Origin of the sequence: Gabonia massiliensis (assembly GCF_001403595.1) — a bacterium.
Lineage (GTDB): Bacteria > Bacteroidota > Bacteroidia > Bacteroidales > Coprobacteraceae > Coprobacter > Coprobacter secundus.
In genome coordinates, this window is the sequence record NZ_LN877938.1 from 649,800 (window position 1) to 693,048 (window position 43,249).

29 protein-coding genes and 4 pseudogenes are annotated in these 43,249 nt (G+C 44.3%); 19 read left to right on the forward strand and 14 right to left on the reverse strand.

The features are described from left to right. Positions 1 to 1,682, forward strand: a 1,682-nt coding sequence (locus tag BN2628_RS04635) for a TolC family protein (RefSeq protein ID WP_257606387.1), incomplete at its 5' end; no start/stop codon positions are given. Between the two features lie 962 nt (positions 1,683 to 2,644). Here BN2628_RS04635 and BN2628_RS04640 read toward each other — a convergent pair. Beyond that, entirely contained in the window at positions 2,645 to 4,609 is a 1,965-nt protein-coding gene (locus BN2628_RS04640) for a hypothetical protein (RefSeq protein ID WP_055096237.1), read from the reverse strand. Positions 4,610 to 5,494: 885 nt separating this feature from the next. On the opposite strand from BN2628_RS04640, the pseudogene BN2628_RS04645 reads away from it, so the two are divergent. Continuing rightward, positions 5,495 to 5,701 (forward strand): annotated as a pseudogene (locus tag BN2628_RS04645) (ImmA/IrrE family metallo-endopeptidase); the annotation flags it as partial. 176 nt (positions 5,702 to 5,877) lie between these two features. Next, positions 5,878 to 5,994 (forward strand): annotated as a pseudogene (locus tag BN2628_RS17485) (transcriptional regulator); the annotation flags it as partial. Positions 5,995 to 6,641: 647 nt separating this feature from the next. Here BN2628_RS17485 and BN2628_RS04650 read toward each other — a convergent pair. Then, the gene (locus tag BN2628_RS04650; protein WP_154668402.1) at positions 6,642 to 7,493 is read right to left on the reverse strand and encodes an AraC family transcriptional regulator; all 852 of its coding nucleotides are present in this window, start codon (positions 7,491 to 7,493) and stop codon (positions 6,642 to 6,644) included. Positions 7,494 to 7,681: 188 nt separating this feature from the next. Here BN2628_RS04650 and BN2628_RS04655 point away from each other — a divergent pair, with 188 nt between their 5' ends. From BN2628_RS04655 to BN2628_RS04690, 9 genes and pseudogenes are all read left to right on the forward strand, one after another. Next, entirely contained in the window at positions 7,682 to 8,725 is a 1,044-nt protein-coding gene (locus tag BN2628_RS04655) for an efflux RND transporter periplasmic adaptor subunit (RefSeq protein ID WP_055096243.1), read from the forward strand. A gap of 9 nt (positions 8,726 to 8,734) precedes the next feature. Continuing rightward, positions 8,735 to 11,554 carry an efflux RND transporter permease subunit gene (locus BN2628_RS04660; RefSeq protein ID WP_055096245.1) on the forward strand — a complete coding sequence of 940 codons (2,820 nt, stop codon included), beginning with the start codon at positions 8,735 to 8,737 and terminating at the stop codon, positions 11,552 to 11,554. 16 nt (positions 11,555 to 11,570) lie between these two features. Continuing rightward, the gene (locus BN2628_RS04665; RefSeq protein WP_055096247.1) at positions 11,571 to 12,473 is read left to right on the forward strand and encodes a TolC family protein; all 903 of its coding nucleotides are present in this window, start codon (positions 11,571 to 11,573) and stop codon (positions 12,471 to 12,473) included. A gap of 1,028 nt (positions 12,474 to 13,501) precedes the next feature. Continuing rightward, positions 13,502 to 13,585: pseudogene (locus BN2628_RS16710) on the forward strand (transcriptional regulator); the annotation flags it as partial. 6 nt (positions 13,586 to 13,591) lie between these two features. Beyond that, complete coding sequence (locus tag BN2628_RS04670) at positions 13,592 to 16,756, forward strand: type I restriction endonuclease (RefSeq protein WP_055096249.1); 3,165 nt, start codon at positions 13,592 to 13,594, stop codon at positions 16,754 to 16,756. A gap of 2 nt (positions 16,757 to 16,758) precedes the next feature. Further along, complete coding sequence (locus BN2628_RS04675) at positions 16,759 to 18,426, forward strand: HsdM family class I SAM-dependent methyltransferase (protein WP_044231061.1); 1,668 nt, start codon at positions 16,759 to 16,761, stop codon at positions 18,424 to 18,426. Continuing rightward, positions 18,419 to 19,423 carry a virulence RhuM family protein gene (locus tag BN2628_RS04680; protein WP_044231060.1) on the forward strand — a complete coding sequence of 335 codons (1,005 nt, stop codon included), beginning with the start codon at positions 18,419 to 18,421 and terminating at the stop codon, positions 19,421 to 19,423. Before BN2628_RS04675 ends, BN2628_RS04680 begins: the two co-directional genes overlap by 8 nt. A 91-nt stretch (positions 19,424 to 19,514) precedes the next feature. Then, positions 19,515 to 19,964 (forward strand): hypothetical protein, encoded by a 450-nt coding sequence (locus BN2628_RS04685; protein WP_257606388.1) that lies wholly within the window; start codon positions 19,515 to 19,517, stop codon positions 19,962 to 19,964. Then, positions 19,965 to 20,558 (forward strand): restriction endonuclease subunit S, encoded by a 594-nt coding sequence (locus tag BN2628_RS04690; RefSeq protein ID WP_055096250.1) that lies wholly within the window; start codon positions 19,965 to 19,967, stop codon positions 20,556 to 20,558. Here the strand turns inward: BN2628_RS04690 and BN2628_RS04695 are convergent. From BN2628_RS04695 to BN2628_RS17215, 3 genes and pseudogenes are all read right to left on the reverse strand, one after another. Next, entirely contained in the window at positions 20,538 to 21,320 is a 783-nt protein-coding gene (locus tag BN2628_RS04695) for a DUF2971 domain-containing protein (RefSeq protein WP_055096252.1), read from the reverse strand. The genes BN2628_RS04690 and BN2628_RS04695 overlap by 21 nt on opposite strands. Continuing rightward, complete coding sequence (locus BN2628_RS04700) at positions 21,321 to 22,001, reverse strand: restriction endonuclease subunit S (RefSeq protein WP_055096256.1); 681 nt, start codon at positions 21,999 to 22,001, stop codon at positions 21,321 to 21,323. A gap of 611 nt (positions 22,002 to 22,612) precedes the next feature. Then, positions 22,613 to 22,738 (reverse strand): annotated as a pseudogene (locus tag BN2628_RS17215) (helix-turn-helix domain-containing protein); the annotation flags it as partial. A gap of 543 nt (positions 22,739 to 23,281) precedes the next feature. On the opposite strand from BN2628_RS17215, the gene BN2628_RS04705 reads away from it, so the two are divergent. The 5 genes from BN2628_RS04705 (at position 23,282) to BN2628_RS04725 (ending at position 29,289) form a co-directional block, all read left to right on the forward strand. Next, complete coding sequence (locus BN2628_RS04705; RefSeq protein ID WP_055096258.1) at positions 23,282 to 24,331, forward strand: cyclophilin-like fold protein; 1,050 nt, start codon at positions 23,282 to 23,284, stop codon at positions 24,329 to 24,331. A gap of 50 nt (positions 24,332 to 24,381) precedes the next feature. Next, positions 24,382 to 25,383, forward strand: coding sequence for a flavin reductase (locus BN2628_RS04710; protein ID WP_055096259.1), 1,002 nt, complete (start codon positions 24,382 to 24,384; stop codon positions 25,381 to 25,383). 11 nt (positions 25,384 to 25,394) lie between these two features. Continuing rightward, entirely contained in the window at positions 25,395 to 26,216 is an 822-nt protein-coding gene (locus tag BN2628_RS04715; RefSeq protein WP_074023950.1) for a carboxymuconolactone decarboxylase family protein, read from the forward strand. A gap of 856 nt (positions 26,217 to 27,072) precedes the next feature. After that, on the forward strand, positions 27,073 to 28,113 hold the full coding sequence (locus tag BN2628_RS04720; protein WP_055096261.1) for an acyltransferase family protein: 1,041 nt from the start codon (positions 27,073 to 27,075) through the stop codon (positions 28,111 to 28,113). Between the two features lie 3 nt (positions 28,114 to 28,116). Continuing rightward, positions 28,117 to 29,289 (forward strand): DUF418 domain-containing protein, encoded by a 1,173-nt coding sequence (locus tag BN2628_RS04725; protein WP_055096263.1) that lies wholly within the window; start codon positions 28,117 to 28,119, stop codon positions 29,287 to 29,289. 263 nt (positions 29,290 to 29,552) lie between these two features. Here the strand turns inward: BN2628_RS04725 and BN2628_RS04730 are convergent, their stop codons facing one another. The 5 genes from BN2628_RS04730 to BN2628_RS04750 form a co-directional block, all read right to left on the reverse strand. Beyond that, positions 29,553 to 31,151: a calcineurin-like phosphoesterase C-terminal domain-containing protein gene (locus tag BN2628_RS04730; RefSeq protein ID WP_055096265.1), complete on the reverse strand. Its 1,599-nt coding sequence runs from the start codon at positions 31,149 to 31,151 to the stop codon at positions 29,553 to 29,555. 56 nt (positions 31,152 to 31,207) lie between these two features. Further along, positions 31,208 to 32,959, reverse strand: coding sequence for a metallophosphoesterase (locus BN2628_RS04735; protein WP_055096267.1), 1,752 nt, complete (start codon positions 32,957 to 32,959; stop codon positions 31,208 to 31,210). A gap of 16 nt (positions 32,960 to 32,975) precedes the next feature. Beyond that, positions 32,976 to 34,511 carry a RagB/SusD family nutrient uptake outer membrane protein gene (locus BN2628_RS04740; protein WP_055096269.1) on the reverse strand — a complete coding sequence of 512 codons (1,536 nt, stop codon included), beginning with the start codon at positions 34,509 to 34,511 and terminating at the stop codon, positions 32,976 to 32,978. 38 nt (positions 34,512 to 34,549) lie between these two features. Next, complete coding sequence (locus BN2628_RS04745; protein WP_055096271.1) at positions 34,550 to 37,855, reverse strand: SusC/RagA family TonB-linked outer membrane protein; 3,306 nt, start codon at positions 37,853 to 37,855, stop codon at positions 34,550 to 34,552. A gap of 159 nt (positions 37,856 to 38,014) precedes the next feature. Continuing rightward, complete coding sequence (locus BN2628_RS04750) at positions 38,015 to 38,992, reverse strand: FecR family protein (RefSeq protein ID WP_055096272.1); 978 nt, start codon at positions 38,990 to 38,992, stop codon at positions 38,015 to 38,017. A gap of 258 nt (positions 38,993 to 39,250) precedes the next feature. Here BN2628_RS04750 and BN2628_RS04755 point away from each other — a divergent pair, with 258 nt between their 5' ends. Beyond that, on the forward strand, positions 39,251 to 39,742 hold the full coding sequence (locus BN2628_RS04755) for an RNA polymerase sigma factor (protein WP_257606389.1): 492 nt from the start codon (positions 39,251 to 39,253) through the stop codon (positions 39,740 to 39,742). On the opposite strand, the gene BN2628_RS17760 is transcribed toward BN2628_RS04755, so the two are convergent. Next, positions 39,683 to 39,979: a MuF-C-terminal domain-containing protein gene (locus BN2628_RS17760; RefSeq protein ID WP_411267742.1), complete on the reverse strand. Its 297-nt coding sequence runs from the start codon at positions 39,977 to 39,979 to the stop codon at positions 39,683 to 39,685. The genes BN2628_RS04755 and BN2628_RS17760 overlap by 60 nt on opposite strands. On the opposite strand from BN2628_RS17760, the gene BN2628_RS16720 reads away from it, so the two are divergent. Next, positions 39,902 to 40,291 carry a winged helix-turn-helix transcriptional regulator gene (locus tag BN2628_RS16720; protein ID WP_055095885.1) on the forward strand — a complete coding sequence of 130 codons (390 nt, stop codon included), beginning with the start codon at positions 39,902 to 39,904 and terminating at the stop codon, positions 40,289 to 40,291. The two genes, BN2628_RS17760 and BN2628_RS16720, sit on opposite strands and share 78 nt — an antisense overlap. Positions 40,292 to 40,826: 535 nt before the next feature. Here BN2628_RS16720 and BN2628_RS04765 read toward each other — a convergent pair. The 3 genes from BN2628_RS04765 to BN2628_RS04780 form a co-directional block, all read right to left on the reverse strand. Continuing rightward, entirely contained in the window at positions 40,827 to 41,246 is a 420-nt protein-coding gene (locus BN2628_RS04765; RefSeq protein WP_154668403.1) for a hypothetical protein, read from the reverse strand. Positions 41,247 to 41,444: 198 nt separating this feature from the next. Further along, on the reverse strand, positions 41,445 to 41,936 hold the full coding sequence (locus BN2628_RS04770) for an acyltransferase family protein (protein WP_055096279.1): 492 nt from the start codon (positions 41,934 to 41,936) through the stop codon (positions 41,445 to 41,447). A 532-nt stretch (positions 41,937 to 42,468) separates the two neighbouring features. Beyond that, a partial coding sequence (locus BN2628_RS04780) for a MuF-C-terminal domain-containing protein (protein WP_257606390.1) occupies positions 42,469 to 43,249 on the reverse strand: 781 nt, incomplete at its 5' end.

Genomic DNA, 43,249 nt, shown 5'->3' on the forward strand with positions numbered 1-43,249 from the left:
TTACCGCTTTCGTTGGCGTGATATGTCTGTCGGGAATCGTTGTCCGCAATTCCATCATACTCATCGACCATATACATGAGCTTGTGAACAAACACGGCATGGACTGGCGCACAGCGACCGTCGAGAGCGGCAAGCGACGCCTCCGTCCTATCTTCTTGACAGCCATGGCTGCGGCTTTCGGCGTGATTCCCATGATTCTCTCCGGCTCGTCGATGTGGAGTCCGCTGGCAAGTATCATCGCTTTCGGTGTCGTATGGAGCATGTTCATAGCTCTATTGGTGGTGCCCGTGATATATCTGCTTTGGGTTGTTCCGGGCAAGACACGTAACTTGTCGACCAAGGCAGTCATCGTAATCGTCCTGCTCATGGGCTCGTCGTTGGGGGCAAAGGCTCAGGTTCAGGCCGGTTATGTCGCGCTTGATGATGTTGTCAATCAGGCTCTTGAACACAACAATCTGCTGCACGTAAGCAAACTCAGGGTAACAGAGATGCAGGAAAAAGCCGAGGAGTTGAAAATCAAACGGTATCCGTCGTTAAATCTAAACTCGATGTATATGTACCGTTTCAATCTTGGTGGACTTTCCTTCCCCGCTGGCGCATTCGGAATTTTCCAGATGCCGACAGGAGCCGACCTTATGATGCCACAGTCACCGGTAAATATTGAAATCGGCAAACATAACACATTCATGGCGGGAGCGACACTGTATCAGCCCCTGACCCAGCAATGGAGACTATCTTCAGGTATCAAGGCCTCCGGAATTGACCGGGATATTGCCGCCATGGAATATAACAAGGCGGAACTGCAGGTGGTCAATGGCGTGGAGAGACTCTATTACGGCATTCTCGCCGTGAGAAAGCGTATAGAAGAGAACAACAAGCGTATAGAGTCTATTGAGCGCAGGGCTTATGATGCCGAAAGTGCGATGGAGGCAGGAAAATCAACGGATGCCGTGACTTTAGGCATGACAGCCAATCTTGCTGCCCGCCGGCAGGATCTGTTAAAGCTCAGGATTGAGGAAAGCGGCTATATCAGCGATTTGAAAAAGCTTACCGGCACCGATTTCTCATCGGTACAGTTCGCCGGGAATTTCACAGCGGGAAATCTGGTACAGCCTCTGTCATATTATCTTGACAAAGCGGAAGCGTCAAATACAGACCTTCAGTTGGCCGACCTGAAGATACGCAAAGCTGAACATGGCATAGCCGCTGCCAAACGCAGTTATCTGCCAGACGTGGGTCTGATGGCGGGTTACAGTTATCAGAACAGCATCAAGATATTGCCTGAGACCAACCCTTTTATCGGGGCAAGTTTTTCATGGAACATTCAGGATATCTTCAGCAACAGGCGTGTTGCCAGACAGCGCCGACTGCAACTTGAACAGGCCGTGGAGTATCGCGAATATGCATCCAAAAGCACTGCCGCCGAGGTGGAGAACGCCTACCGCCAGTTGCAAGAATCGGGCGAACTCATCAATGCAGCCGCTGAATCTGTACAGTTCCGCAAAAGAAATCTCGGGATAGAATATGACCGTCAGGCTGCCGGACTCAACACCATGTCGGAAGTCCTTGATGCGGAAGCTGAATATGCCAAAGCAGAAGCCGATTACTACTCAGCTATGGTCAATTACCGTGTGATGATGGCAAACCTTATCATGCTCACATCCGACAAGGCTGTCAGATAATCATGATTCCACATATTGATGCAGATGAGGATGTATCAAAATTCAATTTTTGAAAATATGAACTTATAATTTGAAATTTGAGTATCCTAAAAGTCTAAAGAAAGGGGCGTATCATTACTCAATACAGAGTTTGATACGCTCCTTTCTTTAGTGTTATAGTTACAATCTGTAACTTTTTGGAGTGGACATTTTAGTTTTGACACCCCCCCATCCGACATTATTTTAGACACTGTCCGTCAAAAAGGCAGAATGTTTCATAATGGTACCGCTTTTTTGACAAACCAAATCATAAATAACCATTAAAGGCTTTCAATATCTTTTGAAATAAATGAAATTCAATCTGCTACGACAGATTTGAGGTATGACAGCGATACGAAATTTTGCAAGCAAAACCGGCAATCGGGGAATTACGGGATTCAATAAAAAATTTTCCATAGTGTAATCCTATTTTTTCGTATTATCAATACTATGATATTACAAAATCGTCTCCTGTGAAGAATGTGTAATCTGTTTTTAATAAAGATAGTGAGATTATTCCAATATTTGTAGCACGTTATTTATTTTCTCTTATCTTTTTATATAGATTGGAATGTTTTGATATCGTTGTTTTTGAGGCTTCTGTGACTGTTTTCGTTTTAGGTGGCTGTGCACAGGCGTAACACACCCCCGACCCCTCTCCAGAGGGGAGGTTGGAGATGCTATTTGATAATAAGACATTTAGTGTATAAAGTTCCCCTCTCCAAAGAGGATAAAGGGGGGTGTGATGATGAGAAGCGCGGCTTGGGTAAGGCTATTGCGGGAAGCTGTTTAATGAGGTGTTTGATGCTGTGAGGTAGTATCTGTCAGGCTTCTGTGTCTATTTTCGTTTTAGGTGGCTGTGCGCAGGCGTAACACACCCCCCGACCCCTCTCCAGAGGGGAGGTTGGAGATGCTAATTTTATCTGAAAATGAATGTATTAGAATCACCCGGTGAAGGAACACCAGTTACCTCGATGCCTCATAATATAGTACCCTCCGTCTTCATACCAGACTTCTAAATTATGGTGCAGCCCGACAGTGGGAATACGGGTATATCGTACTCCTTCACCGTCTACAAACGAATCTCTCTGTATCGCATGGTCATAGTCGAAATATATCCGGTCAGACCCACTGGCAGTTCCTCCCATTCCTCCCATAGAGGGGGAAGGCGGAGTATTATAATAGGTATAATTCATCTTGATGGTACCGTGGTCATACTCCCAACGTCCGTAACCGCTCACAACCGGATTGGTATATATCGTGAAGGAGTACTCTCCATTTTCTGCAAAGGTGATCACGGCTTCTGTATTGGTAATATAACATTCATAGGGCTTTTGGTCTACCGGTGCAGGAGGGGTTATGTAGGACCAACTGCCGACAATAGAGAAGTCTGTCCCGTCAGGAAGTTGTATCCCGGAATCTCCTCCTTCCGGTTCTTCTGCTCCGTCGAGGTCGAACCGGTTGCGAGGCTCGGCTTTATACATCGTATTACCCCACATGACATAGGGGCATACGGTGTATTGCGTATTTTCTTCGAGTCCGTCGAATGTGTGCGACAGCGGGTTTTCAAATTTTTCATTATACATATATTCCCGGGAGGCAGACCGTGCTACCAGATTTTCATCCCGATACAATGCGAGGCCTACTTGGGAAGCAAACAGTAAATCCCGGTTTACCGAATAGTCGACATAAGCCGAACGGCTGCTTTTGTCCACTTTTATCGTTGTATTTTCGAAAGAAGGGAACAGATATGATTCTTTTTCGAAAAAGGTTTCGTCGAAAATGGATGCATTCAATTCGGCTCCTTCTCCGAAAATCGAGGCATCGGCCTTTGCGTCCACTTTCACACCTAATCCTGCGTTTATCTTCGAGTCTTTGTGACGGTTGAAGAAATCACTTTCTGTCAAATCGAAAACAAAGTTTCCGGACTCGTTCAACCCGAATTTGGGTTCTATCATGATTTTCATGTTTTCATTATTGCACACTTTCAATTTTATGGCTGTGGCGATACCGGCAAAAAAGTTGCCTTCGAGGGTCATGTTTGCTTTTGAAATTTCTAAATCACAATTTCCTTTATTATTCATTTCCCGGCCCTTGCCTTCCCACATGCCGTCTTTATACGAAACAGCATTGACCATTTGTTTGGAATAGTTTACTCCGGCATTGACCGACACTTTTCCGTTGCCTTCGATTACTCCGTACAACTGAAGTGCGGGTGTTATGATAATGTTACTTATGGATGCAGAAAGGGGTATTTCGTTCCCGATAGGATGTCTCATAAGTTCAAATTTTCCTTCTGCAAACAGGCTGAAATCCAAATCACCCGAAAACTTCGACTGTAAGATGACGTATCCATAGGGCTTGTGTATGCGGTTATTGATATCGATATGTATGTTGAGTTTAAGTCCTAAATTTGCCGTTCCTGTAATGGTAGCTTTTCCTTGTTTTACGGAGACTGATTGTTCGAAACAATAGAACCCGTCTTCGTCTTTTGAAATGCTGGCTCGCGTGACGGGAACCAAATCGATTGTTTGTTCCAGAACAAGGCGGTCGAAAGCCTCATCCAGTGCTGCCGGTTCAGTTTCTATCCGGTATGTCGCTCCTTCTTCTTCTACACGGGTTACTCTGCCTAAAAAACCGGACGGCATATTTTCGTTCACTTCTGAAGTCAGCAGTATTTGTCCCACCTGAGGGAGGTCGTCTTCCTTGATTGTATTATTGAGTACAAGCACGTCATTATCGACAGAGACCACCGCATCGAGCTGTTGCTCATTTAATAATATGGTATTTTCGCCCAACCGCATCTCGGCAGACTCCGAACTGCCCGGTCCTCCGTCTTCTTCTGAACATGATACGGCTAAAAGGAAAAATGCTATTATTGAAAATAAACGTAAAAAATTCTTTTCCATATTTAAATTAATAAAGGTTATCTTTGATGGGTGCAAATTTAAGTATATAATTTTTCAACAAAATATAATATGATTAATAAAAATATAACGGGATATGGGCGAATTGAAGGGTGGAGGTAAAGGGTATATGATAATGTGCGCCTGAGCTAAAATGTTTTGTTTTTGATGTGGCGTTTATTAGGTTTTGATATTTACTTTTATTTGAAGTTGTTATGCGCAGGCGTCACACTCTCCGCCTCCAAAGAGGAGACTTGAATTACTCTTTCTATTTGGTAATAAAAGGTTTAGTGGATAGAGGTCTCTTCTCTAAACAGCAATAGAATCATCTCTGCCCAAGCCGCACTTCTCTCCGTTACACACCCCTTCAATCCCCTCTCAAGAGGGGAATACCAATACACCATAAAATACTCATTTTCAAAGAAAAAAAACAGCATTTCAACCTCCCCTCTTGAGAGGGGCCGGGGGTGTGTGACGTCCGCGCATAGCTGCCTAAATCAAAAGCAATCACTAACCTTTGACAGATACTTCCTCGCTCCTCTAAACGCAGCAAAAAACTTTGAGGAATATATCTGCCTAAACCGCGTTTCTTACTGTCACACACCCCTTAATCCCCTCTCAAGAGGGGAATACCAATACACCATAAACAGCTCATCTTCAAAGAAAAAAAACAGCATATCAACCTCCCCTCTTGAGAGGGGCCGGGGGTGTGTGACGTCGGTGCATGGTCGCCTAATTCAAAAGTAGCTACCCAAAGCCAACAGATACCTCCCCTCTATACAGCAACAAAATCATCTCTGCCCAAGCCGCACTTCTCTCCGTTACACACCCCTTGATCCCCTTTCCAGAGGGGAAATCGATACACTAAATCACTTATTTTCAAAGAATATGCTTATTAATTCAAATCAGCCGTTAGGAAGACAACATTTCACTATTGCTTACGAATTATATCACCTATTTATAGAAGAAAAACCTATACCACACAAATGCAACCCGGGATATAATAAAAATAAAGTGGAACAAAGTGCAGACATATTTGCGTCTTCCCTGTTAATGCTAGAAACCGGAATTTGTCAGTTGATACCAGAAAAAGAATATATCCGCTATCAGATACAACGTATTGAGTGATAGAGTATCAAATATATGCATATTCCTATCTTCTTTTTGATTTTTATATCAAAAGTCTGTACTTCGTACGATGCAAAAACACCAAATAACCCTAATTATTGAATATAATTCGCTATATTTGTACTATAAAATCGCATTAAACAATGAAGTTAAATAAAATAAAGACTGTATTGTCTGATAAAGGCATTTCTCAGACATGGTTAGCTAAGCAACTTGATAAAAGTTTTAGCATGGTCAATGCTTATGCGTGCAATAGAATTCANTTTTCTTTGAAAATGAGTAGTTTATGATATATTGGGCTTCCCCTCTTGAGAGGGGATCAAGGGGTGTGTTACGGTAAAAAACGCGGTTTAGGCAGATGTACTTCTCAAAGTTTTTTGTTGCGTTTAGAGGAGCGAAGAAGTATCTGTCAAAGGTTAGTGATTGCTTTTAAATTAGGCGACCATGCACCGACGTCACACACCCCCGACCCCTCTCCAGAGGGGAGGTTGGAGATGCTATTTGATAATAAGATATTTAGTGTATAAAGTTCCCCTCTCGAGAGGGGATAAAGGGGTGTGTGATGATGAGAAGCGTGGCTTGGGTAAGGCTATTGCGGGAAGCTGTTTAATGAGGTGTTTGGTGCTGTGAGGTAATAGCTGTCAGGCTTCAGTGTCTATTTTCGTTTTAGGTGGCTGTGCGCAGGCGTAACACCGGGGTGTTTCGTAACGGCCTCCGTTGTGTACTTGGCATTCTCTGGTAGAGGTGTAACAGCAATTTGGCATTAAGGCAGAGATGGTTTTATCTTATTCCAAACGCATATATAATACGCTTGGTATAAAATGTTCAAGTGCAGCATTGAAAAGTATCTGCATAAATCAGGGCGAACCAATCGTCCACCCCAATCGTTTACTTACATTTCATCTGGTCAGCTGCCAGATGAATGCTTCTTTGCTGATACCATAGCACGGTAGTCGCTTGGCGAAATTCCTGTATAACGTCTGAAATACCGGCCGAATGCGCTCAAATCGGAGAAATTGAGAGTCATGGCAATTTCTTTAATGCTTTTATACGGATTGCTAAGCAGATGTTTGGCTTCTGATATTACGAACAATTCAATCCATTGTAATGGTGTCTTGCCGGATTTACTTTGGATTTGCGTTGCAAAATGGCGTTGCGTAATATATTGAGAATCTGCATAAAATTTCACATCTTTATGTTCTTTGAAATTACTATGGAGTTCTGCAAGGAAAGTCTCAAATATCTTGTCCATACGGTTTCGCCGTCCAGTATTTTTTGGACGGTGGGCCATATATGCGCCTACAACTTCGTAAAACAACGCCTGTTCCAATGATGAAATCACCAGCTCACTCATCTCCCGATGAACCTTCTTTCGTTCCGAAATATGACTGAACAACTTTTCTATTTCGCATACTACATTTTCTTGTAATGATACCTTCGGACAGAATCTTATATCTGCAAATCCTCGACTGTCGTCAGATATAGATTTCATTTGAAGAAAAGAATACTGATATTCTACAATACCGGCAAGGGCGGTAAAGTCTTCACTATACTTCTTGATAATGCTTTCTGAAAAAGCCGGATATATATACAAATCGTTTTTCTTCAATTCGTAATCGTTATCATCCATCTGCAGGATGATTGTTCCGCTTTTGCACAGCAGAAAGCCATTCCGCTCGTTAAACGAAATATTTATTATTTCTTCTATATTGCGACTGTCAATCTTTAACAGTCTCTTTTCGGGAGTAAGCTCTTTCATATCAACAATAACTCTCGTAAAAGTATAAAAAAGTACGGATACATTGCCCACAATTGGGCTAAAGCAGATATTTCCATACAAATTGCATATACATACCGCTTATTTGCCAATTATTGCTGATGTATTCCTATGTAACTTCACACCTGATTTATAATTGAATACTAAACAAACGATTCATCTTATTAAATATGGAACTAAACAAAACAATCAAAGTCTCAGTGCTTGGCCTTTGGGCTACTGTCGCTGTCTCATGTCATAAGAATGATAACCATCGGGCTGGACAAGAGCCAGCAATTTCTGTCACCACCGAGGAGATAAAAATGGCTGCAAGCGGTGATTTATTTGTCGTGAGCGGAAATATTGAAGGCATGAAGACGGTCAAGACAGGATTTCAGGTTGCCGGACGCATTGCCGGAATCAACGGGGAGGAAGGAAGCATGATTCGCAAAGGATCCGAGATTGCATGGCTCGACCCCACAAACTATGCTATTGCCAAGGAACTGGCGGATGTTCAGGTGGCACAGGTGACCGATGAGTTCAACCGCATCAATATCCTGCATGAACGCAACAGTGTGAGCGAGAGCGATTTTATGAAATGCAAATATACTCTTGACGGTGCAATCGCCCAACAAAAGCTCCGTGCGAAAGACCTCTCCGATACCAAACTTTATGCGCCAATCAGCGGAATTCTCCTTAAAAAAATGGGCGAGGCAGGAGAAATGATAAGCGCAGGAATGCCGGTACTTGTCATTTCTGATATAAGTAAGGTGAAAGTAAACGCGTATATTCCTGAAAACAGGCTGAAAGACATCAAAATCGGTCAGGAGGTGGAAATTCGCATTGATGCCATCGATGCAGTCAGGCATGGAAAAATTGCCGAGGTGGGAGGCATGGCAGACCCCACGACAAGATCTTTTACTGTAAAGGCGATAGTTGACAATCCCGATAACAATATCAGACCCGGAATGATTGCAACGGTAACATTCACTGCTTCAGACAGTATAATGACGGCAACTGTGAACAGTGCCGCATTGCTACGGACACCGGACGGCCAGCCATACGTTTATGTCGCTGACAAGGAAAGGAAACAGGCATTCCGCAGGAACATTTCCATAGGGGCAGTGCGTGACAACCGCATCGAGGTTTCCTCAGGTCTTGAAGCCGGCGAAACAGTGGTAGTCGGAGGTACTCACAAGTTATCGAACGGCAGCAGTATCAATATTACAAAATAAGGTGTGGCTATGAACATTATCGAAACATCATTGAAATATCGCCAGGTAACCTTATCGGTACTTGCGGTATTGTTCGTCTTCGGGGTGTATTCGCTTATCCGGATGCCGCGTCGTGAAGACCCCAAGATTTCTATACCTCAGGCATTGGTAGTCGCTTATTATCCCGGAGCCTCTTCGGAAGAAGTAGAACAACAAGTGACAAAACACATCGAAGAGTTCCTTTTCAAATTCGAGGAAATCAAGAAAGCGAATACAACATCATCGTCGCAGAATGGTAAGGCTGTCATCACCGTCGAACTTAACGACAATGTCGATGACAAAGACCTTTTCTGGAATAAGCTGCGCAACGAGTTGCTTGTGATGAAGCAACAAAAACTTCCGTCAAGTGTAGTCGGCCCTGTCGTAAACTCGGAATTCGGTGACACGGAAGCCTTGATTATCGGTCTGTCGGGCAAGGATGTCCCATACGACCAGCTCCGCCAATATGCGCGTATGATGGAAGAAGACTTGCGCCTTATTCCTGCTGTATCAAAAATAAAGCGGGACGGAGAACGCGACATGCAGGTCAATGTCTTCTTCGATGATTCCCGGCTGGCTCAATATGGGCTGGCTCTTTCGGATGTCATCAAGGTTCTCCAGTCGCAGAACGATATATATCCGGCAGGCAACCTTAAAACTGGCGGCACTGATATTGTATTCCACGCCAATGGATTTTACAGTTCAATAGACAATCTGGGGAACCAAATTGTAGGGGCATCTAAAACAGGACAGGATGTCAGGCTAAAGGATATAGCCCGTATAGAGAGGGATTTTGCCGAACCAAGCAGCTTGGTCAAGGTGGGTAACGAGAATGCCGTGATTGTCAGCATAGAATCCATGGCAGGAAAGAACATTGAAGACTTTGGCAAGGATGTTGACAAGACATTGGAGAAATTCAAGTCAAAAATCCCGTCTTCCGTACATCTGACTTATATTTCCAACCAGCCTGAGATAGTACACACCAACATCAACCATTTCGTAAGCGAGTTTTTCATCGCCATCATCGCTGTAATTCTGATAATCATGCTCATGCTGCCTTTCAGAATAGCACTTGTCGCATCAATGGCGATTCCCATGACAGTAGCGACTACGTTGGCAATCATGAACTTGTGCGGAATCGAGCTGCAACAGGTATCGCTGGCGGCTCTTATCACCGTGCTCGGGCTTGTTGTCGATGATGCCATTGTGGTGGCTGACAACTATGTCGAACAGCTTGACGAGGGAGAGCCGCGCTGGAATGCGGCATGGAAAAGCGCGAGTGAGCTTGTCGTTCCGATACTTGTCGCCACCGTTACCATCATCTTCGCATTCATGCCCATGGTGATACTTACCGGCGCAATCGGGGAATTTATCCGCACCCTCCCGCTGACCGTATCGATAGCTTTGGCTTCATCGTTTATCGTGGCAATGTTCTTCACCCCGTTCCTGTGTTATGTGTTCGTCAAGAATGGGTTGCATGACCTCAACGCGAAGCCCGCCGGCGAAAAGAAAAAGAGCAACAGCTTCCTTGACAAGATACAGGACGCCTATAACCGTACACTTGACTGGTGCATCGCCCACAAGACCGCCACTATCATTGCGGGCACCATCCCTCTCGTCCTTGCCGGACTCCTTTACAAGTTTGGCATACGACAGCAGTTCATGCCCTCAGCCGAACGTAACCAATTTGTCATAGAACTTTGGATGCCTACCGGTACACAGATAGAGGCCACCGAGGCTGCAGCTAAAAAACTGACCGCACTTTTAGACGGTGACAAGCGGGTTGTGAACCATGCCACATTTGCCGGCACATCTGCCCCACGTTTTTACTATAATCTGTCTCCGGAGTTTCCAACCTCCAATTTCGCACAGATCATCATCAACACCACAAGCAACGAAACCACTCTCGAACTTGCCGATGACCTTACCCGAAAAGTGGAGAAAGCCGTACCTGAGGGTCGGCCCAAAGTCCGCCTGATGCAGCAGGGGAAACCGCTGAAAGCTCAAGTGGAGGTCAGGATATGGGGCGAAGACATCTCAAAGCTGAAAGCCATCGGTTTGCAGGTAGATTCCATTCTTCGGAAGACACCGGGTACTGCCCATGTCCGCAGCAACTTCCATGAGGATTATTATGCTATCGATTTCCGCATGAAACCGGAAGCTCAGCGCCTCGGATTTACCAATCAGTCAATAGCCCTGCAAATGTACAGCGGGTTCTCAGGTGTTCCTGTCACAACTATACGCGAAGGCAACAACAATGTCACCGTGCTTGCACGGCTCGACACTTTGCACAGGAGTTCAGTAAGCGATATCAGGCGTATGTACCTCACCTCACCCGTCACTGGGAATGCTGTTCCTTTCGACCAGATAGCGGAGATTGTGCCGGTATGGAAAAACGGACGGATAATGCACCGCAGCGGCATCTGTGTACTTACGATAGAAAGCGAGACGGACGGGAACGTGCTTGCCTCTGAAATACTGAAAGAAGTCAAGCCGCAGATTGCCGGCCTGCAACTGCCTGAAGGCTATTCCATAACCTACGGTGGTGAGGAAGCGAACCAGAACGACACATTCCCCGAACTGGTAACGGTTCTCGGTATCGGATTACTTCTCATATTTTTCATCTTATTATTACAGTTCCGCGATCTTAAGGAAACGTTTGTGATATTGCTGACTATCCCTCTCAGCGTATTCGGTGCCATGTTGGGACTGTGGGTGACAGGCAACAACTTCGGGTTTACCGCTTTCGTTGGCGTGATNCCTGACCCAGCAATGGAGACTATCTTCAGGTATCAAGGCCTCCGGAATTGACCGGGATATTGCCGCCATGGAATATAACAAGGCGGAACTGCAGGTGGTCAATGGCGTGGAGAGACTCTATTACGGCATTCTCGCCGTGAGAAAGCGTATAGAAGAGAACAACAAGCGTATAGAGTCTATTGAGCGCAGGGCTTATGATGCCGAAAGTGCGATGGAGGCAGGAAAATCAACGGATGCCGTGACTTTAGGCATGACAGCCAATCTTGCTGCCCGCCGGCAGGATCTGTTAAAGCTCAGGATTGAGGAAAGCGGCTATATCAGCGATTTGAAAAAGCTTACCGGCACCGATTTCTCATCGGTACAGTTCGCCGGGAATTTCACAGCGGGAAATCTGGTACAGCCTCTGTCATATTATCTTGACAAAGCGGAAGCGTCAAATACAGACCTTCAGTTGGCCGACCTGAAGATACGCAAAGCTGAACATGGCATAGCCGCTGCCAAACGCAGTTATCTGCCAGACGTGGGTCTGATGGCGGGTTACAGTTATCAGAACAGCATCAAGATATTGCCTGAGACCAACCCTTTTATCGGGGCAAGTTTTTCATGGAACATTCAGGATATCTTCAGCAACAGGCGTGTTGCCAGACAGCGCCGACTGCAACTTGAACAGGCCGTGGAGTATCGCGAATATGCATCCAAAAGCACTGCCGCCGAGGTGGAGAACGCCTACCGCCAGTTGCAAGAATCGGGCGAACTCATCAATGCAGCCGCTGAATCTGTACAGTTCCGCAAAAGAAATCTCGGGATAGAATATGACCGTCAGGCTGCCGGACTCAACACCATGTCGGAAGTCCTTGATGCGGAAGCTGAATATGCCAAAGCAGAAGCCGATTACTACTCAGCTATGGTCAATTACCGTGTGATGATGGCAAACCTTATCATGCTCACATCCGACAAGGCTGTCAGATAATCATGATTCCACATATTGATGCAGATGAGGATGTATCAAAATTCAATTTTTGAAAATATGAACTTATAATTTGAAATTTGAGTATCCTAAAAGTCTAAAGAAAGGGGCGTATCATTACTCAATACAGAGTTTGATACGCTCCTTTCTTTAGTGTTATAGTTACAATCTGTAACTTTTTGGAGTGGACATTTTAGTTTTGACACCCCCCCATCCGACATTATTTTAGACACTGTCCGTCAAAAAGGCAGAATGTTTCATAATGGTACCGCTTTTTTGACAAACCAAATCATAAATAACCATTAAAGGCTTTCAATATCTTTTGAAATAAATGAAATTCAATCTGCTACGACAGATTTGAGGTATGACAGCGATACGAAATTTTGCAAGCAAAACCGGCAATCGGGGAATTACGGGATTCAATAAAAAATTTTCCATAGTGTAATCCTATTTTTTCGTATTATCAATACTATGATATTACAAAATCGTCTCCTGTGAAGAATGTGTAATCTGTTTTTAATAAAGATAGTGAGATTATTCCAATATTTGTAGCACGTTATTTATTTTCTCTTATCTTTTTATATAGATTGGAATGTTTTGATATCGTTGTTTTTGAGGCTTCTGTGACTGTTTTCGTTTTAGGTGGCTGTGCACAGGCGTAACACACCCCCGACCCCTCTCCAGAGGGGAGGTTGGAGATGCTATTTGATAATAAGACATTTAGTGTATAAAGTTCCCCTCTCCAAAGAGGATAAAGGGGGGTGTGATGATGAGAAGCGCGGCTTGGGTAAGGCTATTGCGGGAAGCTGTTTAATGAGGTGTTTGATGCTGTGAGGTAGTATCTGTCAGGCTTCTGTGTCTATTTTCGTTTTAGGTGGCTGTGCGCAGGCGTAACACACCCCCCGACCCCTCTCCAGAGGGGAGGTTGGAGATGCTATTTTCTATTTGATAATAAGATATTTAGTGTACAAAATTCCCCTCTCGAGAGGGGATAAAGGGGTGTGTGATGATGAGAAGCGTGGCTTGGGTNACCGAATTTAGAGACACTTCAGCGGATTGCCGAGATTTTACAGGTTGATTTAAAGGATTTGATAACAGATAAAGAGGAAAGGTAAGATGCAATGAAAAATTTTACAGAGAATACAAGAGTACAAGTTCCGGCAGCATTGCATCTTTGTAAACTCGGTTATACTTATTTGGATGATATAATATTATACAATCCACAGACTAATATTTTGACGGATGTTTTCTTCCGCTCTGTAAAACGTCTGAATCCCAGTTTGACGGATTTGGAATGCAGCCAGTTGCTGGATAAAATTGTCGGAATCTTGAATAATGATGATTTGGGCAAGGAATTCTATACTATGCTTTCTTCCAACAGTGGTGTGAAGTTGATAGATTTCGTGGATGCGAATAATAATGAATGGCACGTTACGACGGAGTTTACCTGCGAAAATATTGAATCCGGAGATAGTTTCCGTCCGGACATAACATGCTTTATAAACGGTTTGCCCTTAGCTTTTATCGAAGTCAAGAAACCTAATAATCACGATGGAATTTTAGCTGAACGGGATAGGATTAATAGGCGAATGAGGAATAAGAGTTTTCGCCGTTTTATCAATCTTACCCAACTGATGATTTTTTCCAATAATCAGGAATACGATAATGAAAACAGGGTTCCGATACAAGGCGCATTTTATTGTTGTGCATCAAAAGAGAAAGCTTTCTTTAATGTCTTTAGAGAGGCTGATGCTGCTTTCGTTTCCGAATATCCATATGTTGCGTTGGCGGAAGATGTAGAAAAACAGGTTCTCAGACATAGGAACTGTATCGTTATTAAAAACTTGCCCGATTATGAAACAAATAAAAAGGTAGATACTCCAACGAATCGTGTTTTGACATCAATGCTTAGCCGAGAGAGGTTCTTGTTTTTGTTAAGATATGGCTTTGCGTATGTTAATCGAACTATTGAGTTGGAAGATGGCAGTAAAATCACTTCTCTCGAAAAACATGTGATGCGCTATCAGCAATTATTTGCATCATTGGCTATTCGCAAGAAATTATCTAAAGGTGTTAAGAGTGGAATAATTTGGCATACGCAAGGTAGTGGCAAGACTGCATTGGCATATTATTCAGTTCGTAGTTTGACCGATTATTATGCGAAGCGTGAGACCGCTGTTAAGTTCTATTTTATAGTGGATCGTATTGCTCTGATGGAACAGGCGAGCGATGAGTTTGTTGCACGTGGCTTGGTTGTAAGGACAGTTAATAGCAGAGACGATTTAATGAAAGATATCCGTGATACCACCCCTGTAGTGAACAGTGAAGGTAAAGCGGAAATAATGGTTGTAAACATACAGAAATTTAAAGAGGATTCCACTAAAATACAGATAGAATCAGGCTATAATACTAACCTTCAGCGTGTGTTCTTCATAGACGAAGCGCACAGAGGATATAGTCCACAGGGTAGTTTTCTTGCCAATCTTCTAGAAGCGGATAAGGATGCTGTAAAAATTGCATTGACAGGAACTCCTTTGTTGCGGGAAGAGAAAGAATCTTGGCGTGTTTTTGGCGATTACATTGATACCTATTATTATGATAAGTCGATAGCGGATGGTTATACGCTGAAACTGATGCGTGAACCGATAGAAACCATTTATAAAGAACGTATTGAGAGCATTCTTGATAAATTGGCAGGAAACGTTAAGGTCAAGAAAAGCGATATAGACAAGAACAAGATAATTGAGGATGAAAGTTACCTGAACGCTTTGCTCGATTATATCATATCTGACTTGCGAAGATTCAGAAAAGAGCAAGCAGATGATTCTATCGGGGCAATGATTGTGTGTAAAACCAATCCACAGGCACGTAAAATGTTCCGTTTATGGCAGCAGCGTTTCAGATTTGCTCAGCGTATTGAAGACAAATGGGAAGAACAGTTGGGAATGGCTGCAGAGCCAATGGTTGCGTATGACCATGCCAAACCATTGCGTGCATCACTGATATTGCACGATGAGGGAGACAAATTAGAACGAAAAGCATATATTGAAGAGTTTAAAAAACAGCAGACAGTAGATGTACTGATTGTCAATCAAATGTTGCTTACCGGATTTGATGCTCCCCGATTGAAGAAACTATATTTGGGACGAAGTCTCGATGGTCATGATTTGCTACAGGCTCTTACTCGTGTAAACCGTCCGTATAAAGATTTCAAATATGGTTATGTGGCTGATTTTGTAGATATAAAAGAAAATTTTGATTCGACAAATGACCGCTATCTGAGAGAATTAAACCGTACAGTAGATATTAAAGAGGTCAAACAAGGCGAACCTGTAGGGAATGCGATTATCGAAGATAAGGAAGAAATAATAGCTAAAATGAAAGAAATTAAGAGTATTCTCTTTAATTTCACTTGCGATAATCCGGAAGAGTTCAGACAAGAAATCGATGAAATAGAGGATAAAGATAGGCTCTATGAATTACGGTCGGTATTGAATGATGCTAAAGCTATTCTTAATCAAGTCCGTGCCTTTGGCGATGATGAATTGAAAGAAAAAATAGAGTCTTTGTCTTTTGGTGGTATTCCTACCTTGATTACAGAGGTTACACATCGTATCGAGAGGATGAATCTGTTTGAACGGACAGAGCATAAGGCAGATGTTTCCGGAATAATCAATGTAGCTCTGTCAGAATTGGAATTTGAGTTCAAAAAGGGAATGTCTGAGGAACTACGAATTGTAGTTAATGATATTCGAGAACGTTGCGAAAAGGTACAAGCTGAATTTGATGCTAATTTCGACAGGAATGAAGAAAAATATGTCATTCTTGCAGACGAATTTCGAGCATATTTCCGTAAAAAAGGTTTTGTTCCTCAAAACACTCAAGATGCAAAAGACAGCATTGATTACATGGACAATGTAATGAAAAAGATTCGGGAGATAAACAGACGGAATAATATCTTGAAGAAAAAATATAAGGGTGATGAGCGTTTTGTGCGTATTCACAAACGGATCGAGGAGGAAAATCAAAAACGTGAACAGCCGATTATATCTGCTCATGAATACGAGATAGCTGAAAATCTGTCACAGATGAAGTCTCAAATAGACAATATGTTATTCTTAAATATCAATATTTTGAATAATGAAGATGCTTTTAAGCGTGATGTATTGGCTATTATTGGTCATAAATTACTAGACCTTGGAATCAAGGCAAATTTGACAGACCGTAAATATATCAATAATCTTATAACAACAGAATATTTCCAACAGCGTAATTTTGCATACTGACTATGAGCGATATAAATATAACTGAATCGACGATTGCCCTGATTGATTCTTTGAAAAGTACAACGGGAGCCTTTGGCTTGGCAGGAACAGGAAGCGAATACAAAATCGTAACCGAAATGTTTTTGTACAAGTTCTTTAATGACAAGTTCGGCTATGAAGCCAAACGAGATAAAATGTATGGTAAACGGCTAAGTAAAGCAGAAAAGTGGGATGCCGAATATGATACATTTACTGAGGAAGAGGTTGAAGACCTTTTTAGTTATTTGCCGGCTTCTGTGCCGAGACTTAAACCGGAACATACACTGTCACACCTATATAATTCCATAGGAAAGGGCGATTTCTCTACATTATTGGATGCTACGTTAATAGGTATAGCCAATATCAATGCCGATACTTTTTCTGTAACAACTTCCGGGAAAAGCAGGGTTAATATTTTCAGTGCTATAACAACGTTTGTAACTGATACACAAAAGCGTGACGAATTTGCAAAATCGCTGATGCGTAATGTCGCTTCATTCAATTTTGAACACGTATTTATTGAGAAGTATGATTTTTTTTCAAGGATATTCGAGCATTTGTTGAAAGGATTTAATAATGCCGGAGGTGGCAAATATGCCGAATATTATACGCCACGTGCCATAGCGCAAGTCATGGCGAGATTATTGGTAGGGGACAATGCGGATTTACGAGGTGTAACTTGTTACGATCCATCGGCTGGAACGGGCACTTTGCTTATGGCTCTAGCTCATCAGATAGGAGAAGACAGATGCTCGATTTACAGTCAGGATATATCAGAGAAGTCGAGTGAAATGTTGCGTTTGAACCTTATTTTAAATAGTTTGTCTGCTTCTCTGCCAAATGTTGTACAGGGTAATACATTGACAGAACCATCGCATACTGAGTCAAATGGCGCATTACGGAAGTTTGATTTTATCGTTTCAAATCCTCCATTTAAACTTGATTTCCCGGAGTATCGTGATACATTGGCTGCTGATACGATTCGTTTTTGGGCAGGAGTTCCCAATGCAGTTAAAAAAGTAGATCCAATGAAACCTAAAATGGCGATTTACACTTGTTTCATTCAACATGTCTTAAATTCACTAAAGGCAACAGGAAAAGGAGCAATAGTCATTCCTACAGGATTTATTACAGCCAAAAGTGGCGTTGAAAATAAAATTTTACATCGTGTAGTAGATGAACATTGGGTTTATGGCTGTGTGTCAATGCCGAGCAATGTATTTGCCACCACCGGAACGAATGTTTCCGTTATATTCTTTGATAAGTCGGCAACAGCAGACAAAGTAATTTTGATTGATGCAAGCAAATTAGGTGAAGAATATAAAGAAGGTAATAACCAGAAAAGACGTTTGCTTGATGATGAGATAGACTTAATAGTCAATACATTCCGCAACAAAGAAGCTGTGGACGATTTTTCAGTGGCTGTTACATACGATGAGATAAAGGAAAAGGGATACTCTCTCTCCGCCGGGCAATATTTCGACATCAAAATTGATTATGTGGATATTACCGAAGAAGAGTTTAATACTCGAATGGCAAGTTATAAAGCCGAATTGACCCGGCAATTTGCCGAGAGCCATCGGTTGGAAGAGGAAATAATGAAACAGTTGGATGCTTTGCAGTTCAACGCAAATGTAGGCAACGATGAGTAACGAAATACAATTCTTGCTTTATAGCCTTCCCGATTCTGAGGGAAAGGTACAGGTAGTCATAAAAGACGAGACTATTTGGTGTACGCAAAAGGCCATGGCGCAGTTGTTTGGCATTGACAAATCAGGCATTAGCCGCCATATAGCCAACATCTTTAAGGAGGATGAATTGCAGCAAGACACGACAGTTGCAAAAATTGCAACTGTCGTAAACAGGGGCATAAGAGGAGAAGTTGAAGAACTGGTCGACTTCTATAATCTTGATATGATTATAGCGGTTGGTTACCGTGTTTCTTCGCCTAAAGCCACCAAGTTCCGCCAGTGGGCTACCAAGATTCTCAATGAGTATATCAAGAAAGGGTTTGTGCTTGATGACGACCGCTTAAAGCAGGGAATGGCAGTATTCGGAAAAGACTATTTCCGTGAATTGCTTGAAAGAGTACGCTCTATCCGTGCCAGTGAACGGCGTATCTGGCAACAGATTACCGATATATATGCAGAGTGCAGTATCGATTATGATAAAAATTCACCTACAACACACGATTTCTATGCCATGATACAGAACCGTTTCCATTATGCTATTACAGGGCAAACGGCTGCTGAAATTATCTACACGAAGGCAGACCATACCCAAGAACACATGGGACTGACCACATGGAAGAATGCACCTGATGGGCGTATATTGAAATCGGATGTATCAATAGCCAAAAACTATTTGCAGGAAAATGAAATTCGTCAGTTGGAACGTGCTGTTACATCATATTTCGACTATATCGAAATCCAAATAGAGCGACAGAATGCTTTCACGATGGAGCAATTTGCAGCCAGCGTAAATAAATTTCTCACATTTAACGACTACCGTATTCTTCCAGATAAAGGGCGCATCTCTGCGGCACAAGCCAAGGTAAAGGCTGAATGTGAATACGATATTTTCAACAAAACTCAACGGATAAATTCAGACTTTGATAAACAGATTAGGAGGATGTTAGGAGATGAATAAGTATTAACAGCTATGGCTGATACAAACGAGCTTGTTAAAGAAATTCAAGATCTGTGCAAACAATTAGCAGAGAACCATCGATTGGAAAATAATGAAACAGTTGAAGAATTCAAATTTAACTAATAACACTATGATTAATGGCTTAACTCAATGGGCTACACTATTAAGCCCTATAATTAGTACGATTGCTATAATTGTTGCAGTAAGAGTTGCACGCAGTTCGTCGAAAGATGCCCAGGAACAAATTAAAGCTATTCACCACCTGCTTGATGTGTTTGTGGCTGCAAACAATTTGGACATCGTGGAAGCACAGCGAAAATACCAACAGCAACTTGTCAAATTAGACAGTCAAATTGAAAATTCGCAAATGGAAGTGGATACTGTATGCCCTTTTGTTGGTGGAGCAAGAATTGACCATATCATAACTGCACAAGAAAAAGCGCAGAAAAAAGCACATCTTAACCAGCTATTGGCTAAGCGCAAAGAGATAAAAGTAAATCTATCTTTGATTCAAAATTATATTTATAAAGCTACGCGGTAAATGGAATTGAAAAAATATAAATTGGGAGAAATTGCTACTGTTGAAATCAGTGGAGTTGATAAGAAAATGACAGACGGAGAAAAAGAAATCCGTCTCTGTAATTTTGTTGATGTTTATTATAACTGGGCTATTACCATAGCTCAGCATGATAGTTTTATGCTTGCCACTGCTCGTCCCAATGAAATTTCCAAGTTCCAACTGAAAAAGGGTCAAGTTGCATTAACAAAGGACAGTGAAACTCGCAATGACATTGGTATTCCCACTTATATAGCGGATGATTTTGAGGATGTTATATTGGGCTATCATTGTGCTTTAATATCTCCAAACAAAGATATTTTAGACGGACGTTATCTGAACGCACTTCTACATACTGACTACGCAAAAAAATATTTCGCTTGCAATGCCTCCGGAAGCGGACAACGCTATGCGCTATCCGTAGAAACACTCAATTCTTTTCCTGTCCCAATAATCCCATTGCATGAACAGAAACAAATTGGCGAAATATTTTCTGCCTTAGACAAAAAGATTGAACTTAATCGTCAGATAAATCAGAATTTACCGACACCTGACCGTTCATATGATTGCTGGTCGTAACCTAAAAGCATTCTCATCTACTTCCATTTGGTATAACTTGATTTGTGGATGTAACTTCTTCTGAACATATTGAATAATTTTTTCTTTTTCTGTTTGTTCTATATTGACACCAAAATAGATAGACTCAAAACATTCTTTTTTCAGTGGCAAATAATGGTGTATTTCACGATTATCCCAAATCTTATTAGGTTGTTTTCGATTCTGTTCAGCTTGTTGTGGTGCAAAGGCAGCATACATGGGACTTGGATTAGGCATTACCAACCTTACTTCCTGTTCGCAATACCAATCCTTTGCTTTTGTCCCCCATTGGTAGCTTAATCTATCATTTGCGCTATTATATGCGTTTGGACGCTCTATTATATCCTGATATTGAACATCAAGAACAAGCGGTTCAAGGTATATTGTACCAAACATTGGTGGAACAGATTCCAACACTTTGTCTATGTCAAGTCCTATACAAATACCTTTATGGTTATAACAATAATGGCTCCACATGAGTAATGAATCATTGATTTTTGATAAACTACATAACCATGTATCATTACGCAAATTGAGTGCATCGTTTTCTTCTTTGTCTATCCACCATTCCTTAGGTATCCATCCTTGAAGTTTAGTATTAGTTACATTTGAGTAGTCAATTAGTTTTGGATGACAATCGAAAGGATCGTTCAGTTGAGACGCATTAGTGAATTGGAGATTCTGGTTTCCAATCATGCACTTTGCACCAATTATATCTAAATATTTATAGAGAATGTGAGCCATTTATTCTATGATTATTTGTCCGTTCATTAACAATGGTAGAAGTTCGTTGCGTTGCTTAATGAGGAAAGTTACCTCGTTTCGATTCTTTACAATCATTGATAATATTGAATCCAATTTTTCTCTTGCCTTTTCATTAGGACAAACCAATACATATAATTCTTTCATATCCTTGTCAGAAAGATGCCCAACAGTTGAGCCTTTTGTTCTTGTCTCTTTGGCTTTTATGTATGGTTGTATGTCATATTTTGCTTGAACAATTGACACGTTGGAGTTATTCTTTGCTCGTAGCCTAACACTTCGTTGGTTAAGATATGACACATTATCTGTCCAATAATTTATGTGAAAATTTCCATCCATACCAATTAGCAAGTCTTGTTTTTGAAGCAAATATCTTTCTTCAACTTCTTCAGTAGTATAAGCGGAGATAGAATTATCAAGAATATCTCTAATACGAACAACAGGAACAGATGTCACCTGTTCGGTAAACAAGTCGGTAGAGAATGGAAAACCATATTGAAGTTCAATTTCATCTGTCAACTTTGCAACATTCCATCCCTTTGGTATCTCTCGTTTCAACTTCTCATTCCAAACCATCTTGCCGCCACTTGACTTATATGGTCTTCCATCCTCATCTGGAAAGTCAAATTGCACAAACCAGTAATCGTAAAGCTGCTTTGCCATTGNCAGCGACTATTTTGATTTTGAGCAGCTATGCGCGGACGTAACACACCCCCAGCCCCTCTCTAGAGGGGAGTTCTAAGATACAGATTTCTATTTGAAAATGAATGATTTGTAGCGTGGAGAATTCCCCTCTGGAGAGGGGATAAAGGGGTGTGTGACGGTGAGAGGCGCGGTTTGGGCTGAGCTGTTGTTTTGAGGTACGGTTTCTTGGCTTTAGTAACTATTTTGATTTTGAGCAGCTATGCGCGGACGTAACACACCCCTGCCCCTCTCCAGAGGGGAGCTTTGAGATGCTGTTTTCTATTTGATAATTAGTGATTTATAGTGGCAATTTCCCCTCTTGAGAGGGGTGTTCTGAGATACTGCCTTCTTTTACAATACGATATTAGCCGCATTTTATGTATCTTTGAATAGTACAGGAGGCGGCTCGGCATAGTCAAACTTTAAAAACTGTGTTTTTCGTTTGCCTCTGCGCTCGCCTTTCGCTATCTTTGAATAAGATAGGAGGCGGCTCGGCTCAGTCAAACTTTAAAAACTGTGTTTTTCGTTTGCCTCTGCGCTCGCCTTTCGCTATCNAGCATCAGGAGAAAAGGAGAGGAAAAATCCCCTCCTTAACCAGAAACATTTTTTACACATTTAAATTGAAGGCTCTCGCAGTATTCCGATGGAGTGAGGCCTGTATGTTTCTTGAACATCCGGCTGAGATGCTGGGGGTATTCAAATCCTAAGTCATAGGCTGCCTAAATCAAAAGCAATCACTAACCTTTGGCAGATACTTCCTCGCTCCTCTAAACGCAGCAAAAACCTTTGAGAAATATATCTGCCTAAACCGCACTTCTTGCCGTCACACACCCCTTAGTCCCCTCTCAAGAGGGGAATTCCACAATACGCCATAAACTCCTCATTTTCAAATAAAAATCAGCATCTCAAAGCTCCCCTCTCGAGAGGAGAGGTTGATATGCTATTTTCCCTTTTTTAAGGCGGATGACTAAAATTCAGTAAAAACGTTACAAACTTCCCACTTATGGTTACATCCGTTTCTGTGTGATAGGGTAACTTTGTCATATCTAAATAAAATGATAAACGAATGAAATGGTGATATTGCGAGGGCCGGTTCACGGTAATTGCCGATAGTATCGGATATTGATATTTTTACAGATTAGAGCCTGTCGTCTAAATTTTCCAATCAAAAAATATCATCACCGGCAAGACCATCGGTAAACGGTACGCAAGCGGAATTGTCGAAAGACATTTGCTTATTGACAGATAAATGTATAGTTATGAAAAAGTTCTTATTGATTCCATTTTTATTGTTTGCCGTCTTCTCCATGGCGGCTTGCGGTGGTTCTGACGAGGAGCCGTCCTCTCCGGAACAACCGGGAATGTCCGGGCAACCGGATGACGGTGATGGCAACGATGACGGTTCTGACACGCCTGCTCCGGGGGGCAACGGCCGTTATCTGGTACTTTACTGTTCGCGTACGGGCCATACCGAAGGGGCTGCGCAAATGATTCGGACGACGCTCGACTGCGATATATTGGAAGTAGAACCTCAAGTGCCTTATGACAATGATTACAGTTCCATGCTGTCTCGTGCGCAGGAGGAGCTGGCCGGCATACGGCGGGGGAACTATCCGGCTATCCGGACTTCGGTCGAGGACTTCGACGGGTATGACCTCATCTTTATCGGTTATCCGATTTGGCATGGCAGCATGGCTACTCCGATGCAATCGTTCTTGCATGAACATGCCGGGAAGCTGGCCGGGAAACGGATAGCGTTGTTCGCGACCAGCGGAAGCAGCGGGATTTCCGCTTCGGCCGGTGAAGCCCGCAGCCTCTGCCCTGATGCTACGGTAATCGAACGGGCATTGCTATTGACCTCCTCTACTCTCCCGCAAATGGAGGGCCGCATCTCGGCTTGGCTCGATGAAATCGGAGCCGTACGTGAGGAACCGGATACTCCCGATGCAAGCTCTTTGAAGGTAAATATTTCTACCGGCGACCGCACTATTACGGCTACGATGGAGGATAATGCGGCTGGCAGGGATTTTCTCTCCCGCCTGCCTTTGGAAGTGACGCTGAATGACTATAACCGTATGACGGAGAAAATCTTCTACCCTTCTCCGGCTCTGACAACGGACGGGGCGGCACGCGGCTGTGCTCCTGAGCCCGGGGATATCACGATTTATGTGCCTTGGGGCAACGTGGCAATTTTCTGCAAGAGCTGGCCGCACAGCAATGATTTGGTCAAGATAGGCCGTATCGACGGCAACGGCATCGATGTCTTGATCGTCGAGGGTGATGTACATGTGAGAATCGAGAGGCAATAGCCGGAGTGACGGAGAGTCTCCCAAATAATTTTGAACAAAGCGATTACTTTATGAGAAAATCAATTTCAAGTATCTTGTTCCTGTCCGCGATATTGTTGTCATGCGGCAGGACGGAAAAAACAGGCTGGGTTCAGCCCAATATCATGGAAACGGAGAAGAAAAATATCGGGAACTTGCCGGCTCTCTATCCAAAACCGTTGACGGTGGTCGGGGCAGAGGTCGAGGGGAAAGTAAACTGGCTTGTCGTGGGACATACGGGCATTATCGGACATGACCGCATACTGGTGAGCATGAGCAAGCAGCATTATACCAACCGGGGTATCCGGAAGTCGAAAAAACTTTCTATCAATCTTGTGAGCCGGGAGATGCTGCCGAAAGCGGATTATGTGGGCAGCGTGAGCGGCGAATCGACCGACAAGTCGCATGTATTCGATTATCATACGGGCGAGAACGGCACACCTGTAATCGATGCGTCTCCTTTGAGCATGGAGTGCGATGTAGTGGATATCTACGAAACCGACGGTTTTGACAACTTCATCTGCACGGTTGCCAATACTTATGCTTCTCCTGATGTGCTCGACGGTGACGGCAAACCGGACTATACCCGTCTGAAGCCTGTACTGTTCGAATTCCCTACTTATTCTTATCTGGCAACGGGGGAGGTCATCGGCAAATGTCTCCACCTGGACAGGGAACCGGGCATGTGTGCCAAGTTGCCGATGACGGATGACGGCATCGTGCGCCTGTCGAAGATAGAGGTCTATCCGGAGTATCTCGACGAGTATATGCGATATGCAACGGAGGTGGGTGAGGTTTCTTTACGTACCGAACCGGGGGTATTGACCATGTATGCGGTCGGTGAGAAAGAGAATCCTTGCAAGGTCACCATTCTCGAAACTTATGCGAGCCGGGCGGCTTACGAGTCGCATATCGCATCAGAGCATTTCCAAAAGTACAAACAGGGTACTTTGCATATGGTCAAGTCTCTGACGCTTTCGGACCAGACTCCGCTCAACCCGACAAACAGAATCAATAATTTCATACAACAATAAACAAAACGGTTATGAACAAGTTTATTTTATTTTCAGTATTCAGTATTTTAACGTTCAATGTTATGGCACAGAAAAAGATAGTACAGACGGCAGGGCGCGACCAATTGGGTGAATTCGCCCCCAAATTTGCGGAACTTAACGACGATGTTCTTTTCGGAGAGGTATGGAGCCGCACCGACCAACTCGGCTTGCGCGACCGCAGCCTGGTAACGATTACTTCGCTCATCAGCCAGGGTATTACGGACCATTCTCTGGTATTCCATTTGCAGTCGGCCAAGAAGAACGGCATCACCCGTACGGAGATAGCCGAAATCATCACTCATATCGGCTTTTATGCGGGCTGGCCGAAGGCATGGGCGGCGTTTAACCTTGCCAAAAACGTATGGGCGGAGGATACGGCCGGCGAGGATGCCAAGGCTGCTTTCCAGCGTGAAATGATTTTCCCCATCGGTGAGCCTAATACGGCATATGCCCGATACTTTACCGGCAACAGTTATCTTGCTCCCATATCGCGCGACCAGGTGAATATCTCCAATGTCACGTTCGAACCGGGCTGCCGCAACAACTGGCATATCCATAAGGCATCTAAGGGCGGCGGACAGATGCTTATCGGCGTGGCGGGACGTGGCTGGTACCAGGAAGAGGGCAAGCCGGCAGTAGAGATTCTCCCCGGTACGGTGATTCATATTCCGGCAGGCGTGAAACACTGGCATGGTGCTGCTGCCGACAGTTGGTTTGCCCACCTTGCTTTTGAAGTGGCCGGAGAGAATACGTCTAATGTGTGGCTCGAACCTGTCACCGACGAGGAATATGATAAACTTCCGAAAGATTGAACTTCCGGGTGTGCGAGGGGGAGATAGGCGGCTCCGGGGTATTATTCCCGGAGCCGCGTTTGTTATGCTGCTGTGATTGTTTTCGTTTTAGGTGGCTGTGTGACGATGTGAGGCGCAGCTTGGGCTGAGGTGTTATTTTGAGGTACGGTTTCTTGGCTTTAGTGACTATTTTGATTTTGAGCAGCTATGCGCGGACGTAACACACCCCCGGCCCCTCTCTAGAGGGGAGTTCTAAGATACAGATTTCTATTTGAAAATGAATGATTTGTAGCGTGGAGAATTCCCCTCTGGAGAGGGGATAAAGGGGTGTGTGACGGTGAGAGGCGCGGTTTGGGCTGAGCTGTTGTTTTGAGGTACGGTTTCTTGGCTTTAGTAACTATTTTGATTTTGAGCAGCTATGCGCGGACGTAACACACCCCTGCCCCTCTCCAGAGGGGAGCTTTGAGATGCTGTTTTCTATTTGATAATTAGTGATTTATAGTGGCAATTTCCCCTCTTGAGAGGGGTGTTCTGAGATACTGCCTTCTTTTACAATACGATATTAGCCGCATTTTATGTATCTTTGAATAGTACAGGAGGCGGCTCGGCATAGTCAAACTTTAAAAACTGTGTTTTTCGTTTGCCTCTGCGCTCGCCTTTCGCTATCTTTGTAACATTTCCACGCGACATTATGCTTATGAATCAAATACTAAAAACACAACGTATTGAGGTTGTAGATGCCCCGGGTAGGGTTTTCAGGCCGGAATCCCTGTCCATCAGAGTGGATATGGACAGAATGGATATGTATAAAGGCATAACAGGGATTTGGTTTTGCAACAAAAAATAATAGAAAAAAAACAAATACGGGCCTACGACGATGATAAACACATTGACATCTTTGCGATTGATATTTGCCTTCATGGTATTCGGGGCGCATTGTTATGTGATAGATGATATTTTCAGTACACATTTTTTCAAGGAAGGGTTTGTGGGGGTCAGCTTTTTTTTCGTGTTGAGCGGTTTTATCATAGCTTATAATTATCAAAAAAAACTACAGGAGAAAGAGATAACCAGACGGAGGTTTTGGGTGGCACGCATAGCCCGTGTCTATCCTCTGCACTGGCTGACGTTGTTCATTGCCGCAATTTTGGGCGATTATGTGGTTGCATCGGGGGGCTTGGACTGGTGCAGGCATTTTCTTGCTTCCTTGACATTGACCCATGCTTATATACCTGAAGCTGATTATTATTTTTCTTTCAACAGTCCTTCGTGGAGCTTATGTTGCGAGCAGCTGTTTTACATCTGCTTTCCTTTTCTTGTCCCGTTGACCCGGAATTATAAACATTTACTTTATATTTTTTGCGTCACGGCAATATTGCTTGTCGTAGGGATGCACTTCACTCCGGAAGAGGAAATAAAGGGGTATTGGTATGTCAATCCTATTGCCCGCTTTCCCGATTTCATTGCCGGCATGTTGCTTTTCCAATTATACGGGCGGTTGAAAGACAAGCCCATCACCTTCCGACAAGGAAGCCTGATGGAAATCGGTGCTGTGATTTTATTCTTGACATTCTATATGTGTGCTTCCGAAATACCCAAGGTATACCGGTATTCCTGTTTTTACTGGCTTCCGGTCGCTGTGGTACTGATTAGCTTTTCGCTGCAAAAAGGTATTCTTTCCCGCATCTTGTCGCACCGCTTTTTAGTGGTGGGGGGCGAAATAAGCTATGGTTTCTATCTGATACACCTTTTCATCCTTTTGTCTTACGCCAAATGGCAAAAGGAGGCCGGCTTCGATATAGCCTGGTATGTTTCCGTTCCGGTCTTGTTCGGCATCACCGTACTGCTGAGCCTGCTTTCCTACCGCTATTTCGAGAGGCCGATGAATAAACGAGTCAAATCATTATTAAACAAATAATTTATGGAACAACTTATTAAAAATCCACGTATCGAGGTGGTAGATGCTTTGCGGGGTTTTGCCGTAATGGCGATTATATTGGTTCATAATCTGGAACATTTCATTTTCCCGGTTTACCCGACCGATTCTCCGGCCTGGCTGAACGTTTTAGACCAAGGAGTATTCAACGGGACTTTCACCCTCTTTGCCGGGAAGGCGTATGCGATTTTCGCCCTCTTGTTCGGATTTACGTTTTATATACAAACCAACAACCAAAAGAGGCAAGGGAAGGATTTCGGTTACCGGTTCTTGTGGCGTCTGGTACTGCTGGTGGGTTTTGCGACATTGAATGCGGCCTTTTTCCCGGCAGGAGACGTCTTGTTGTTGTTCGTGGTGGTCGGGCTCGTACTGTTCTTTACAAGAAACTGGAGCGACAAGGCTATCTTTATAACTGCGGTGATTTTCTTGTTACAACCAGTCGAATGGTACCATTATATTGCCAGCCTGGTAAATCCGGCGCACCGGTTGCCCGACCTTAAAGTGGGCGAAATGTATGCGGAAGTAGCGGAATATACGAAAGCCGGGAATTTTTGGGATTTCATTTTAGGGAACATCACGTTGGGGCAGAAAGCCAGTTTGCTGTGGGCCGTCAATGCCGGACGTTTTTTCCAGACGGCAGGGCTGTTCTTGCTGGGCTTCTATATCGGCAGGAAGCAACTTTTTGTTTCTTCTGAAAAAAATCTCCGCCTCTGGGTAAAGACCTTGATTGTTTCTGCCATCGCATTTGCTCCTCTGTACACTCTGAAAGAACTGATTATGACAAACAGTGCCATCGTACAGCAAACAGCCGGAACGGCATTCGACATGTGGCAAAAACTGGCCTTTACTCTGGTCTTGGTGGCTTCTTTTGTACTTCTTTACCAGAACAAAAGATTCAGCCACATGGTCTCCAACTTGCGTTTCTACGGCAAAATGAGCCTTACCAATTATATCTCCCAGTCTATTATCGGAGCCATCATTTATTTCCCATTCGGCTTATATCTTGCTCCTTATTGCGGATATACGGTGAGCCTGCTTATCGGTATTTTCACGTTCTTATTGCAAGTAAGATTCTGCAAATGGTGGTTATCTAAGCATAAACAAGGTCCTTTGGAATATATCTGGCACAAATGGACGTGGATGGGGACAAATAAGTAAAACTTTTGTGAAACGGCAGTATAAGGCAAATGAAACTCTGCCCACCCATATTCTGGAATGCGGAGAATATATATCGAAACATAAAAAGCAACTGCTATCGGAGATATGTCGGTCTAACCTGAATTTCAAGATGTCATATTCATAAAAACACTGCAGGAACGCAAAACTGCATATAAATTCTTTCAAAGGTCTTATGCGGTTCGGCGTTCCTGCAACAAGGTTCATTTCTGCAATCAATGCGCGGTATGAAAACTCGACTCTTTTCAAGGATACATACGAAGAGGATTTACTATTTCATAACTGGCTTGTCCGCGATGTTTTTGTCCGAACATATCTGTAGCTTGTATCTCTACTTGGTGCGTACCCACCGGCAGTGACGAGGGAATGCGCATACGCCAAATGTGAGTGGAAGGGAATGAAGGTGCCGGCCAACGAGCCAGTTTGGGAGCATCATCGCGATTCCAACATTGTACCATGTAATCATGCTCCGGGTCTGTCACTTCTTCGTACTTCATACGCTTCCATTCGCCACCATCTATGCGGCACAACACTTCATCGCCTTTGGCTCCCATAAAAAAGTTCACAGTGATGTAGGCAGGAGTATACCGGTTATGTACCACTTGCTTGGGCAATTGTACCGACAGGGCATAATCATCCGGTTGCCCTGCTACTTTGTAATCAATACGGTATGTATTTCCGTCTACTTCCAAGAAGGCGTATCCTTTAGGTGTTCCATCGGACATCATGGAACAAGGTATGCTATCTTTATCCAAATAGCCGGAATAGAAGTCACCGCAAGTGGCTCCGGCATTGAATTCGTGCAGAGGCCTTTCGCCTTTCCATCCGTCTTCCTTTGTATGTAAATACTGGTTTTGCCGATGCAAATGGGCCGAAAGCAGCAATACATGCGGGAAGTCTTTCAGACATTCGAACAGGAATTCCTTATCTTCCTTACGTACTGCATTTTCATCTAACATGGGTATGTGAAAGGCTACGACGACCAGTTTGTTCTTGTCTACCCATCTGAGGTCGTTTCTGATAAAATCTTTCTGGTCATTCCGGAAACCTCCCCAATAAGCTTTCTGATTATCTTCCTGTCCCGGACGCGGGTCGGGGAAGAGGACATTGTCCAATACCAGGAAATGTGCTCCAGCATAATTAAATGCATAGTTTGCGGGGCCTATAAAGGTCTCAAAGGCATCGTCCGCTTGGCAATCGGTATGGGCCTCGTAATCGACGTCATGATTTCCCATCAAATGATACCAAGGTATTCCTATCCGCGCCACTTGCGCCAAATATGGGTTGAAAAGTTCGAAATTCTCGTCGTTCACGTCTCCTAAGCTGATTCCAAAACTGATGTTTCTCTTGCTCTGGAGAAGATCATCTACAATAGCTTTGCCAAAATAACGTATGTGATCCATAAAGTGCGGCTGCGGGTCGCCCAATACAGCAACGCAAAACTTTTCCGGTTCTTGCCGGGGTACGAGTCCAAAGTCAATGGACTCAGGCAGTTTGCCGGTAGGCGGCAGTCCTTTGTAAGCTTCACGCATAGGAGTGCCCTGCGGCTTATGCTGATAATAAAACTGCGGTTTGTTGTAAACATCGAGCTGCAATTGGTAATGTGCAGGTTTTATGACAGCAATAGTCGCTTCGCCGTCAACCGGCAGCCGGTAGCGTCCGGCCTTATCGGTCATCACCACATCGGCCCCGTTGGTCACGCCTATCCCCTCAAGATATTGCTCGCCACGGTCATGTCTGCCATTGTTGTTTGTGTCACAATATACACGGCCCTCAGCCACTTGTTGCGCATATAGCGGGAAGGCGGCCAATGCCCATACAAAAGCTAATACAACAGATTTCATTGGTTACATTTATTTTTTCGTTCATTCGTATTAATAATTCTTCATACAGTTTTTCGTCATTTACGGCTGTCAAGAATATACTGCCTGATGGGGAAAGGCAGGTTTACAACCTGTTCAACTGTGCCTTTTCCCATTTGAAGTTTTTTCCCCGATTCCAGCCTCAGCAGCCCGGTTTGCATATTATATACGGCAGGACGAACCTTGCCGGCTTCTTCGTAAGCTCCCGGCACAGGAATGTCTCCGGGCGTGCCGCCCAACACAACGGTATCTTGCCGGTCGATAATCCATTCGCCGCTGACAGGCCTGTAAACGGCTATTTCAATCTTACCATCCCCATTGTAATCGGCAGGTACGGGAATATCTCCAGCTTGTCCTAAAGGCAAATTGGCTATTTCAGAGATATAGAAGGTATGATTGTCTGTCCTATAAACAGCAGGCTCTACCCTACCGTCTCCGTCATAATCAGCAGGGACAGGGATGCTCTTCTTAGTCCCGTGCCGGAAAGGCTTCTGCCCTTGTATGTGCCATGTCTGGTCGGCAGGCCTCCAAGTAGCAAGTTCTATCAACCCGTCACCGTTGTAGTCGGCTGGTACGGGAATATCTCCTGCTTGCCCCCATTGTATAACTCCCTTCCCCTCGATACAGAATTCACTGGTTTGAGGTCTGTAAACAGCCAAAGCTGCTTTTCCGTCAGCATGATAATCGGCAGGGACGGCAACCGCTTTGCCATAGCCTAAAAGACGGTTCTGCTTCTCGGTTCCTATCTGCCATATTCCTCCTTTGAACAGGGCGAATTCAGATTTGCCGTCATTGTCGAAGTCATAAATACGAGCAGCAGTAGTCTCATATTTCCAGGGCTTTACAAACTTACTGTCCGCGTCTGTTTCTTCCGTATCCAGGTAAGGAGCTATGGTGCGTACTTTGATAAGGTCGTTTTCCGGGTCGAAAGTCATCAGCCTCATCAGGCTTCCGCCTCCCAACGGCCTGCTTTGATAGTCGGACAAGAAAGTTTTGATGGTTCGCCCCGCATAACCGTCTTCGCGATAGCCTTCACCATTATCGCCGACATGCCCGCAAAGCATCATAAACACATTGGGGCAAGTCTTCAACCGGTCATAGATACGTTCACCCTGTTTCAGCCACGGAGCATTGGCATTCGTACCTTCTACCGGATTGTAGTGTATAATGCCATGACTCACAATGATAGCTTTGCGTGAGGGATACTGCTTGCACAGGTTTACAGCCCAATCGTTAAGGGCATCTATATTCTCATCCATGGCATCGTATTCTATATATATGGCAATAAAGTCCATCCCTCCGGCCGAAAACAGGTCGTAATGGCTGTCATTGTCATTGCCGTAATGTCCGCCATAGTAGCTGCGTCTTTCAAAATGTCCTACTCCAAAATAATGATTGAACCATTCGGTTTTTCCGGTCACGGCCCACTGGCTTGGAGTCTGCTCATGATTTCCCACAGCCAACCCGTAGGGAATTCCTTCCGGCTTTCCGGGCAGAGGCTGTTCTAAGATAGAGAGTGCCCGGAAGGCATTTTTCCATTGTTCGGGCCGGTCATCTCCACGGTTTACGATGTCACCGACATGTACTACATAGACAATATTCTCTTTCCGGTAATTGTCGACGATCCACCGGGTCTGGCTTTCAAAAAGGGTACGGTTTCTTTCTCCTTCTTCTTCAGTGTACATCTGAGTATCGGGCAATACAGCTATGGTGAATGTCTTTTGCTGTGCTTGGGCCAGGCATACGTTCAGCGTTAAGGCCAATGTCCCGATTAAGTTACGTATATTCATATTCTTCGGCAATTGGTCAATATCCGGGATTCTGTTCCAATAAATCGTTCATTTCTACCTCATCGAAAGGCAGAGGATACAATAAGTGGTGCCCGTCGACCCGGTAAGCAGCCTCAACAAGATAACTGTATTGCTGCTTAAGCCGGTTGCCATAAGCATTCATCACTTCTACGGCCTTTCCGCTGCGCACCAAGTCGTGCCAGCGTTTGTTTTCAAAGGCCAACTCTACCCGGCGTTCGTGCAGTATGATTTCACGCAAACGAGCCTGGTCGGTTTCGGTCACCTCATCAAGTCCTGCCCGCTCGCGTACTTTGTTCAGGTAAGGCAGGGCATCCGCACTCCGTCCGGGCTGTTCGTTGATGGCTTCGGCCCAGAAAAGCAAAGCTTCAGCATAACGGTAGATAGGCCAGTTATCGTCCGTATTATTGCTGTCGGTATGAGGATGCAGGTACTTTTTAATATAGGGTACTCCCTCCACTCCCTCGGTAGGCACGTAGTCGTCAATTTCTGTATTGGCCGTATAGGTAAACATATAACTGGCATCGTAAGTACCTTCGGCAATGGCTATGGAAGCCGCCTTACGCAAATCGCCTGCTTCATAGTCGGCTATCAGGTCTTGTGTGGGCATGTTCCATCCTCCCAGCGAGCTGTTGTCCGTAGCTACTCCGGTCACTATCTTCGTATTTTTGGAACGGGGAATGAATTTGTAGATAAAATTGCTCTGCTGTCCTCCTTGCAGTCCCTGCCGGTACTGGATTTCGAAAAGCGACTCTTTCCCGTTTTTGTTTTCTGTGGCAAATGCATCGGCATAGTTGTCAAACAAGTCATAGCCCATATCAGGCAATGTCTTCAACAGCTTTTCGGCTTCTGCATATTCTTTGCGTGTCATGTACACGTCTGCCAGCAGTATGGTGGCCGAACCTCTGGTTGCTTCGCCGCTTTGCGGGAACTGGGCGGGAGGGGCCAGATTGGTAATGGCATATTTGGCGTCAGATATGATTTGCTCATAGACCGCGTCGACCGTAGCACGGGGCAGGAATGCTTGCTCGGCCGACTTCACTTCGTGCAGATAGAGGGGTACTCCTCCAAAATAGCGTACCAGTTTGTAGTAGAAAAATGCCCGCAAAAACTTCGCCTGCCCCATCAGGTTTTTCCTCACTGTTTCATCGATGGCTGCCGCCTCCAAATGGTCGATAGCGATATTAGCCCTTGAAATTCCCTTGTAACAATGGTAATATACAGCACTGACATAGGTATTGTTGGCCTCGTTGGTAAAGTCGTAGATGTTTTCACGATAGACGTAAGCCGACCCGCGATTGGCGGGAGTATAATCGTAGTGGGTATTGTCCGAGCGGCCCTCGCCCGTAAAGAAGTCGTTATCGGCCAAGCTGCGCAAAGGTACATAAGCGGCCACAACGGCTTGCCGTAATTGTTCTTCTGTCTGGTAAAAAGAGCCGCCCGACTCTTTATCACCAGGTATCAGGTCAAGGAAGTCCGAGCAACTTCCGAACAGGCACATGATTGCTGCCAACAAGATGATTTGTAGTTTCATTTTCTTCTATATATATTTTCAATATTTATACTGCTAAATTAGAATGTCACATTAAGTCCCAATGAATATACGCGGGGAACCGGATATGAGTTTTCGTCCACCCCGATGCCGGTTCCGTTCAGCCCGTTAAGGCTCACCTCGGGATTGGCACCGTCGTATTTACTGATAAAGCATACGTTCTGTATGGAAGCATATACCCTCAGCTTCGAGCAATAACGGTTCTGAGGCAAAGGCAAGGTATAGCCCAGCGTAATGTTCTTCACCGCCAGATGCGAATTGCTTTCGATCCAACTGGTATTTACTTTCCGGTGTTCGGCTGTCGTGCCGGTCATGGTACGGGGATAGTCTCCTGAGCCAGGCTGCTCGGGAGAACGCCAGCGGTCCTTGGCGGCGGCCAGTATATTGAACGCTCCATCCAAGTTACCCAGATACTGATGCTTCAGGGCATTTACTACTTTCCCGCCATACGAGCCTGTCATGGAAATACTAAGATCGAAATTCGAGTACTTAAAGTTATTGGTAAAGCCAAAGAGGAAATCGGGATTAGGATCGCCGATGAATGTACGGTCTTTTACGTTAATGACCCCATCTTTATTTACATCCTTAAATTTGATGGTACCTACCTGCGAGGTACTGCTCTTAGGAGAAGTGGCCAGGTCTTCCTCATCTTTGTACAATCCCAGCTTGATGTAGCCGAAGAACTGGCTCAGGGGATAGCCTTCCTGATTGCGGTAATAATCGGAGTACTCACTGGTATTGCGGGTTATGTACCCGGGTTCTACCAGTTCCACAATCTTGTTCCGGTCGAAAGAGATATTGAAGTTGGACTGCCAGGAAAACTTGCCGAAAGTGTTATTATAGCCTAAACTAAATTCATGTCCCCAGAAATGAATCTTCCCAACATTGGAAGTAATAGAGGCAAACCCGGAGGCTTGCGGGATGGGACGTTCCTGAATCATATTGTCCGTAGCTTTCTTGTAATAATCGTACGAGAAAGTGAAACGGTTGTTGAACATAGACAGATCCAAACCTATATCAAACTGTGCCGTACGTTCCCAACCCAGGTTCACATTGGCAATATTGCTGTTGGAAGCGCCACTGACCAGCGTCCCGTTCAGCACGTAATTGTATTCACCGATGTTGGCTATATGCGTATAGTTACCGATGTTGTCGTTTCCCGTGACACCGTAGCTGGCTCTCAGCTTCAGCATGTTAAGGTGAGGCACAGATTGCATAAAAGGCTCTTCACTCACTACCCATCCTCCTGAAATAGAAGGGAAATATCCATACCGGTTGTTACTTCCGAAACGGGAGGAACCGTCGTAGCGCAGTGCGGCCGAAATGAGGTATTTGTTCTTGTAATTATAGTTCACACGCCCCAGCAGCGAAAGCAAGGCATATTCGGTAATGTTGCTCGTGCCCGAAGTGATATTCGTAGCATTGTTCAGGTAAGGAATGTCGTCGCTGCTGAAATGGCTCCCCGACACACTGTTGCTCTCCTTGCAGTATTTCTGTGCCGAGAATCCTAACAGGACTTCCAGCTTGTGGTCGTTTCTGAACGTATTGGCATAGGTGGCGTTGGTCTCTGAAATCCAGGTATAATCGTTGTAGTAACTGCTGGTCCCGCTGGCAATGCCTTCGGCATCAACACTACCCGGCTTGAAGTATTTGCGGCGCTCCCAAGTCATGTCGGTGGCCAGGCTGGTTTTCAGCGTGAGTCCCTTCAGCGGAGTGACGCTGAGGTATCCGTTGGCCAGCAGACGGGCTGTGGCATAGTCGTCTACGGTTTCCATAATGATTTTATAGGGATTGATGTTGGCCAGCATAGGCGAAGTGTTGACGTAGAGCGGCATATTGCCGTTTTCGTCGACAGGAGCCACCAACGGACTGGCCTGGATAGCCTTATTGAAGAGATTGTTCACACCGTCGAAGGCTATCAGGGAGTTGTGGTCGAGCTTGTAACTGGGCGCTACGTTGAGCCCTACCTCTATAAAATCTTTCGGTTTGAAAATCTGGTTGACACGTGCCGAAATCTGTTTTACTCCGGTATTCTCTACCACACCATCCTGCATGGAGTAGCCTATCATGGCCGAAGTAGAGCATTTTTTGCCGCCGTTGAACAGTGACAGGTCGTACTTCTGTATGGCAGCACTGCGCGTCATCACGTCGAACCAGTCGGTACCTTTACCGTAGCGTTCGGGGTTGGCATACAGCGGGTCGAGCTCACCGGTATATCCTTCGTACTTCACACGGTCTTCGTAGTATTCGTTCTGGAATTCGGCAAACTCGCGGGCCGTCATCATGTCGGGCCGTCCGCGTTGAGGTACCGTCTGCACACCATAGTTGGCGGCAAACTCCATACGTGCATCGCCCGACTGTGCCTTGCGCGTGGTTATCAGAATCACACCGTTGGCTGCACGCGAACCGTAGAGCGCACTTGCCGAGGCATCTTTCAGCACACTGAACGACTCTATTTCGGAGGGATTGATGTTATTGATATCGCCTGTCAAAGGGATTCCGTCTACTACAACCAGCGGCGAATTACCCGACGACAACGAAGCGGCTCCCCGGATGCGGAACGCCATGCCCGAACCTACCTGCCCGCTGTACTGATTGATTTGGACTCCGGCTATTTTACCTTGCAACTCCTGAGAGAACTGGAGTACCGGCATATCGGCCAAGGTACTGGTGTTAATCTGTGCTACCGAACCCGTGACTTCCCGCTTCAGCTGACTTCCGTAGCTCACGATTACCACCTCATCGACCATTTTCGTGTCTTCTTCCAGCACAACGGACAGTTGCGACCGCCCTTTTACTTTCACTTCGCGTGTCTCGTAGCCTATGTACGACACCTTCAGCGAGGCATCCGAAGCTACCGACAATGAGAAGTTTCCGTTTGCATCGGTGATGCTTCCGGTCCGGGAGCTTTTTTCCAGAATGTTGGCGCCGATAATCGCTTCGCCGTTCGCATCGGTGACTTTGCCCGACACGGTGATTCGGGCTGTGGCCTTTTTTTCCTGAGCATCGCTCTTTCGGATGATGATCTGATTGCCTTTGATTTCGTAAGACAGTCCGACCAGCGTTTCCGACAGGATAGTGCTGATGTCCTGGTTGGAGTACACGGCCGATATGCTGCGGCCGGTATCTATCTCGGACGAGTCGTACACAAATTTATAGTCCGACTTATTTTCGATGGCGACGAACAGTTCCTTGAGCGTGCCTTTGCGCAACGACAAGGAAATAGAGGGTTCTCCCACAGTCTGCACCGCCATGCCGGCACACACCCAAAACACGGACAACCCGGTCATCAACTTTCTTTTTATCTTCAAACTAAACCATTTCATATTAATTGTTCCAAACTGATTGATTATTAAAAGAGAAATTATTAACTCTGAATGTATGATGTTAGATATAGACATCGGCACGCCTTGCGTCCTTTTCCGTAGAACAGCCTTCTTCCTTCTTGCCTCCGTCAACCTATAACAGGCCGTACAAGTGTTGCGTTATTTGTAAATGATGCTCACCTCCTTTTCTTTGATTATATACTCTATCGGAGTGACCGCATTGACCAGCTCCAACATTTCTTCAACAGATTCTGTTTGAATAGTCACATTATATAAGTGTTTCTTTACGGGCATGTTCTTGACATGGAAACTCATGCTGTACCAGTCTCCCATCCGACTCCATAAAGTAGGAGTATCGACATCTGCCAGCTTCAGGTCGGACTGCCTCCAAAGGCCTGCTGCCGAAAGGTCTTTCTCAACCAGCTGCAGCCGGTCTTGTTTCGGGTCGTAACAGGCCATCTCGTCGGGATGCAGCTTTATCTCCTTGTCCGACCCGTCGAGCTGCAGACCTACACTGCCTTCCACCAGCGAAACGACGAACAGCGAATCACGGCTGCGTCCTCTCACGTTGAACGATGTACCATATACTCTGACAGTACCGTAGGACGTGTGTACTTCGAAGCAGTGCTCTTTGTCCTTCTTCACTTCAAAATATGCTTCGCCTTCAAGGGTCACTTGTCGGACATCGTCTTTCGAACAGACCAGCGTACTTTCCGAGTTAAGCCATACTTTGCTGCCATCTGCCAATGTCAGCATCACCTTGTTGCCCTTGTCCACCCGGAAAACCATCTCATCCGAACGGACCGTTTCCCTATTCTCTACATAAGCGCGGTAGGCAAAGGCCGTACCGGCCAGCAACAGCACCGAGGCCACCTTGAAGAGGGCACTTCTGAACCGGCTGAGACTTTTGAGAAACAGATGTTTCTTAATCCGGCCAAGTATATGGCGATATGCCTTTTCCGCACCCACGGCAGGGATGTCCGAAGCCTTCAGCAACTCGTCCATATATCCGGCACAGGTGTCTTCTCCTTCATCCGAATCGAGCCATTCCTGCAATGCCTGCAATTCTTCAGGAGAGAGGGAACGTTTTCTATATTGCTCCAATAGTTCTATATAGTTGACATTATCTTTCATCATTTTATTCTGCTTTTGCGAATGCTTTCACTTTATTAGTCGGAAAGCTTTCCAAAAACTACGACTCCCGACAGGGCTCCCAAGGCTATTTTCACAAAAACGTAATATTTAAAACAGGTCTGTAACCTTCGTGAAAACCCATCGAAACATTTGCTAAAGTTTGATTATAAATTGAATATGCTCTTCCAACAAGTAAACTTATATCACTACTTTTGCCAAGTAAAAAGTCAGAAAGATGAATTGTATAAGAAGGATATAATCATGGAAAATGTTAGTTTTCAACAAGAAACAAATATCGAAGAAGTATTCAACAAATACTTTTCACGTATCTACCGGCTGGCGTTGCAGACTTGCAAATCGCCGGAAGCAGCCGAAGATCTGACGCAGGAAGTTTTTATCAAGTATTGGGAAAGCAGCCGGACAGGCCAGGTGATGTATACAGAAAATTTCTTATACACAATCGCCAAGCGAACTGCTATCGACCAATTAAGGAAAGATATCTGCCGCGACCTGGTGCTCTCAGCAACAACCGAAGCGGTACAAGTCAAATTTGAAACACTACCTGACGAAGGCGATGAGGAGATTGAGAAAAAGACCGAGATTGAACAAAAACTCTCATTCATAGCCCGGATTGCCGAACAGATGCCTAAAGGACGATTGCAGATATTCAAACTGAGATGGGAAGAAGGGTTGTCAGTAAAAGAAATCGCCGAAAGACTGGATATATCGCTTTCTANCGTCCTGATGATTTAGACCTTCAACTATTTGATTTTCAAAAGTTTCTACTATCTTTGCACTATGGTTGAATTGTTTTCTAACGTCAGCGGAATTGGACCGCTGTTTGGAAAACCATTCAGCCATTCTTTTTTTATTTGCGTATTCGAGCAAACCCTCATTTATCCAATTTGCCATATGTGCATTAGAATTGCGATAGTGGACACTGCGTATATCATTTATTTCAATTTTTCCTTTTTTCTTATTCGTCTGAATTGCTACTACAAGGCTGAAAGAGTAAACAGCTCGGTCAAAAAGTACCCTGTAAACAAAAATAGTACCCCCGGAAAGTACCCTGTAAAAAGAGAGAATAACAAGCCTGTTGGTAGAACGGCTCAACGCATCATAGATATGGTTATAGCTAACCCGATGATAACCCGTGAGAAAATGGCGGATGAATTGGGAATTTCTTTGGATGGTGTCAAGAAGCAGATAAAAAAACTCCGTGAAAGAGGTATTCTTATGCACGAAGGCTCTGATAAATCCGGCTATTGGCGCATTACTGTTAATCCTCAAACCGAACAATAAACAATGCGTTCATCGTACATATGTTTCCTCGTTCGTAAACGTGCGCACAATATTGGCCTTGGCCCATTCTTTAGCTTNCAGTCAACATCCAACTGAGAAAAGCAATGGACTTTCTGAAAGCCAACGCACAAGTCAACACCTCGGACGTGCTATTAGCTTGTGCTCTCTGGAAAATGACCGGACTATAAAGGCGGGCAAAACGGGGACTCTCTCTTGCAAAAGCAGAAAAAGATGTATCAAAATAAAGAACAGGTACAGATGACCCGTGTTATGGAAACGAATGCATTATGTAAAGTTCAAGTTAGTAATTTGAACCAAATACTTAAATATCTGTATTTTTAGTCTGATATACTCTCCATTATATTGCATTAGCACTGGCAATGGTACCAAACTAACAGAATAACGATTAAGCATCGATTATTCAAAAAATTTGCCACAATGCACTTATAAACGCCAGGCTCGCTTGCCTTCAACCTTTACAAAAGGGGGAATAAAAAACTTTACTTACAAGACGGGATAACCGATACAAGGCCCTTTATTTCCTCCCGGCTATCACTTTCAATGTCTCCGGTGCATACCGCCGCAATAAATAAAAGGTCAACAAAAGCAATCCTACCGTTATTATTATTACTGATATATAAACAGCCAATAGAGAAATACTGGAAGCCGGCCGAATTGCTACATAAGCCAATTTCAATATTTTGCCTGAAATGAGTCCATGGGAAACATATATAAAGAAACTGGCAGAAGCCAGGAAAGCATTAACCTTACATATACCGTTTTTCAACAACCAAGCAGATAAGTTATAGGCAAAAAGCAGTCCTACTAATATGTTTATTCTTTTAATAATCCCCGTCAAGTCAGGATAATAACGTGCAGCGAATACGTGAACAACTCCTAACGCAATATATAATATCACCGACACTTTAAAGAACCGACCAAAAACGTCTAACATATCTTTTTTATTGATACTCATATAGGCTCCCCAAACAAAGAAAAAGAAAGTTACGTCAAGCAAATATGTTCTTATATGGAATAAAGGGGAAAAGAACCAAATACACCCCAATAAGATAACCAAATAGTATCCGGTCCGCTTCAACAAGTAATGGATAAAAGGGGTGCATAGTACGACCAATATCAGGTTGCGAACAAATCATAAAGGCTTATTTAAGGGGAAACTATCTTCTATAATCGTTCCTTCCAACTGTCCATGATACACCCAAAAGGCGGATAGGAATCCTTGTAAAGAAGGTGTAAACTCAGCAGGATGTGCCTTGTACTGATTGAATGGGGAGTAAATGGTTACTATCAATAACAGAATGGCAAAGAAGTTCCATATCAGGTAGGGGACCAATAAAGTTTTTACTCTATTTTTGAATTTACGGATATAAGTCTCTTTTGTCATTTCTACTCCCAAGAAAAACACAAATCCTGAAATGAAACAATAAATAGGTACACTTTGTCCTCGAAAGAAACCGTCTATAAAACGGTTCACCTCCATAAAAAAGGGATAATCTTCAAAATTTGAAGTTGTTCCTTGAAAAGTAATTCCTTCCGTAGAAAATATATGAATGGTCAATACTACCACAGCCAAAGGAAAACGCAGCAAGTCTAAACTTTGCGAACGTAAATCAATTCTGCCCATAATGTCTTTGTATCTTTGGGGTTCTCCAAAGGCCTCTATTCTCAGTCAAGCCCATGAAATGTAAAGCGTGGAACTGCAAACGCTACGGCCCAACCTGAAAGTTGTAGCTTCCTCCTCCTGCGAACAGATATGGATACATCACCCTCTCTATAACACAAGGGCCTCTGCATTATCCTTGCTTGCTTTTTGAAAATTTCCTACGTTCTCAACGTTACCCGATAAACATAACATTTCCAAAAATTCCAATATGCTTTGAAAAGAGATTTCCCAACTCAGACGCAAAAATATATAAAAGCTACGATAATCATTGATTTTGTAGCGGATTTCTTCGCTTGTGACATGAAAAGTCAGCAAAAATCTACCTTGCACCTTTAATCCCCCTGTTTTTTCCGTTGTGGCCCAACGGGTCAGCATGTGCTCTGCCTTAGCTTCTCAAACTGCTCTATAAATCACTAACGGGTATTCGGCCGACGAACTAAAACCTTGGAGCCCCGGTCTTTTCCGGTTCGTCCCGGCGGGGAGCTCCGGTGGCCTATAAACCCGGGGTATCTGCTCCCGAGGAAGCTTGATTGGAGGAGATAACGTTACGACCGGCTTTTTCGCTTCGCTCTGCCTCGATATGGTAGCGGGGAATATTTTCTGCTCCCTGCCCGGTATCGCTACCTGTGTCCTGACGTAAATTTTCATTCCCGGTCTTTGGATTCTCAAAGTTTTTTACTATTTTTGAAGCATGGTTGAATAGTTTTCTAACCTCAGCGGAATTGTACCGCTGTTTGGAAAACCATTCAACCATTCTTTTTTTATCTGCATATTCAAGCAGGCCCTCATCTATCCAGTTTGCCATATGTGCATTAGAATTGCGATAGTGGACACTGCGTATATCATTTATTTCAATTTTTCCTTTTTTCTTATTCGTCTGAATTGCTACTACAAAATTCTTACCTTTATGCTGTATCTCCGTCATCACGACATAGCTGCCTATACGGGTCGCACTGCGGAATACTGCCAATGGTTTTTGTAAGCCTAATGATAGTCCCTCAAGCTCCGAGAGGTCAAACGGGTGGTTCTCTTGCATACTCTTGGCCGCCAAACGGCTTGAGGCAAGTTCGATAGGCAGGTGTGGTAATCCGGCACTTTGCAATACGGCACTCGGCATGCCTAATCGATACACATGCCCTTTGGGCAAGGTGCCGTCTATCTGTTGTTGTAATTCTTCGTTGAATTGGGAATTGACTTTTCCGATGCGACTCTCTTCGACCTTGTCCATACGGCAGGCTCCCTGCTCTCCGATGAACATCATCTGAATGGAAGTT

Excerpts from the sequence above, each read along its gene's own strand:
- BN2628_RS04640 (WP_055096237.1), bottom strand. The coding sequence starts at position 4,609 with ATGGAAAAGAATTTTTTACGTTTATTTTCAATAATAGCATTTTTCCTT.
- BN2628_RS04650 (WP_154668402.1), bottom strand. The coding sequence starts at position 7,493 with ATGAAAGAGCTTACTCCCGAAAAGAGACTGTTAAAGATTGACAGTCGC.
- BN2628_RS04655 (WP_055096243.1), top strand. The coding sequence starts at position 7,682 with ATGGAACTAAACAAAACAATCAAAGTCTCAGTGCTTGGCCTTTGGGCT.
- BN2628_RS04665 (WP_055096247.1), top strand. The coding sequence starts at position 11,571 with ATGGAATATAACAAGGCGGAACTGCAGGTGGTCAATGGCGTGGAGAGA.
- BN2628_RS04670 (WP_055096249.1), top strand. The coding sequence starts at position 13,592 with ATGAAAAATTTTACAGAGAATACAAGAGTACAAGTTCCGGCAGCATTG.
- BN2628_RS04675 (WP_044231061.1), top strand. The coding sequence starts at position 16,759 with ATGAGCGATATAAATATAACTGAATCGACGATTGCCCTGATTGATTCT.
- BN2628_RS04680 (WP_044231060.1), top strand. The coding sequence starts at position 18,419 with ATGAGTAACGAAATACAATTCTTGCTTTATAGCCTTCCCGATTCTGAG.
- BN2628_RS04685 (WP_257606388.1), top strand. The coding sequence starts at position 19,515 with ATGAAACAGTTGAAGAATTCAAATTTAACTAATAACACTATGATTAAT.
- BN2628_RS04690 (WP_055096250.1), top strand. The coding sequence starts at position 19,965 with ATGGAATTGAAAAAATATAAATTGGGAGAAATTGCTACTGTTGAAATC.
- BN2628_RS04695 (WP_055096252.1), bottom strand. The coding sequence starts at position 21,320 with ATGGCTCACATTCTCTATAAATATTTAGATATAATTGGTGCAAAGTGC.
- BN2628_RS04700 (WP_055096256.1), bottom strand. The coding sequence starts at position 22,001 with ATGGCAAAGCAGCTTTACGATTACTGGTTTGTGCAATTTGACTTTCCA.
- BN2628_RS04705 (WP_055096258.1), top strand. The coding sequence starts at position 23,282 with ATGAAAAAGTTCTTATTGATTCCATTTTTATTGTTTGCCGTCTTCTCC.
- BN2628_RS04710 (WP_055096259.1), top strand. The coding sequence starts at position 24,382 with ATGAGAAAATCAATTTCAAGTATCTTGTTCCTGTCCGCGATATTGTTG.
- BN2628_RS04715 (WP_074023950.1), top strand. The coding sequence starts at position 25,395 with ATGAACAAGTTTATTTTATTTTCAGTATTCAGTATTTTAACGTTCAAT.
- BN2628_RS04720 (WP_055096261.1), top strand. The coding sequence starts at position 27,073 with ATGATAAACACATTGACATCTTTGCGATTGATATTTGCCTTCATGGTA.
- BN2628_RS04725 (WP_055096263.1), top strand. The coding sequence starts at position 28,117 with ATGGAACAACTTATTAAAAATCCACGTATCGAGGTGGTAGATGCTTTG.
- BN2628_RS04730 (WP_055096265.1), bottom strand. The coding sequence starts at position 31,151 with ATGAAATCTGTTGTATTAGCTTTTGTATGGGCATTGGCCGCCTTCCCG.
- BN2628_RS04735 (WP_055096267.1), bottom strand. The coding sequence starts at position 32,959 with ATGAATATACGTAACTTAATCGGGACATTGGCCTTAACGCTGAACGTA.
- BN2628_RS04740 (WP_055096269.1), bottom strand. The coding sequence starts at position 34,511 with ATGAAACTACAAATCATCTTGTTGGCAGCAATCATGTGCCTGTTCGGA.
- BN2628_RS04745 (WP_055096271.1), bottom strand. The coding sequence starts at position 37,855 with ATGAAATGGTTTAGTTTGAAGATAAAAAGAAAGTTGATGACCGGGTTG.
- BN2628_RS04750 (WP_055096272.1), bottom strand. The coding sequence starts at position 38,992 with ATGATGAAAGATAATGTCAACTATATAGAACTATTGGAGCAATATAGA.
- BN2628_RS16720 (WP_055095885.1), top strand. The coding sequence starts at position 39,902 with ATGTGCATTAGAATTGCGATAGTGGACACTGCGTATATCATTTATTTC.
- BN2628_RS04765 (WP_154668403.1), bottom strand. The coding sequence starts at position 41,246 with ATGTTAGACGTTTTTGGTCGGTTCTTTAAAGTGTCGGTGATATTATAT.
- BN2628_RS04770 (WP_055096279.1), bottom strand. The coding sequence starts at position 41,936 with ATGGGCAGAATTGATTTACGTTCGCAAAGTTTAGACTTGCTGCGTTTT.